Origin of the sequence: Paracoccus methylarcula (assembly GCF_003007735.2) — a bacterium.
Taxonomy (GTDB): Bacteria; Pseudomonadota; Alphaproteobacteria; order Rhodobacterales; family Rhodobacteraceae; genus Paracoccus; species Paracoccus methylarcula.
This window is the reverse complement of sequence record NZ_PXNQ02000007.1, coordinates 112,623-169,552: the sequence shown is the minus strand read 5'-3', so window position 1 is coordinate 169,552 and position 56,930 is coordinate 112,623. Positions and strand designations below refer to the sequence as shown.

Here is a 56,930-nt window from a genome sequence, read left to right as displayed (position 1 = left end):
CACCGGCATCACCGGCGGCCCGGCCGCCAATGCCGCCGAGGTCGCACCCGAGGTCGCGCGGATCAAGGCGGCGGCCAATCTGCCGGTCGTGGTGGGCTTCGGCATCTCGACCCCCGAGGCCGCAGAAAAGGTCGCCTCGGTCGCCGATGGCTGCGTTGTCGGCAGCGCCATCGTCAAGCTGATCGGCGAAGGGCGCCCGGTGCCTGAGATCCTCACCTTCGTCCGCGACCTGGCAGCCGGAGCGCATCGCGGCTGATCCCATATGCTGGCATTCGACCATTTCGCCATCGCCGCAAGCAGCCTTGACGAGGGTGCCGCATGGCTGCGGGACCGGCTCGGGGTCGAATTGCAGCCGGGCGGCAAGCATCCCGCGCTTGGCACGCATAACATGCTGCTTTCGCTCGGGCTTCGCGAGTATATCGAGCTCATCGCCATCGACCCGGACGCCCCCTGCACAGACAGCCCCGGCTGGTTCGGGCTGCGGGATTTCACCGGCCCGCCCCGGATCGCCGGTTGGGTGCTGCGCCAATCCCCGCTGGAGGCGCCCGATGGCACCCATATCGCCGAGGTCAGCCGCGCCGATCTGCGCTGGCGGATCACGCTGCCCGATACCGGCCAGATGCCGGGCGAAGGCACCACGCCGATGCGCATAGATTGGGGTGACGGGCCGCATCCCTCGGACAGGCTTCCCGATCACGGGCTGCGCCTGACCGGGCTGACCATATGCGCGCCCTTGCCCCTGTCCCTGCCGCTTGACGATCCCCGCATCTCGCTGGTGACCGGCCCGGCGGAGTTCAAGGCCCGCATTGCCACTCCGAGTGGCGAGGTTCTGCTGTGACCCTGATCCGCACCGCCCATCCCGAGGATGCCCGTGCCGTCGCCACGATCTGGAACCCGATCATCCGCGACACCGCGATCACCTTCTGGCCGAGCGAGCGCAACGAGTCCGAGATCGCCGCCATCATCCGCGACCGTCAGGCGGCGCGCCATCCCTTCCTGCTGTCGCAGGATGAAGAGGGCAAGGTGACCGGTTTCGGCTCTTATAGCCAGTTCCGCGCGGGCGGCGGTTATGCGAGAAGCATGGAGCACACGATCAACCTCGCCCCGGAGGCGCGCGGGACGGGGGCCGCGGCGCTCTTGCTGACGGCGCTCGAAGACCACGCCCGCAATGCGGGTCACCGGCTGATGATCGGCGGGATCACCGCCAGCAACGAGATCTCGATCCGTTTCCATACCCGGATGGGCTATGCCGAATGGGGGCGCATCCCGGCGGCGGGCTGGAAATTCGGGCGCTTCCATGACCTGGTGCTGATGGGCAAGGACCTGGCGGGATGAGACTGAAAAGCGGAGCTGCCACAACTCGACCATGTTCCGGGGGTGAAACTGTCCGAATATCGTCGTGGCGATTCCCCCAAACCTTTGGAAGCCCCGAGACGAAATCGAAAGGAGTGATCCCATGTCCGGCAGCTATGTGATCTGGCACAATCCGAAATGCTCGACCTCTCGCTTCGTCCTGGATGCCCTGCGCGATGCCGGGATCGAGCCATTGGTGCGCAACTATCTGAAAGAACCCCCGACGCAGGAGGAACTCCGCAAGGCCCTGGCTGCGACGGGGCTCGGGGCACGGCAGTTGCTGAGACAGAAGAACACGCCTTATCATGATCTTGGATTGGACGACCTCGAATTGACGGAAGGTGACCTGATCGCGGCGATGGCCGAGCATCCCGAACTGATCGAGCGTCCGGTCGTGCTTGGCCCCAAGCGCTCGGCATTGTGCCGTCCGAAGGAAACCGTGTTCGAGATCATCTGAGACGGATCCCCTCATGCCGCAGCCGATCAAACGCCATCCACCGCTTCGCGATCTCATGGCCGCGATGCCCCACATATGCAGCGCACCGCGGGATGACGCCCCGATCCGCTACCTGTGCCAGCGCCCGGATTTCGGGCAGCGTGTATTCGTGGACCGGCTGCACCTCACCGTCGATCAGGGCATTCCCGGCGAACGGTGGCTGCGGCATCCCTGGTTGCGTCTGCCCGATGGGCGGCCCGATCCGGCGATCCAGGTCTCTATCCTGCCCTCCCGCGTTTGCGACCTGGTCTGGCAGCCGGGTGATGCCGCACCGCATCCGGGCGATCCGATCGTGGCCGATCTGGACACCAGCCTGGACAACCTGCCCCCCGGCAGCCTGATCGAGGCCGGGAGCGCGGTGCTGCAGGTCTCTGCCGTTTTCAACACGGCCTGTGTCAAATGGCGGAGCCGTTACGGCGAGGATGCCTATCGCTGGATCAACATGGAGGATCATCCCCGTCTGCGCCTGCGCGGAATCCTCTGCGCCGTCGTTCGGGATGGCGTGGTGACCATGGCGGACCGGCTGAAACTGCTGCGAAGGGGTGATGAAGCGGGACGGGATATCACCGGGGCCGATTGAGTCGCGTCCCGTGAGGTATTTGGACAGAGAAGAAGACCTGGTTCAGGATGCGTTTCGGCAGGTCCACGATAAATATGACGAAAGGAACGCCGCGATGATTCCGCGATACATGCAGGCGATGGTCCTGACCCGGCATGGCGGGATCGATGCGCTGGAATGGCGGACCGACATGCCGGTGCCAGAGCCCGGACCGGGCGAGGTCCTGCTGCGCATCACCGCCACCGCCAAGAACAATACCGACCGCAAGGTGCGCGAGGGTCTTTACGCCACGCAGGACACCGGCGTGGCGACCAGTTTCCGGATGGCGGGCGAGACATTGCGATTCCCGCGTATCCAGGGGGCGGATGTCGTGGGTCATGTCGTGGCCGCAGGTGAGGGCGTAGCACCCACGCGGATCGGCGAGCGCGGCTTGCTGGATTTCAACATCTATCGCGGCGATGATCCGCATCTGAACCTGACGCCGGACTATTACGGTCATGGCGCGGATGGCGGCTTTGCCGAATATGGCGTCTTTCCGTCCGACCAGGTCCATCATGTCCCCAACCCCGACCTGTCGGATGCCGAACTGGCCAGCCTTGGCATGTGCTCGTGGCAGACCGGCTATCACATGCTGACCTCTGCCGGGGTGAGCGCGGGCGAGCATGTGCTGATCACCGGTGCATCAGGCGGGGTCGGCACCGCATTGATCCAGTTGTGCCGGGTGATCGGCGCGGTGCCGCATGCGGTCTCGGGTCCCGGCAAGGCCAAGGCGCTGCATGCACTTGGGGCAAAGACGGTGATCGACCGCACGGGGGTGACGGACTGGCCTGCCGAGATCGCGCGGGCGACCGGCGGGCGGATCATCGACGCGGTGATGGATCTCGTCGGCGGCGACATCACCCCGGGTCTGATCGCCGCGATGTGCCGTGACCTTGGCGCACGCAGGACGCCTCCGCGGCTGGCCATTGCCGGGGCTTCGGCGGGCAATGTGACGCAGGTCCTGTGGACGCAGATCTACCTGAACCAGGTGCAGATCTTCGGCGTATCTCATGGCACGCGGGCCGAGGCGCGCCAGTTGATCGACTGGATTCGCACGGGGAGGTTACGCCCGGTGCTGGCCGGGACGATGAAACTGTCGGAACTGCACGAGGCCGAACGGCTCTTTGTCGATCGCGGAGCGGATTTCATGGGCAAGCTGGTGATCGTGCCGGATGCGGAATGGGAGCAGCACGGCGCCAGCCATGCGCTGAAAGGCTGATCAGGCCCACAAAACCGGCAGCATCGAAGCCACCAGCAGAACCGCCATCGAGACATTGAACAGGCGCAATCGCCCCGGCGTGGTCAGCAGGCGCCCCAATCCCTGTCCCGACATGGCCCAGATCGACACGCTGGACAGGTTGACGACGGCGAAGACCGCCCCGACCACCAGCGCACCACCTACCCCCGCCGCATAGGCTGACAGCGCCCCCAGTGCCATCGCCCAGGCCTTGGGATTCACCCATTGGAAGGCGGCGGCCTGCAGGAAGGTGAATGGACGGGCCCTCGCCGTTTCCCCGGATTGCTGCGGTGGCGCGGCATGGGCGATCTTCCAGGCGAGCCACAGCATATAGGCGAGGCTGATCCATTTCAGCGCGGTCTCAAGCGCCGGGTTCGCGGCGATCAGCCGGTCTATCCCAAGCCCGACCAGCACGATCATCAGCGCAAATCCCCATGCGACACCGAGCATATGCGGCACCGTCCGCCGGATCCCGAAATTCGCCCCCGAGGCCATCAGCATCATGTTGTTCGGCCCCGGCGTCGCCGAGGTGACGAAGGCGAATCCCGCAAGGGCCAGCAGCATTTCGGTATTCATTGCGCCTCTCCGTTCTACAGCGCAATCATAACGCTTCTTGATCGCAATTAGGTTGTTATTGCGGCGATATATACCTTAAAATGGCAATCCATGAGCGCAAACAGCCAGATCACCGACCGGATATTGCAAGAACTGCGCCGCGACGGTCGCCTGCCGAATACCGAGCTTGCGGCCCGAGTCGGGCTGTCGCCCTCGGCCTGCCTGCGCCGGGTCCAGGATCTGGAGCGGCGCGGGATCATCTCGGGCTATCGCGCGGTCACCAGCCCGCAGGCGCGCGGGGTCGGCTTCACCGCCTATGTCACCGTCGGGCTGTCGAAACATTCGACCGGGGCGCAAAAGGAATTCGAACGGCTCTGCCTTGCCGCCCCCGCCGTGCGTGAATGCCATAACATCACCGGCGCGGTCGAATACCTGCTGCGGGTCGAACTGGCGGATCTGGCTGCCTACAAGGAGTTTCACGCCGATGTGCTGGGCAATTTTCCGTGGATCGCGACCATGACCACACATGTCGTGATGGACAGCCCCAAGGACGAGCGGGCCTAGCCTACCGCCATTTCGCCAGGGGCGGCAGGCTCATCAGCACGGCATCGGGGTTGTGGCCGGTCTCGAGCCCGAATTTCGTGCCCCGGTCATAAACCAGGTTATATTCGGCATAGAGCCCGCGATGGATCAACTGGGTTTCACGGTCGGCCTCGTCCCATGGCTGCGCCATGCGCTTTTCGGCCAGCGGCAGGAAGGCGAGCAGGAAGGCCTCGCCCACGGCGCGGGTAAAGGCGAAATCGGCCTCCCATTCGCCGCTGTTGAGATCATCGTAGAATATCCCGCCGACGCCGCGCGCGCGGCCGCGATGGGGAATGTAGAAATATTCATCCGCCCATGCCTTGAAACGCGCGTAATATTCGGCGCCATGCGGGGCGCAGGCGGCGCGGAGGGTGTCGTGAAAATGCGCGGTATCCTCGGGATATTCGATGCAGGGATTCAGATCCGTGCCGCCTCCGAACCACCATGCACCCGGGGTCCAGAACATCCGCGTGTTCATGTGGACAGCCGGGGCATGCGGGTTCTGCATATGCGCCACGAGGCTGATGCCGCTGGCCCAGAAACGCGGATCGCTGCCCATTCCCGGCAGGCCACGCGCGGCCATCGCGGATTGCGCCTTGGTCGACAGCGTGCCGTGAACCTCGGACCAGTTCACGCCGACCTTCTCGAAGACCCGCCCGCCGCGCATGACGGCCATCAGACCTCCGCCGCCGCCCTCTTCGCGCTTGGTCGGGGTGACGTCGAAGCGTCCGGGTTCGGCATCGCCCGGCCCGCGATCCTCCAGCGCCTCGAAGGCCCGCGTGATGCGCTGCTGCAATTCACGGAACCAGTCGGCGGCGCGGCGGCGTTGATCGTCCATGTGACCCTCGATAGTGAATTGTCAAACCCATGCCCGGGCGGTTAGCATTACCCGACCCGCTGTAATGAGACTGGCCATGCCCCGCAACTCCACCCTGTTCCTGATCGCGGCCCTGCCCTTGCTTGTCGCCGCCTGCGGCACACCGCAGGAACGTTGCATCAGCAAGCATACCCGCGAATACCGCGATGTCAGCCGCCTGTTGACCGAGGTCGAGGGTAATCTTGAGCGCGGTTATGCCTGGGAAGAGCGGCAGGTCATACGTGACCGATTGACACAGTGCCGTGATGTCCATCGCGACAAGGACGGCAATGTCCATGTCACCTATACCCCCTGCTGGCGGGATTACGTGGATACCGAACGTTACCGCGTGCCGATCGATCCGGCCGCCGAAACCCGCAAGCGCGACGGGCTCGCCGCGCGCAAGGCCAAGCTGGCCGATCAGGCAGAGGCCTATGTCCAGGCCTGCAAGAAAGCCTTTCCCGAGAAGGACGAGAGCTGACAATCCGGCACGGAATGCCCGTCATGAGCATCCGGAAACAACGCGCCGTTCTTCTTTGCGCAAATACCTTGCGGGGGTCCGGGGGCGCAATGCCCCCGGTTGCCACGGGGACCAAGTGTCCTACAGGTCGAAATCATCCTCGTGCCGGACCGAGCCGATGGCCATCCAATCGGCGCGGATCCGGGCGACGCGGGTATCGCCCCAGGTCCGGAAATGGATCTCGAACCCCTCGGGCGTGATGTTTTCTGCCGAGATATCGGCGCGTTGATTGGCACCGCTTTCGATATCCCACATGCTGATCGAGACATGGACGAGAGGCGAGGACAGGAAAGGTTCGGAAAACTTCACTTTCCGCGCCTCTTGGCGGGGACCGTTCCCGGACCACATGATGCCGTTATCTTCGAATGCAGAGAAAAGCTGCACCGATCCACGCGTTGCACCAACCGCCGTATGTCCGAACTTCTGCATTATCCCCCACTCCTAACCCGCGATTGTATAATGCGAAGTTAAAAAAGCGAAAGCCCCGGTTTCTACCGGGGCTTGAAATTCTGATGGCCAGACCCGGCCCCGAGACGTGATCAATCAGGTATCGACGCCTGGTTGGGATCCAGTCCGATATGGGTGCCAAGGGCCTCCATATCCGCCAACAGCTTGATGGCGGCGGTGACGAATTCCTCGCCCGCCGAATGGATCTCGGCCTTCTTCTCGGCAGCCTTCTTCTTGCGATGTGCCTCGGTCATCATCTCGTTGAAGATCTCTTGCGTGATCTCTTCACGGGGATGTCCGCGCTCGGCCAGAAGGCTGACGGATTCGGCATTGATCTCGGCAAAGCCGCCGGTCACGGCGAATTCATTGCTGGCGCCATCATCGGCGACCACGGTCACAAGGCCGGGACGCAGGGAAACGATGACGGGCGCGTGGCCGGGCATGGCGGTCAGGTCGCCCTCGGTGCCCGGCAGGCGCACCTCGCGCACCGGGACGGAAATAAGTTTCCGTTCCGGCGAGACGAGGTCGAACTGCATGCTATCGGCCATTTTGCCTCCTTATGCGGCTTCGGCCGCGAGACGCTCGGCCTTGGCCTTGGCGTCCTCGATATCGCCGACCATGTAGAAGGCGGCTTCGGGCAGGTGGTCATATTCCCCGGCAACCACGGCCTTGAAGGAGGCGATGGTCTTTTCGAGCGGCACCTGGATGCCGTCGGAGCCGGTGAACACCTTGGCCACGTCGAAGGGTTGCGACAGGAAGCGCTGGATTTTCCGAGCGCGGGCCACGGTCAGCTTGTCCTCTTCCGACAACTCGTCCATGCCGAGAATGGCGATGATGTCCTGCAGCGACTTGTATTTCTGCAGGATGCCCTGAACGTCGCGGGCCACCTGGTAATGCTCTTCGCCGACGACGGCCGGGTCGAGAATCCGCGAGGACGAGTCCAGCGGGTCAACGGCCGGGTAGATGCCAAGCTCCGAGATCGCGCGCGACAGCGTGGTCGTGGCGTCCAGGTGGGCGAATGTCGTGGCCGGGGCCGGGTCGGTCAAGTCATCGGCAGGCACGTAGACGGCCTGGATCGAGGTGATCGAGCCCTGCTTGGTCGAGGTGATGCGTTCCTGCATCTGGCCCATGTCGGTGGCCAGCGTCGGCTGATAACCCACCGCCGAAGGAATACGGCCCAGAAGCGCCGACACCTCGGAACCCGCCTGCGTGAAGCGGAAGATGTTGTCGACGAAGAACAGAACGTCGGTCCCGGAGGTATCGCGGAACTGCTCGGCCAGGGTCAGGCCGGTCAGGGCAACGCGCATGCGGGCTCCCGGAGGCTCGTTCATCTGGCCATAGACCAGTGCCACCTGCGACTCGGGCAGGTTGTCCGGCTTGATGACGCCCGACTCGACCATCTCGTGATAAAGGTCGTTACCCTCACGGGTCCGTTCGCCGACACCGGCGAAAACCGAGTAGCCAGAGTGCACCTTGGCGATATTGTTGATCAGCTCCATGATCAGAACGGTCTTGCCGACGCCGGCACCGCCGAACAGGCCGATCTTGCCGCCCTTGGAATAAGGCGCCAGCAGGTCGATGACCTTGATGCCGGTCACCAGGATTTCCGAGCTGGTCGCCTGCGCGGCGAAATCCGGCGCGGGCTGGTGAATGGCGCGGGTTTCCGATGCGGTGATCGGACCGCCCTCGTCCACCGGCTCACCGACGACATTGATGATCCGGCCCAGGGTCGCGTCGCCCACGGGGATCGAGATCGGGCCGCCGGTATCGCTGACCGGTTCGCCGCGGACCAGACCTTCGGTCGAGTCCATGGCGATGGCGCGGACGGTATTCTCGCCCAGATGCTGCGCCACTTCCAGGATCAGCTTCTTGCCGTTGTTCTCGGTCACCAGTGCGTTCAGGATCGCCGGCAGTTCGTTTTCGAACTGCACGTCGACGACGGCGCCGATCACCTGGGTAATCTTTCCTTTGGCCTCTGCCATGTTGTCACCTCTGCGTTACGGTCAGAGCGCCTCGGCGCCCGAAATGATTTCGATGAGTTCCTTGGTGATCGCCGCCTGACGAGAGCGGTTATACTCGGTCGTCAGCTTGTCGATCATGTCGCCGGCATTGCGCGTGGCGTTGTCCATGGCGCTCATCCGCGCGCCCTGCTCGGACGCCGCGTTTTCCAGAAGCGCCGCAAAGATCTGCGTCGCGACCGAGCGCGGCAGGAGTTCGGCCAGAATGGCCTCTTCCCCGGGCTCGTATTCGTAAAGCGACGACGCGGAGGCCGTGTCCTCGCCCTCGGGCGGTTCGGCCGGGATGATCTGGCGGGCGGTCGGAACCTGGCTGATCACCGATTCGAACCGGTTGTAGAAGATCGTGGCGACATCGAATTCGCCGCTCTCGAACCGGTCCAGAACCTCGTCGGTGATGTCGCGGGCGTTTTCATAGCGACGCGCTTGACCTCGGACAGGTCGACGTGATGGACGAAGCGATCGCCATATTCACGCTTGAGCTGTTCGCGGCCCTTCTTGCCGACGGTCAGGATGGTGACATCCTTTCCCTGCCCGCGCAGCCTTTCGGCATGGGTCCGGGCCAGCTTGACGATCGAGCTGTTGAAACCGCCAGCGAGGCCCCGCTCTGCGGTCATCACGACCAGCAGGTGCCGCTGGTCGCTGCCGGTGCCCGACAGCAGCCGGGGTGCCGATTCCGATCCTGCCGCACCGGCCGTCAGGCCGGCCATGACGGCGGCCATCCGGTCGGCATAGGGACGGGCGGCAACGGCTGCGTCCTGCGCGCGGCGAAGTTTCGCCGCGGCGACCATCTGCATCGCCTTGGTGATCTTCCGCGTGTTCTTGACGCTTTCGATCCGGGTCTTGAGATCCTTGAGGCTGGGCATCTATTCCCCCTCTCAGGCGCGGGTCTTGTTGTAATCGTCCAGCGCCGCCTTGATCGCATCCTCGAGATCACCGGCAACCTTGCGGTCATTCATCGTGATATCGTCGAGCAGGGCTTTCTTCTGGTTCCGCAGGAACTGGATCAGCCCCTCTTCCCAGGCCACGACCTCGCGCACCGGCACGTTGTCGACATAGCCCTTGGTGCCGGCATAGATCACGATGACGATCTCGGCATTGGTCAGCGGGCGGTATTGCGGCTGCTTCATCAGTTCGGTCAGGCGCGCACCACGGTTCAGCAGGCGCTGCGTCGCGGCGTCGAGATCCGAGCCGAACTGCGCGAAGGCCGCCATCTCGCGATACTGGGCCAGTTCCAGCTTGACCGGACCGGCGACCGATTTCATCGCCTTGGTCTGGGCCGAGGAACCGACGCGGGACACCGACAGACCGGTATTCACGGCCGGGCGGACACCCTGGAAGAACAGGTCGGTTTCGAGGAAGATCTGACCGTCGGTGATCGAGATCACGTTGGTCGGGATATAGGCCGACACGTCGCCCGCCTGCGTCTCGATGATCGGCAGCGCGGTCAGCGAGCCCGAACCGTGATCCTCGTTCAGCTTGGCCGAACGCTCCAGCAACCGGCTGTGCAGGTAGAAAACGTCGCCCGGGAATGCTTCGCGTCCGGGCGGACGGCGCAGCAGCAGCGACATCTGGCGATAGGCGACGGCCTGCTTGGACAGGTCATCATAGATGATCAGCGCATCCATGCCGTTGTCGCGGAAATATTCACCGATCGCGGTGCCCGAATAGGGGGCAAGGAACTGCATCGGCGCGGGGTCCGAAGCGGTCGCGGCGACAACGGTGGTGTAAGCCATCGCGCCGGTCTCTTCCAGTTTCTGGACAAGCTGGGCGACGGTCGAACGCTTCTGGCCGACGGCGACATAGACGCAGTGCAGCGTCTTCATGCCCTCGGCTTCGCGGCCATTGTAGTTGAGCTGGTTCAGGATGGTGTCCAGCGCGATGGCGGTCTTGCCGGTCTGGCGGTCGCCGATGATCAGCTCGCGCTGGCCACGGCCGATCGGGATCATCGCGTCAACCGATTTGAGGCCGGTCGCCATCGGTTCGTGCACCGATTTGCGCGGCATGATGCCCGGCGCCTTGACGTCGGCCACGCTGCGGGCCTCGGCTTCGATCGGACCCTTGCCGTCGATGGGATTGCCGAGACCGTCAACGACGCGGCCCAGCAGGGCCTTGCCGACCGGAACGTCCACGATCGAGCGGGTGCGCTTGACGGTGTCGCCTTCCTTGATCGAACGGTCGTCGCCGAAGATCACGATACCGACATTGTCGGTCTCAAGGTTCAGCACCATGCCCCGGATACCGCCGGGGAACTCGACCATCTCGCCGGCCTGCACCTTGTCGAGGCCGTAGACGCGGGCGATACCGTCACCGACCGACAGCACCTGTCCGACCTCGGCCACCTCGGCCTCTTGTCCGAAATTCTTTATCTGATCCTTGAGGATCGCCGAAATCTCGGCTGCCTGGATTCCCATTATCCGACCTCTTTCATAGCATTCTGCAGGGAGGCGAGCTTCGAGCGGATCGAGCTGTCGATCATCTGCGAGCCCAGCTTGACAATCATACCGCCGATGAGCCCCTCATCTACGCGGGTATTCAATTTGACCTTCTTGCCCGACTTGTCGGCCAGCGTCCGAGTCAGGCGCTGCTGCTGTTCATCGGACAGGGCAACGGCGCTGGTCACATCGGCGGTCACCTCGCCGCGCTCTTCCGCGATCAGGTCGCGCAGGCGTCCGATCAGTTGCGGCAGCACGAAAAGGCGACGGTTGCGCGCCATCAGCTGCAATGTGTTCGACAGCACCGCCGACAATTCCATCTTCGCGGCCAGCGCGCCAATGGCGCCGCCCTGCTGCTGCCGGGAATAAAGCGGAGAGGCGATCAGGTCGCGCAGATCGGCGCTCTCGTCCAGCGCGTTCTGCAACTCGTCGGTCTGGCGGGCCAGATCGTCCAGCCCTCCTTCGTCCTTCACGATGTCGAAGACGGCCTGCGCATAGCGCCCGGCGATGCTCTGGGACATGGAAACAGAGTTGGCCACGGTCATCCTTTACGTTTGCGCAACCCCGCTGGCGGGCCGGAGCTTCGTCCGGTCTGTCGCGGGGTGCGGGTCGCGGTCGCACGGCTTTTGGAGGGCCGTCCTGAATTCTGCGCAGTCTCTAGCAGGTCGTTTACCGACCGGCAACCATTTAGCACACGGAAATGAGAGCCTGTGTGGCCAAGGCCGCGCCGCCCTTGAAGAGATGGCCTTTCGGGCAGGCGGCAACCCGCCTTGCAGGGTGCGACAGGCTGTCGCAGGGCAGCCGGAACGCGGCCTGGACTGCGTTCTGTCAGGGTCAAGCGACGGATGTGATTCCCCGCCCCCGACGGGGCTGTGCCGCAGCGATTTCAGCCATTCGATCCGACCTGCCCGGCCCGGCCATGCGGCGCGACGATGATCCTTCCCCTTGCATTGGGCGACCTGACCGGGCGCGGCCGCGTCACCCCGTCCAGGATGTCCAGTGGACTGGGCACCTGCATCTTGACGCCCGGCCCGACCGGACCCCGGGCCTGCTTGCTGAGTTCGATCAGCACGACCCCGGCGATCAGGACGCGGCTGATCCGCGCCCCGGTCCGCTCCCACATCTGGGCGCTGCGCAGCCAGAAGCGCCGGTCCGAAGGCGGGATATAGACCGCGGAGCCATGCCATTCGGTCACGAATCCCGCCCTCAGCGTCTGCCCTTCCAACTGTCCCGCGGTATAGCTTCGGCCAAGGCCGAAAGGGGTGCTGTCGGAGGCGCCCAGAGCCCCGCCCGGTTCGGCACCATCACGATCATCCGGCCACCGGGACCGAGCGCCCGCCACGCTTCTGCCAGCAGGGCCGCAGGATGATCGCTGGTCTCGAGTCCATGCAGCATCACGAGGCGGTCGATGCTTCCTGTCTCGATCGGCCAGGCGGTTTCGTCGCACAGGACACTGTGATTGGGCTGCCCCGCCGGCCAGCCCATCACGCCCTGCGGCCCCGGCATCAGGGCCGTGACCCGGCGCGCGGTCTCCAGATAGGGTCGCAGCATGGGCGCCGCAAAGCCGAACCCCGCCACGTTCATGCCCTTGCAACTGCCGGACCGCCAGCGCCCGGTCAGCCGGTCGCGCAGGATTCGCTGCACAACGCGGCCCAATGCCCGCTGGTAATAGAAACGCCGCAGATCCTCGATATCGTGATGCATTGCGCCCCGGCCATGCTTTTGCCAGATTCATACTCATCATATGGGGAAGGATTTGCCAATGCCGCTGGAACTGATCACCATTCGTTGCCTCAGGGACAATTATGCCTATCTTCTCCATGGCGAGGCGGGCACTGCGTTGATAGATGCCCCCGAAGCGCGCCGATCCTGGCGGAACTGGACCGGAGGGGCTGGGGGCTGGACATGATCCTGCTGACCCATCACCACGGAGACCATATCGACGGCGTGCCCAAGATCGTGGCCCGGACCGGCGCGCAGGTCACGGGAGCGGCGGCCGACGCGCATCGGCTGCCGCCTCTTGATAGCCGCGTGGCGCCGGGCGAGACGCTGGAAGTGTTGGGCGAGACCGTCCATGTCATCGACGTGTCGGGCCACACGGTCGGGCATGTCGCCTTCCATTTCCCGAAATCGGGCTATGCCTTCACCGCCGACAGCCTGATGGCGATGGGCTGCGGGCGATTGTTCGAGGGCGATGCCGCGATGATGTGGGACAGCCTGACACGCCTGAACGCCCTGCCCGGCGAAACGCTGATCTGCTCGGGCCATGATTACTGCGCGACCAACGGCGCCTTCGCCTTTTCGGTCGATCCGGGCAATGACGCGCTGCGCGAAAGGCTCGCCGGGACCGAGGCGGATCGCCTGCCCTGCTCTCCGGCCACGCTTGCCGAGGAACGGGCGACGAATCCCTTTCTGCGTGTCAAGGAACTGCGTAAAAAACTGGACATGGAAAATGCCCCCGATGTCGAGGTTTTCGCACGGCTGCGCAGGATGAAGGATGATTTCTGACGGCTTTTCAAAGAGGTTTGCAAAGAACCACTGCCGGAACGCGGATCTTGAAAACAGCACAGGGCGACATCACATTTGCCTCAGCCGTGGCAAAAAACCCGGACAAATTTAAAAAACAGCTTGAAGCCGGGCCGATTCCACCAAATCTTAAAACTACCATGACAGTCTGGGCCGGTGGGCACATCGCCCATACCGCCAGCCGACTGACAGGAGACGACAGTGCCAAGTTTCTCGACTTCCCTGGAACAGGCCATTCACCAGGCACTTGCGCTGGCGAACGAGCATCGACATGAACTGGCCACGCTGGAACATCTGCTTCTGGCGCTGACCGAGGAACCGGACGCCGTCAAGGTGATGCGCGCCTGCAATGTCGATCTGGACGAATTGCGCAAGCTGCTGGTCGATTTCATCGAGGATGACCTGTCCACCCTGATCACCGATGTCGAAGGGTCCGAGGCCGTGCCGACCGCCGCCTTCCAGCGGGTGATCCAGCGCGCCGCCATCCATGTCCAGAGCTCGGGCAGGCAAGAGGTGACCGGCGCCAATGTGCTGGTCGCGATTTTCGCCGAGCGGGAATCGAACGCGGCCTTCTTTTTGCAGGAAATGGACATGACCCGCTATGACGCGGTGAATTTCATCGCCCATGGCGTGGCCAAGAACCCGACCTTCAGCGAACCGCGCAAGGTGCTTGGCTCGGACGAACCCGAAGAGGCCAAGCAGGCCGAACCGGTGCAGGAGGCCAAGGAAGAGACCGCGCTTGCCAAATATTGCGTCGATCTGAACGCCAAGTCGGAAAAGGGCGATGTCGATCCCCTGATCGGCCGCGAGGACGAGGTCGAGCGTTGCATCCAGGTGCTTTGCCGACGTCGCAAGAACAACCCGCTGCTGGTCGGCGATCCGGGCGTCGGCAAGACCGCCATCGCCGAGGGGCTGGCCAAGAAGATCGTCGAGGGCGAAACGCCAGAGGTGCTTTCGGGTGCCACGATCTTTTCGCTCGACATGGGCGCATTGCTGGCCGGAACCCGCTATCGCGGCGATTTCGAGGAACGGCTGAAAGCCGTCGTCAAGGAGCTTGAGGGCCATGACGACGCGATCCTGTTCATCGACGAAATTCACACCGTGATCGGCGCGGGCGCGACCTCGGGCGGGGCGATGGATGCCTCGAACCTGCTGAAACCCGCGCTTGCGGGCGGCAAGCTGCGCTGCATGGGCTCGACCACCTACAAGGAATATCGCCAGCATTTCGAAAAGGACCGCGCGCTCAGCCGCAGGTTCCAGAAGATCGACGTGAACGAGCCTACCGTGCCCGATTCGATCAAGATCCTGATGGGGCTCAAGCCGCATTTCGAAAAGCATCACGAGCTGCGCTATACCAATGACGCGATCAAGTCGGCGGTCGAACTGGCCTCGCGCTATATCAACGACCGCAAGCTGCCCGACAGCGCCATCGACGTGATCGACGAGGCCGGGGCAGCACAGCACCTGGTCGCGGAAAGCAAGCGCCGCAAGACCATCTCGCCCAAGGAGATCGAGGCGGTGGTGGCCAAGATCGCCCGCATTCCGCCCAAGAATGTCAGCAAGGACGATGCCGAGGTGTTGCGCGACCTGAACGGCTCGTTGAAGCGCGTCGTCTTCGGCCAGGATTCGGCCATCGAGGCGCTGTCATCGGCGATCAAGCTGGCGCGGGCGGGGCTGCGCGAACCCGAAAAGCCCATCGGCAACTACCTGTTTGCCGGCCCCACCGGCGTCGGCAAGACCGAGGTGGCCAAGCAGCTTGCCTCGACCCTCGGGGTGGAACTGCTGCGCTTCGACATGTCGGAATACATGGAGAAACATGCCGTCAGCCGCCTGATCGGCGCGCCTCCGGGCTATGTTGGCTTCGACCAGGGCGGGCTGTTGACCGATGGCGTGGACCAGCACCCGCATTGCGTGCTGCTGCTCGACGAGATCGAGAAGGCGCATCCCGATGTCTACAACATCCTGCTGCAGGTGATGGATCACGGCAAGCTGACCGACCATAACGGACGGCAAGTGGATTTCCGCAACGTGATCCTGATCATGACCTCGAATGCCGGGGCCGCAGATCAGGCCAAGGCCGCCATCGGTTTCGGCCGCGACCGCCGCGAGGGAGAGGACACCGCCGCGATCGAGCGGACCTTCACGCCCGAATTCCGCAACCGCCTGGACGCGATCATCAGCTTTGCGCCGCTGTCGCGCGAGGTCGTGGTGCATGTGGTCGAGAAATTCGTGCTGCAGCTTGAGGCGCAGCTGATGGACCGCAATGTCCATATCGAACTGACCCCGGAAGCCGCCGACTGGCTGGCCGAAAAGGGTTACGACGACACGATGGGCGCGCGCCCCCTGGGCCGGATCATCCAGGAGCATATCAAGAAGCCCCTGGCCGAGGAACTCCTGTTCGGAAGGTTGCAGAAAGGCGGCGTGGTCCGGGTGAAGATCGAGGAGGACAAACCGGCCTTCGACATCACCGGCCCCGACGCCCCGCGTATCGGCAAGTCGAAAACACCGCTGCTGACGGCGGACTGACAACCAGTTCCCGAAAGGGTGATCGAACCATGACCCGCCTTGCATCGCGCAGGGCGGGTTATCTTTTCGGGCTCATCCCGATTGCAGCCGTGCCGGGATCAGGCCGCGCAGGGCATTGCCGCAAAACAATTCGCCCCGTGTCAGGTCCTCCGGATAGAGGATCGCTTCCTCGGCCTCTCCGCTTTCCAGGAGCGATTGGCGCAGCACGCCGGGCAGCAATCCGCATGAGGCAGCGGGGGTAAGCAACCGCCCTGCCCTGCGCAGGAAGACATTGGTGATCGTGCCTTCGCAGATCTCGCCCTGTTCGTTCAGCAAAATGGCCTCGTGACACCCGGCAGGCAAATCCGCGCGGGCGGTATCATAGGCCGGACGATTCGAGGTCTTGATCCGCAGCCACGGATCGTCACGCTCCAGCAGCACTGTCGAAAGCACGACATCCCAATAATCGGGATTCGGCGGCAACGTCTGATGGTCCACCTCGACCTGCCCATGGGCATCGACGGTCAGCCGGACCCGCAGGACCTCTTCCTTCGGCAGGGCGGCGAGGCAAGCTATGACCGCGCTTTCATCCAACCGGAACCCCACCGCCGCGCAATCCCGGCGCAGCCGTTCCAGATGCAGCGGCCAGTGGCGGATCCGGCCATCCGGCTCGGCCCGCATGGTTTCGATCACTTTCAGCCCTGCGGGGACAGGCCCAGGAATGCGGATTTGCATATCGCCTCCTCCCATTCCGATCCGGCGCGGCTGTCATGGGTGATGCCGCCACCGACATTCACCCGCAGACACCCCTCGCCCTCCATGACTGGCGTCCGGATCGCGACATTGAAGCGCATCGGTCCGGCGGGATCGGCCCAGCCAATGGCCCCGCAATAGATCCCGCGCGGTGCCTGTTCCAGTTCCGCGATGATCTCCATCGCGCGGATTTTCGGGGCGCCGGTGATCGAGCCGCAGGGAAACAATGCCCGCAGAATGTCGCTCAGCCCGGCATCATCGGTCAACTGCCCGGTGACGGTCGAGGTCATCTGGTGAACCGTCGCATAGGGCTCGATCTCGAACAGTTTCGGCACGCGGACAGAGCCGGGCAGACAGACCCGGCTGATATCGTTGCGCAGCAGATCGACGATCATCAGGTTCTCGGCCCGGTCCTTTTCCGAAGCCGCCAGCGCCTCGGCCGCCGCCCGGTCCTTTTCCGGGGTCGCGCCGCGTGGAGCCGTGCCCTTCATCGGTCGGGTCTCGATCCGGCCCGCGTGGTCGGTGGCAAAGAACAGCTCGGGGCTGCGCGACAGCACCACCGGGCCGCCCAGATCGACGAAAGCCCCCTCGCCCACCGGCTGGCGCGCCGCCAGGGCGGCATAGATGGCCAGCGGATCGCCCTCGGCCTCGGCCTCCATCGGGAAGGTCAGGTTGATCTGGTAAGTGTCGCCCGCCTCGATATAGCGATGAACCTCGGCAATCGCCCGGTCATAGCGGTCGCGCGACCAGAGCGGGCGCGGCGCGGCAAGGCGTATCCCGGCAGGATCGGGCAGGTCCGGAGCGTGGCGCGGCCTGTCGAACACCCCCATCAGGATCAGCGGCACATCGCGGCCCAGTGGCATCAGCGGCGCAAGCCGAGGCGTCAGCGCATAGCCGAGCTCATAGGACAGGTATCCCGCCAGCCAGCAGCCACGCGCCCGCGCCGCCTCCATCGCCGCCAGTGCAGGAATGACCCCGGCTGGCGTATCGGCGCGGATCACCGTCTGCGGCGCGGTGAACAGCGCGCCCCCCGGCAACGGGCCATGATCAAAGCGGACCTGCCCGCTCACTTCGCCACCTTTGCCTTTGCGGCCAGGTCACGGGCAACGGCAAAGGCGCCCTTGATACGGTCGGCATCCGATTTCCAGTCGCGGCGGAGGATGATCTTGTTATCGGTGACCTTCGCCAGCCCGCGCTGATCGGTCAGGAATCCCACCAGCCCCGCCGGGTTGGGGAACTTGTCGTTATGGAACTGCACCGTCGCGCCCTTGGGCCCGGCATCGAGCCGGGCGATATTGGCGCGCTTGGCCATCGCCTTGATGCGGATCACCAGCAGGAGCGTGTTCACCTCTCGCGGCAGCGCGCCGAAACGGTCGATCAATTCGGCGGCAAAACCTTCGAGTTCGACCTTGGTGGTCAGTTCGGCAAGGCGGCGATAAAGGCCAAGCCGCACGTCCAGATCGGGGATGTAATGTTCCGGGATCGTCACCGGCACGCCAAGGTTCAGTTGCGGCGCCCATTCATCCTCGGGCGTGCCCTCGATCTCGCCCGATTTCAGCTTGGCGATGGTTTCCTCCAGCATCGCCTGGTAAAGTTCGAAACCGACCTCCTTGATATGGCCGGATTGTTCCTCACCCAGCAGGTTCCCGGCCCCGCGCAGGTCCAGGTCCTGCGAGGCAAGGTTGAAGCCCGCCCCAAGGCTGTCGATGGCGCCAAGGAATTTCAGCCGCCGGATCGCCTGCGGGGTCAGGGGGGTCCGCGGTTTCGTGGTCAGGTAACAATAGGCGCGGGTCTTGGAGCGCCCCACCCGGCCCCGGATCTGGTAAAGCTGCGCCAGCCCGAACATGTCCGAGCGCCAGACGACCATCGTGTTCGCCGTCGGGATATCGAGGCCGCTTTCGACAATCGAGGTCGCCAGCAGCACGTCATGGCTGCCATCGTAAAAGGCGTTCATCCGCTGGTCCAGATCGCCCGCCGCCAATTGGCCATGGGCGACGATATAGGAGATCTCGGGGACGTTCTCGGTCAGCCAATGCTCGACATCGGGCAGGTCCGACAGGCGCGGCACGACGAAGAAGCTTTGCCCGCCCCGGTATTTTTCGCGCAGCAGCGCCTCGCGGATGGTGACGCTGTCGAATTCGCTGGCATAGGTGCGGATCGACAGGCGGTCCACGGGCGGGGTGCCGATGATCGACAGGTCGCGCACCCCGGTGAGTGACAGTTGCAGCGTGCGCGGGATCGGCGTCGCGGTCAGCGTCAACACGTGGATATCGCTGCGCAATTCCTTGAGCCGTTCCTTGTGGGCGACGCCGAAATGCTGCTCTTCGTCGATGACCAGCAGGCCGAGGCGCTTGAAGCGCACCGATTTGGCCAGCACGGCATGCGTGCCGACGACGATATCCACCGTGCCATCGGCCAGCCCCTCGCGGGTCTTCGCCGCATCCCTGGCGCCGACAAACCGCGACAACGGCCGAACACTGATCGCGGTGCCACGGAACCGTTCGGCAAAGGTCCTGAAATGCTGACGCGCCAGCAAGGTGGTCGGCGCGATGACGGCCACCTGCAACCCCTGGGAGGCTGCGACAAAGGCCGCGCGCATCGCCACCTCGGTCTTGCCGAAACCGACATCGCCGACGACCAGCCGGTCCATCGGACGGCCCGCCGAAAGATCGTTCAACACATCCTCGATCGCCGCCGCCTGGTCGTCGGTTTCGCTATAGGGAAAGCGGGCGGAGAAAGCCTGCCAGTCGTGATCTTCCGGCTCCAGCACCGGGGCGGGGCGCAGCAGGCGCTCGGCGGCAACGCGCATCAGCTTGTCGGCGATCAGCTTGATGCGCTCCTTCAGCCGCGCCTTTCGGGCCTGCCATGCGCCACCGCCAAGCCGGTCCAGCATCCCCTCTTCATGGCCATAGCGGCTGAGCAGCTCGATATTCTCGACCGGCAGATACAGGCGGTCGCCGCCCGCATATTCCAGCGCCACGCAATCATGCGGCACCCCGGCGGCCTTGATCGTTTCCAGCCCGGTATAGCGCCCGATGCCATGCTCGACATGCACGACCAGATCGCCGGGGGTCAGGGCTTGCGTGTCCTGCAGGAAATTCTCGGCCCGGCGGCGTTTCTTCGCGCCCCGGATCAGGCGGTCGCCCAGCACGTCCTGCTCCGAGATCACCGTCAACCGGCCAAGGGCGCGGCCATCCGCCGTGAAACCCTCTTCCAGCGGCCAGACGGCCAGGCCCATGGCTCCGGGCCTGTCGGGCAGGTCGCGAATATCGCCGATCACCTGCGCGCCGGTGACACCCTCATCCGAGATCAGCCCGGCCAGACGGTCGCGGGCGCCATCGGAAAAGCTGGCGATGATGACGCGGCCATCCTTGCGCAATGCCTGAACATGATTCGACAGTGATTTGAACAGGTTCGTATTTTCGGATTGACGTTCGGGTGCGAAATTACGCCCCGGCCGTCCGCCCGCATCCAGCACGCCCGGCCCCGGAGGCTGGGGCAGCACCGACAGGCGCAACACGCGATGTGGGGCAAGCCAGCCATTCCATTCCTCGTCAGTCGGGAACATCGCGTCGGGCGGCACCGGCTTGTAGACGGTATCGCTGCGTCCCTTCATCGCCATCGCCTCGCGGCGGGCCTGGAATTGTTCGCGGATCATTTCGCGCCGGGCAAGGATGACCTGCCCGACATGGTCGTCCATCACCACCGAAGCGCCGGGAAGATAATCGAAAAGGCTCTCCATCCGGTCGTGGAACCATGGCAGCCAATGCTCCACCCCCGACATCTTGCGGCCTGCGCTGACGCCTTCATAAAGCGGATCGTTGCTGCCGCCCCCGTATTCGGCGCGGTAGTTCTGGCGGAACCGGGTGATCGCGGGCTCGTCGAGGATGACCTCGGACATCGGCGCGATCTCGACGCGCGAGAGCTTTTCGGTCGTCCGCTGGCTGACCGGATCGAAGCGGCGCGCGCCGTCCAGAACATCGCCGAACAGGTCCAGCCGGATCGGCCCGGATTCGCCCGGCGGGTAGATATCGATGATGCCGCCGCGAATGGCGTAATCGCCGGGTTCGGTCACGGTCGGAGACTGCACGAAGCCCATCCGGATCAGGAAATCGCGCAGCCCCGCCTCGTCGATGCGATCACCGACACGGGCGGCGAAACTGGCTCCGCCGACCAGTTCACGGGCCGGGACCCGCTGCAGCACCGCGTTCAGCGTGGTCAGCAGGACGAACGGCCCCCTGACCGCCCCCTGCGCCAGACCGGCCAATGTCGCCATGCGTGCCGCCTGTATCGCGGGCGCGGGCGAGACGCGGTCATAGGGCGTCGTGTCCCATGCCGGGAAATCCAGCACGGTCAGGTCCGGTGCAAGAAACCCGAGCGTCGCCCGCATGGCCGCCATCCGGCGGTCGTCGCGGGCGATATGGATGACGGGAGCGCCGCCATTTTCAGGTCGCGCCGCCTCGCGGGCGATCAGGGCGGCGTCATAGCCCTCGGGCGCGCCGGAAAGGATCAACTGGTCGGACATGGGGCGTCAGGTAAAGCGCGGGGCGGCGGAGTCAAGGTCACATCCCGTTCGGATGCATCAGCGACCAGAGCACTCCCCACAGCGCGGTGATCGCAACGGCAAGGATCGACAGAAGCGTGACCAGCCTGCGATGCCAGATCATGCGCCGAATGGCTTCCCTCGCGATGGTCTCCAACTGCTGATCCGCCTCTTCGTTCTGCAGCAGGGGTGTCAGCCGATATGCCAGGCGAACGCGCATCCAGAACAGGATCAGGAAGGGCAGCAGCAGCAATGTCAGGGCCTGGGCCATTTCAAGATCGTGGCCAAAGCCCAGCCCCGCCAGCGAGGTCACCAGGAAAACCGTCACTCCCAGGAAGATCGCCCCTTCGCGGCGGCCCAATTGCCAGCGCGGCAGGGTCAGCGACAGCCAGTCCAGCAGCGAAACCAAGGCGGACCCGTCCATCTCATCGCGCGACATCGCGCGACGGGCACGAATGACAATCTCGACCGGAACCCCGATGATATTGCGGCCACTGACCGACCACATGCCGATCACGACCAGCCAGTACCAGATGGTTCCGAAAGAGCGGCTGTCGAGAAAGCTGATGATCCCGTCTATCTGCGGCACGCGGCTGGTTCCTTGTCCTTGGTCGCGCGCGACCTTAGAACGGCTGCAGGCGAAGGGAAAGCCGGTCCGGCGGCCCTTTTTGCCTCGACCCTGATGAGGATACCGCCATGGCCAACCCGATCATTGCCCCCTTTCCCTCCACGCGGCTGCGCCGGATGCGCCGCACGGCAAATCTGCGCGCCATGATCTCGGAAACCGATCTGAGCGCCGCCAACCTGATCTGGCCGATCTTCGTCACCGAGGTCGCGGGTGCCGAGGGCGAGATCCCCTCGATGCCCGGGGTCGAACGGCTGACGCTGGACGGGGCGAAGCGGGCGGCGGAACGGGCAGCACGGCTGAGCATTCCGGCGATCTGCATCTTTCCGCATTCCGATCAGGAGCTTAGGACAGAAACCTGCGAACGCGCATGGGATCCGGACAATATCGGCAACCGCGCCATCCGCGCCATCAAGGAGGCGGTGCCGGAACTGGCGGTGATGACCGATATCGCGCTGGATCCATACAATATCAACGGCCATGACGGTTTCGTCGTCGATGGCGAGATCCTCAATGACGAGACGGTCGAGGCGCTGGTCAAGATGGCGCTTGCGCAGGCCGAGGCCGGGGCCGACATCCTCGGGCCATCGGACATGATGGACGGGCGGATCGGCGCATTGCGGGCCGCGCTGGAGCTTGAAGGCCACAAGGACGTGGCGATCCTGTCCTATGCGGCGAAATTCGCCAGTGCCTTCTACGGGCCGTTCCGCGACGCGGTAGGGGCATCGGGGCGGCTGGTCGGCGACAAGAAGACCTACCAGATCAATCCGGGCAACCGGCAGGAGGCGCTGCGCTGCGTCGCCCGCGACCTGGCCGAGGGGGCCGACATGGTCATGGTCAAGCCCGGCATGCCCTATCTGGATATCTGCCGCGAGGTGAAGGATCGCTTTGCCGCGCCGACATTCGCCTATCAGGTCAGCGGCGAATACGCGATGCTGGAAGGGGCGATCCGCAATGGCTGGCTGTCGCGTGACGCGATGCTGGAAAGCCTTCTCGCCTTCCGGCGGGCCGGTTGCGACGGGGTTCTCAGCTATTTCGCGCCCGCCGTGGCCGAAATGCTGGCATGATCGGCGCGCCTCGCGTATCCTGCCGCCAACGGGCCACCAAGGAGCCCGATCATGCAAGCGAGGCGAAAATATGGGCAGTTTCGAAAAGATCACCCGGCGCAGGATGCTCGTAACCGGCGGAGCCGTGCTGGCCGTGGCCGGTTGCAGTAACGCGGTGGGAACCAATTCCGCGTCCCGGCTGGATGCGCGGGTGGACCAGACGCATCAATACCTGATGCAGACCTATCCCAGTGCCGCATCGATGGTGCAGAACGCCAAGGGCGTGCTCTACATGCCGCTGATGACAGAGGCGGCAATCGGTGTCGGCGGCGCCTATGGCCAGGGCGCATTGCGGATCGGCGGGGCGACGGTGGACTATTATTCCGCCACCCGGGCCACGCTCGGGTTCCAGCTTGGCGCGCAGCAATATGCGCATGTGCTGATTTTCCAAAGCGATGCCGCGCTGGCCGCGTTCCGCGCCGCACCAGGTTGGGTCGCCGGGGCAAACGCGTTCTATGCCATCCCCGCAGGCGGCATGGCGGTGGGAGCGGATACCGTGACCGCCCAATACCCGGTCGTCGCATTGATCTTCGGTCAGGCGGGACTGATGGCGGGTGCTGCGATCGAGGGCACGAAATATACCCGCGTCATCCCGTCATCGCTCAGCGATATCCGCTTTGGCGGCCTCGGCCTGCCGGCCAGGCAGCCGGGCTGAGCGCGCCCGCTACAGGACCTGGGCCGTCACCGGATCGGCCAGGCAGCGCCCGCCATCGACGGTGATGATCTGGCCGGTCACGAAGCGCGAGCCTTCGCTGACCAGGTAAAGGGCGGTGTCGGCGACCTCTTCGGCGCCGGCGATCCGGCCCAGGGGTGTGCCGGCGATGATCTGGCCGCGCAGCTCGCCATCTTGCTTCAGCGCGCATTGCAGCTCATGCGACATGACACTGCTGAAGCTGACACCGTTCACGCGGATACGGTATGGCGCCAATGTAAGCGCCAGCCCCCGCGTCGCCTGTTCCTGCGCCGCGCAGGCGATGGAATAGCCCAGCATCGCCGGAACCGGCCGGGTAGCCGCCAGCGTCGAGATATTGACGATCGCCCCGGCCTGCGAGACGTCCTCCTGATCCTCGGCCTGCTTGATCATCCGCTTGGCCACCATCTGCGACAGGCGCAGCACCGAGATCATGTTCTGCCTCAGCATCTCCTCGAGCACGCCCGGATCGGTATCCAGGGGATCCGAGCCCTTCACGAAACGATGCGCATTCACCAGGATATCGACATCATCAAAGGCATCGAGCGTCGCCGACAAAAGATTCGCCATTGCCAGGCGTTCCGACAGATCGCCCGCGAAATAGCGGACCGGACCTTTCTCGGTATCGTAATCCGACATCTGCGTTTCCAGTGCCGTCTCGTCGCAATCGGCGAACATGACATTGGCCCCGCGTTCGACGAAATGCTTGGCGATGGCCAGGCCGATTCCCCGCCCCGCCCCGGTCACGATGGCGGTCTTGCCCTGGATGGAAAGGCTCATCTGCGTCCCCTTTGACGATTCCCGCCACGGCCCGCGCCGCTGGCTTCGAACAGTTTGAAACGATTGTCCCCGCCGATTTCCGCCACTTGCGCGAAATACTCGCGCAGCACGGTTTCATAGGGCAGATGGCGATTGGCGACCATCCACAGCTTTCCCGCCCCGGTCAGAAGCCCCGCCGCCGTCGCGATGAACGCCGCACCCAGCCTGGGATCGGCATCGCGGCCATTGTGGAAAGGCGGGTTCATGATCACCCCGTTGACCGGATCGGGCAGGCGAAACTCCCGCGCGTCGGCCCAATGGAATTGCGCCCGCGGGTCCGGGATATTGTCGCGGGCAGATTGCAGGGCGGCATGATCGGCCTCGACCAGGTGGATCACCTCGACGCCCGGATGCGCGAGCGCCTGCGCCGCCAACCAGCCCCAGCCCGCCCCGAGATCGACCATCCGGGTCGGCAGGCGTTCGGGAAGATGGCGGGCCAGCAAGGCAGAACCCGGATCGATCCCATCCGCCGAGAACACGCCCGGGCGGGTCACGAAGCCCGGGGCGATCTCGACCGGCCGCGCGGCCCAATCCGTGGGAAACTGGTCATCTGCGGTCAGCGTGACGCGAAAAATCTTGCCATGCGCCTTGCTATGGACCTCGTCCACGCCGAAGAGAGCCCGTAATTCCTTCAGGATCGAATCGACCCCATCGGTCTTTTGGCCGTCAATCCACAACATCCCGCCCGGTTCCAGCCGCTGCATCGCGGCGGCGATACGGGCACGGGCCGCGGGTTTCGCGCGCGGCAGGACCACGACCGCGGTCTCGCAGCACCCTTCGAGCCGTGGCTCCACGCTGAACCCGCGCGCGCTCAGCATGCGGTGATCGGGGAAATTTCCCTGTTCGATCCTGGTTCGCGCCGGGTCGAGCGGCGACAGGTCGTCGGAGCCACCGGCACCGAAAACCAGCACGTCGCCCCCGGGATGGCCGTCCGGGAAGGCCAGTTGCAATCGTGATGTTGTCAAGGTCTACTCTTTTTCCATGGTGCATTGCAGGGGGTGCTGCTGACGCCGTGCCAGTTCCATCACCTGCGCCACTTTGGTTTCGGCAACCTCGTGCGAAAAGACGCCCACCACGGCGATCCCCTTGCGGTGAACCGTCAGCATGATCTCGATCGCCTGAGCATGGGTCATGTTGAACAGGCGCTCCAGGACATGGACGACGAATTCCATCGGCGTGAAGTCGTCGTTCAGCATCAACACCTTGTACATCGGTGGCCGCTGCGATTTCACGCGCGGCTTCACCACCAGATCGGATTTTTCATCCGGGTCGTTCGGGTCGGTCATCCAATGCGTCATCGCGGTTGAGCTCTGGCCTTTCGCGGATTGAGGGGGATGCCGCAATCATTGCGGCGCCCTGCGTTCCTTGGCCAAAATATAGTCAAATTATGCCGGGATGAAAGCCCCCGGATGCCTTGGCGGCGTAACGCGGCAAGGCAGGCAAGACATGGGCAGGCAACTGGCCAACAAGCGCAATAAAATATGTAAATTGCCCGGTTTTCTGAATTATCCAACCATGCTATAGTCAGGAAATTAACAATAGGCGTGCGATAAACGACGCGCCGCATGAGGCAGAAGAGATCGCGACAGTGACCCTATTTTCCCAGACAGCCCGGCTGTGGGCGCTGATCCTGCTGGCCGTAATGGCGCCCGTGACCGTGTCGGCCGCGCCTTTCGCGGCTTATGTCATGGATGCACGCACAGGAAAGCCCATCTACACGCAGAACGCAGATACCAAGCTTCATCCGGCGTCCCTGACCAAGATGATGACCCTCTATCTGGCCTTCATGGCCGTGGAGCGGGGGCAGGTTCGTCTGGACACCAAGTTCCCGATCTCGTCCAATGCCGCGGCCGAGCCGCCCTCGAAACTGGGGCTGAGGGCCGGACAGAAGATCGAGCTGCGCTACCTGATCCGGGCAGCCGCGATCAAATCCGCCAATGATGCCGCCACCGCCATCGGCGAGGGGCTGGCCGGATCGGAAGCGGCCTTCGCCCGGCAGATGACGCAGATGGCCCATGCCCTGGGGATGAGGAACACGCAGTTCCGCAATGCCAACGGCCTGACCCAGGAGGGGCATTATTCCACCGCCCATGACATGACCATCCTCGGGCGGCAGTTGTTTTACGACTTCCCGCAATATTACAACCTGTTCTCGCGCCGGACGGCGGATGCGGGCATTGCCAATGTCTCGCACACGAACAAGCGCTTTCTCGACAGCTATCCCGGCGCGACGGGATCAAGACCGGCTACACCAGGGCTGCGGGCTTCAACCTGACCGCGTCGGCCAGGCATGGAAACAAGCGGCTGATCGCAACCGTGTTCGGCGGCACCTCGACCGCGCAGCGCAACCAGGTGATGGCGCAACTGCTTGATTCGAGCTTTACCCGCGTTCCAAACCGCGTGCGCGAAACGCGGCCCGCACGGCCTGCCATGCTGACGCAGCGGATCGTGCGCCGCGCCCGGGTCGAGCCGACGCGCGCCGCGACCCAACCCCAGCCCCAGCAACTGACGCTTGCGGCCTCGGCCCCGCCCGAACGGAGCAGCGCCACAGCGGCCCCCACCCCACCGCCAGTTCAGGCGGCTCAACCGCAGCCTTCCGGCCGCCTCGCGCTGAATGTGAGCGCAAGGCCCCGCCTGCGCCCGGGCGCCAGCGCGGATGCCGTGGCCAGGGCCGTCGAGATGGCGGTGGCCTCGGACGAGGTCGGCGACAGGCCATCGCCCGACATGGCGGCTCCGGTCTTGGCAAGCTCGTCCCGTCCGGTTCCGGCACCGCGCTCGCGCGGCTCCGGCGGCGGCCAGGGCAATCCGAGCACGGCTGCGGTGGTGGCGGACGCGACCCCTCTCCCACCCCGCAGGCAAGCTCGGGCTCATTGGCCCTTGTCGCCTCGACCCCGCCCGCCCCCCGTTCGGACACGGTCATTCTTGCCGCGATGGGTGAAGGCGACCTGTCGAACCCGGCTGCCCTGGAAATCGTGTCGCGCGCCCAGAACAGCGGCCGCAACTGGGGCGTGGTGCTCGGCCTCTATCGCTCGAAGGCCGAGGCCGATGAGTTGCTGCTGCAAACAGCCCTGCAAGGCGGAGACATCCTGGAAAATGCCAATCGGCATGTCGCCGACACGATACGGGGCTTCCAGCCGAGTTTCGCGAACCTGACCAAGGCGAATGCCGAACTCACCTGTGAAAGGATGCTGGCGAAGCAACAGGACTGCCGGGTGGTCGGCCCCTGATCGCCGGCAAGGCCGGATGAATCGGAACGGGCGAGGCAGGAATGCCTCGCCCGTTTTCCATCTGACGCCCCGGCGAGGACCCTGCCCCGCGGCAATCCTGTTCAGTTATCCATCTTCAGCGCCTGGATGAACGCCGTCTGCGGGATCTCGACCTTGCCGAACTGGCGCATCTTCTTCTTGCCGGCCTTCTGCTTTTCCAGCAGCTTCTTCTTGCGCGTCGCGTCACCGCCATAGCATTTCGCGGTCACGTCCTTGCGCATCGCCGACAATGTCTCGCGCGCGATGACGCGCGAGCCGATCGCCGCCTGGATCGGGATCTTGAACATGTGGCGCGGGATCAGCTCTTTCAGCTTCTCGACCATCACCCGCCCCCGGCCCTCGGCCCGGTCGCGATGCACCATCATCGCCAGCGCATCGACCGGCTCGTCATTCACCAGGACCGACATCTTGACCAGGTTATCCTCGCGATATTCGCTGATCTGGTAGTCGAAGGAGGCGTAGCCCTTGGTCACCGATTTCAGCCGGTCGTAGAAGTCGAACACCACCTCGGCCAATGGCAGATCATAGACCACCATGGCACGGCTGCCCGCATAGGTCAGGTCAAGCTGGATGCCGCGGCGGTCCTGGCACAGTTTCAGCACATCGCCCAGGTATTCGTCGGGCACCATGATGGTCGCCTTGATGCGCGGCTCTTCGATATGATCCACCAGCGTCAGGTCTGGCATGTCGGCGGGATTGTGCAACTCGCGAATCTCGCCATCCCGCATATGCAGTTTGAAGACCACCGAAGGCGCGGTGGTGATCAGGTCGAGATCATATTCCCTCTCCAGCCGGTCGCGGATCACCTCCAGGTGCAGAAGACCCAGGAAACCACAGCGGAACCCGAAGCCAAGCGCCGCCGAGGTCTCCATCTCGTAGCTGAAGCTGGCATCGTTCAGGGCCAGTTTCTCGATCGCATCGCGCAGCGTCTCGAAATCATTCGCATCGACCGGGAACAGCCCACAGAACACCACCGGCTGCGCGGGCTTGAAACCGGGAAGCGGCTTGGTCGTTGGCTTTTTCTCATGCGTGATGGTGTCGCCCACACGGGTATCGCGGACCTGCTTGATCGAGGCGGTGAAGACGCCGATCTCGCCCGGGCCGAGCTCCGCAATATCGCGCATGGCCGGGGTCAGCACCGCCAGCTTGTCAAGGCGGTAGCTCGCGCCGGTCTGCATCATCTTGACCTGGTCGCCCTTGCGGATCACGCCATCCATGACCCGAATCATCACCACGACGCCCAGGTAAGAGTCATACCAGCTATCGACCAGCATCGCCTTGAGGGGCGCGTCGCGGTCACCCTTTGGCGCGGGCAGGCGCTGCACGATGGCCTCCAGCACATCGGGAATGCCAAGGCCGGTCTTGGCGCTGATCGGAATCGCCTGCGAGGCATCGATGCCGATCACATCCTCGATCTGCTCCTTCACCCGGTCGGGCTCGGCCGCCGGAAGGTCGATCTTGTTCAGGACCGGGACGATCTCGTGATCGGCATCGATGGCCTGATAGACATTGGCCAGCGTCTGCGCCTCGACCCCCTGGGTGGCGTCCACCACCAGCAGCGAGCCCTCGACCGCGCGCATGCTCCGGCTGACCTCATAGGCGAAATCGACATGGCCCGGCGTGTCGATCAGGTTCAGCACATAGGTATGCCCGTCCTGCGCCGGATAGCTGATCCGCACGGTATTGGCCTTGATGGTGATGCCACGCTCGCGCTCGATATCCATGGCGTCCAGGATCTGGGCCTTCATGTCGCGTTCGGCGACAGTGCCCGTCAGCTGGATCAGCCGGTCGGCCAGGGTGGATTTGCCGTGGTCGATATGGGCCACGATCGAGAAATTGCGTATATGGGACAGCTCGGTCATGGCGAGGCTATACAAGGGCGCGCGCGCCGCGAAAAGAGGGATTTGCGCATACCCTTCGCGATGGGCTGCGCTATCTCTCGCCGCGCCGGATCAGGCCGTCCGGCGGACGCCGCCTTCGCCCACGCAGGCGCGCCTCGCGCCACATGGCATATCCGCCCGAGACCGCGATCAGCGCCGCGCCCGCCAGCGTCGGCAGATCCGGCCGCTCGGCAAAGACCACGACCGCGACGATCAGCGCGAAACCGAGCCGCGTATAGCGGAACGGCGCCACCGCCGAGGCTTCGCCAAGGCGGGTCGCCGTCACCAGCGCGGAATAGGCCGTGACCCCGAACAGCATCGTTCCCGCCAGCAGTGCCCAGTCCTGGCCAGTTGGCACGACAGGCGGACCGGCGGCGATCAGCCCCATCAGCAGACCAGCCGGAACCATCGCCCCGTAAGCCGCGCCCGAAAGCTGGTCCGAGGGGATGTCCGCCGGAATCCGCCGCGTCGCCAGATCGCGCATGGTCAGGGCCGCAACGCCCAAAAGCGCCCAGAGACCGGCGGGCTGGAACGCCTCTGTCCCCGGGCGCAGGATCAGCAGCACACCGATGAAACCCAGCAGGACCGAGCTCCAGCGCCGCCAGCCGACCCTTTCGCCCAGGAACAGCGCCGCTCCGAGCACGAGCGTCAGCGGCAGCACCTGCAGGATCGCCGAGGCCGCCGCCAATTCGCCAACCGCCAGCGCGGTGACGAAGCCGAAAGCGCCGCCCACCTCGCCCAGATTGCGGGCAATGACCATCGGGTGCAGTAATGCCCGCGACCACATCCGCTGCCTCCGCCACGCCATGCGCAGCCAGAACAGCGACATGCCAAAGGCGCCAATCATTGCCAGCAACTGATAGACCGGGATGCCCGTGGTCATTTGCTTGATGAAGGCATCCTCAAGCGAGAACAGCGCCATCGACACTGTCATCAGCACTGCCGCTCGAAGATTGTCGTTCATCCCCGGGCCTCGATCCGCTCGATCAGCCCCGGCAGGTCCGAGATCGACCCGAGCCGGTGAAACTGCGGATGGTCGGGATCGTCGTCCCGCTCCACCTGCCATGTCAGTTCATGCGGGATCAGCGCCGCGCGCCCGCCCAGTTCCAGGACCGGCAGGATGTCGCTCTTGACCGAGTTTCCCGCCATCAGGAAGCGTTCCGGCGCGATGTCATGCCGCGTCAGGACCCGCGCATAGGCAGCGGGGGTCTTGTCCGCCACGATCTCGATCGCCTCGAATCTCCCGGCCAGCCCCGAAGCCGCGACCTTGCGCTCCTGGTCCATCAGGTCGCCCTTGGTGATCAGGATCAGCCGCCGACCTTCCAGCATCCCGAGCGCCTCGGGCACACCATCCAGAAGATGCAGCGGATGGGACAGCATCTCGTATCCAAGATCCAATATCTGCCCGATCACCGAACCCGGGACCCGGCCATCGGTCAGCTCGATTGCGGTCTGAACCATGGACAGGGTAAAACCCTTGATCCCGAAGCCATAGCGCGACAGGTTCCGCCTTTCGACATCATGGAGGCGGCGGCTGATCTGATCCGGGTCGCCATGATCGGCGAGCAATCCGGCAAAGCCGGACTCGGTCAGGCGGAAGAAGCGCTCATTCTCCCAAAGGGTATCATCGGCATCCAGCCCCACCGCCTCTATCATCATGTCCCCCGCGATCACGTTCGGCTGATCGAGATCACGCCGCCTCACGCTTGTCAAACCGGCGCAGCCTCGAAACCACTCCTTGCTGCAAGCCTCGCGAATATCCGAACCACAAGATATTGACGAAACCGATCTTGCCGGTGCCTTCTACCAAGGATCGTTACCGATTGAGTCGAAGTAACGTTTTTGCTATATCTTGTGACTATAAGGGCAATAAAAGCCGGCCAACCGGCGCCCGAGGCAGTCAGGAACCGAGGAGACAGTTCATGTTCAACCGCATCGTCATTGCGGCTGCGGCCGTCATGTTGACCGCACCATTCGCCATGGCCGGCCCGATCGACAGCGCCTGCATCCGATCCGACCGCGCAGGCGGCAACAGGTCGCTTTGCGGCTGCATCCAGCAGGTGGCGGACCAGACATTGTCCCGCTCGGACCAGCGCCGCGCCGCCGGTTTCTTCCGCGATCCGCACAAGGCGCAGGAAGCGCGGACATCCAGCAGCAACCGCGACAGCGCCTTCTGGTCGCGCTACACGAATTTCGCCAATACCGCCGCGGCATATTGCCGATAGGGCCATGCGCATCGCGGTCCTGACCGGCGCCGGCATCTCGGCCGAAAGCGGGCTGGCGACCTTTCGGGCCTCGGACGGATTATGGGAAAACCATCGCATCGAGGATATCGCCACGCCCGAAGCACTTGAACGCGATCCGGCACTGGTCCACGATTTCTACAACATGCGCCGCCAAAAGGCGCCGAGGCACAGCCCAATGCCGCCCATCGCGCATTGGCGAAACTGGCGGGTGCGCATGATCTGACCCTGATCACCCAGAATGTGGACGACCTGCATGAGCGCGGCGGCAGCCCCGACGTGATTCACATGCATGGCGAGTTGAACAGCGCTCTGTGCGGGGCTTGCGACTCGCGCTGGCAGGCGCCGAAACTCATGCACCCCGAGGATCCTTGCCCCGCCTGCGGTGCATGCGCCACGCGCCCCGATATCGTCTGGTTCGGCGAAATCCCCTATCACATGGAACGGGTCTGGCAGGCACTGGACGAGGCCGAGCTGTTCGCCGCCATCGGCACCTCGGGCAATGTCTATCCGGCGGCGGGATTCGCGCAGCATGCCGCGAGAGCCGGGGCGGAATGCGTCGAACTGAACCTTGAGGACAGCGCCAATAGCCGCGACTTCTCGCGGCGCATCCTTGGACCGGCCAGCCGGACCGTGCCGGAATGGGTGGAATCGCTGCTGGCCTGATCCGCCATTCGTGACAGCCGGGTTTCGTCTCTCCGATCACATAGCGGAATATCCGTTTGGGGAATGCCCCTGATCGAGGCATTCCGGGGCAATCCGTCCCCTTATCCCGCATGGCATGAACGAAGTTTATTTTACCATTTGATAAAATTTCTGACCTGTGCGAGCCTGATTCCATCCAACAGGTGAGCCAGGAGACGAAAATGTCCCAAGCCAGACTATCGCCGGGCGTGGCGCCCGGACGCCTCAGCAAAGAGGAACTGGCGGCGAATTTCGCCGATATCGCCCCTCCGCTGGACGATCACGAGGCGCGCGTCGCCGCCGACCGCTGCTATTTCTGCCATGACGCGCCCTGCGTCACGGCCTGCCCGACCTCGATCGACATTCCGCTGTTCATCCGCCAGATCGCCACCGGCACGCCGGATGCGGCGGCGATGACGATCCTGCACGCGAATATCCTCGGCGGCATGTGCGCCCGCGTCTGCCCGACCGAGAATCTGTGCGAAGGCGCATGCGTGCGCATGGATGCCGAAGGCAGCCGGTCGAGATCGGCGCCTTGCAGCGCTTTGCCACCGACGGGCTTATGGCGCAGCAGGGTCACCCCTTCCGCCGCGCCGAGCCCACGGGCAAGCGGATCGCCGTGGTCGGCGCGGGCCCGGCGGGGTTGGCGGCTGCGCACAGGCTGGCCGCCAAGGGCCATGATGTCGTCATCTTCGAGGCGCGCGGGAAACCGGGCGGGCTGAACGAATACGGGATCGCCAGCTACAAGGCCGTGGACGGTTTCGCCCAAGCCGAGATCGAATGGCTGATGGGGATCGGCGGGATCGAACTGCGTCACGGCCAGCGTCTTGGCCAGCAGATCACGCTGGACGGCTGCGCCGGGAATATGACGCGGTGTTCCTGGGCATGGGGCTTGGCGGCGTGAACGCGCTGCGGGCCAAGGGTGAGGATCGCGAACATGTCACCGACGCGATATCCTTCATCCGCGAGTTGCGGCAGGCCAGCGATCTGGCCAGCCTGCCTGTCGGCCGCGACGTGGTGGTGATCGGCGGCGGCATGACCGCCGTGGATGCGGCGGTGCAGTCGAAACTGCTGGGCGCCGAGAATGTCACCATGGTCTACCGCCGCGGGTCCGAGCGCATGGGCGCCAGCCGGCACGAGCAGGATCACGCCACCTCGTCCGGCGTGCGGATCATCTGCAATGCCGCCCCGGTCGCCATTCACGGCAATGGCGCGGTGGCCGAGATCGAGTTCTGCTATACGCAGGATGGCCCGGACGGCCTGACCTTGACCGGGGACCGGTTCCGGCTGAAGGCCGACCAGGTCTTTCGCGCCATCGGCCAGCAGTTGCAGGATGCTCCGGACGGCCTGGCGCTGGAGGGCGGCAAGATCGCCGTCACCGGTCCGGGCCGCACCGGGCTGCCCGATGTCTGGGCGGGGGGCGACTGCGCCTCGGGCGGCGACGACCTGACAGTGACCGCCGTGGCCGAGGGCCGCGATGCCGCCGAGGATATCGACGCCCGCCTGACCGGCCGCCCCGCCGAGATCCCCGGCTGACCCAATTTCGCGCTTTGACAAGGAGGCTGAGACATGGCCGATCTGCGCAGTAACTTCATCGGAATCAAATCTCCCAACCCGTTCTGGCTGGCCTCTGCCCCGCCGACCGACAAGGAATACAATGTCCGCCGGGCCTTCCAGGCCGGTTGGGGCGGCGTGGTGTGGAAAACCCTCGGCTCCGAGGGACCGCCGGTCGTCAATGTCAACGGCCCCCGCTATGGCGTGGTGCATGGCCCCGACCGGCGGGTTCTGGGCATCAACAATATCGAGTTGATCACCGACCGCCCGCTGGAGGTGAACCTGCGCGAGATCAAGCAGGTCAAGCGCGACTATCCCGACAGGGCGCTGGTCATCAGCCTGATGGTGCCATGCGACGAGGAATCCTGGCGCGATATCCTCAAGCAGATCGAGGATACCGGCGCGACGGGGTGGAGCTCAATTTCGGCTGCCCCCATGGCATGAGCGAGCGCGGCATGGGCAGCGCCGTCGGCCAGGTGCCGGAATATATCGAGATGGTCACGCGTTGGGTCAAGCAATATTCGCGCATGCCCTGCATCGTGAAGCTGACACCCAATATCGCCGATATCCGCAAGCCCGCCGAGGCCGCGAAACGTGGCGGCGCCGACGCGGTCAGCCTGATCAACACGATCAACTCGATCACCTCGGTCGATCTGGACCTTTTCGCGCCGGAGCCGACCATCGACGGCAAGGGCGCGCATGGCGGCTATTGCGGCCCGGCGGTCAAGCCCATCGCGCTGAACATGGTGGCCGAGATCGCCCGCAATTCTGAGACCCACGGTCTGCCGATCAGCGGTATCGGCGGGGTGACGACCTGGCGCGACGCCGCCGAGTTCATGGCGCTCGGCGCCGGCAATGTGCAGGTCTGCACGGCGGCGATGACCTATGGGTTCAAGGTCGTGCAAGAGATGATCTCGGGCCTGCGCGACTATCTCGACAGCCACGAGATGGCTCTGTCGGATCTGGTCGGGCGGGCGGTGCCCAATGTGACCGACTGGCAATATCTGAACCTGAACTATGTCACCAAGGCGGTGATCGACCAGAAGGCCTGCATCAAATGCGGGCGCTGCTATGCCGCTTGCGAGGATACCAGCCACCAGGCCATCGCGATGAAGCCGGGCCGCGTCTTCGAGGTGATCGAGGAAGAATGCGTCGCCTGCAACCTGTGCCTTGATGTCTGCCCGGTCGAGGATTGCATCACCATGCGCGAACTCGCCCCCGGAGAGCTGGACCGGCGCACCGGAATCAAGCGCGGCGATTACGCCAACTGGACCACGCATCCGAACAACCCGATGGCGAAGGCGGCGGAATAATCGCACCGTCCGCCCAGCCCCAGCCCCAGCCTCTGCCGTGGGCGGGGCGGGGCAATGGGCATCATCCGGCCCATCCGCATCGATTCAGGCAATGCCCGCCGGAATCCCGGCCTTGCGACAGAACGGCACCTTCTCCAACTTGCCGATCCGATGGGCCCTATCGGGATGCCCGCAACGGCAATACTCACAACCCGTCACCATACCCGATCGCCCTCCCCACGGTTTTACACCGGGATCCGGAACCCGAAGAAGCTTGTCCCGGGAACAGGCTGAACGCCATAAATGCTGAATTCGCCATTGCACAACCCCGTTTCCGCGGCTATTCACCCGGGCAAGGCACCCGTAGCTCAGCTGGATAGAGCGCTGCCCTCCGAAGGCAGAGGCCAGAGGTTCGAATCCTCTCGGGTGCGCCATAAAATCAACAACTTAGCGTTTTGAATTTTCGACTTCGGTCCTATTTCGGTGCGGAAATGAGCCATTTTACCCCCTCATGTCCATAGCCTTGACGGCTGTTGCTTGATGATTCGGGCTGTGGTGTCCGTAGGTGCGCTCGATGGTCTCGGCGCTGGTCGAGAAATACCCTGCCGCGTCCCAGATCGACGCCCAGCGCTGCAACGCCCAGGTGATTGCAGTGTGTTTCAGAGTGTGCGGCGTCACGCCTGACAGGTCGATGTTCACACCATGCAACCAGGCGAGTCTTTCCGCCTCGCTCCGGGCACTCACCCATGCGTTCTTGACGTCCTTGACCATTTCCCGGCGCAATTTACCGTCACGCTCGATGCGACGCTCAACGATGTAGACGCGGCCATTCGCGGCCTGCCTGCGCAGATGGGCGAGGTAGCGGCTCGGAAGCCGCGCCGGTCGCTGGCGCTTGTGAGTTTCAACCTTCTTCCCGGGCTTGCGGTAAAGGACTCCGGTTTTCGTATCCACATGCCCGCCGACAGGGCTTGGCCGGTCGATGTGCATGGATAGAATCGTTTCCTTCCGGCTACCTGTATAGAGGCCATGCAGGATGAAATCTGCCAGGTGCCTGCCGTCGCGGTTCAGGGATCTGGCCCCACGGATCAGCCATGCGGCTTCTTGCCGTGTCAACCACCGTTCGCGGCTCGGCGGCTTGTCCGGAAGCGTGACCTTCGGTGCATGGATCAGGTAGCCTTCACCGTGGCAATAATTGATCGCGGCCTGCAGGACGTTCAGTTCCCGCCGGATCGTGCCGTTGCTGATGGGCGCCCCGTCTTTCTTGGTCCGGCTGCGCGCGTATCTGCGGCAGGTTTCGCCCTTCACATCTGCCACGGTCAGGCCGTTCCAGAATTGGTCAAGGGCGTCGATGGCATAGCCAATGCGCTCGGGAGCGGCAACGCCCTGCGCGTGTTCTTCCGCATAGATGGTCAAGCACATACCCACGCTTAATTCTTCCGGTCGAGTGGGACCACTCGAGCGGTGTTTCCGGTCGATGTATTGCGCGAGCCGCGTTTCAGCTTCGCGGCGGCAGTCTGTGCCGGTCGAGATTCTCTGGCTGCCATCCCTAATTTCCCAGACGGACGGTGCGTCTTTTCTCGCTCTCCAATACAGGCGGGGGCCTTTGGCTCTGCGCGGCATAGGTCAATTATCTCCGGTAAATCGTCGGGATGTAGCCGGACGGCCCGACCAATGTAGATCGTCTTTCCAAAATCATCAGCAACTTTCCGCAGGCTGGATTCCGGAACTCCGAGTCTTTGCGCGGCCTCTCGGAATGTCCATAGCACTGGTGCTGTCACCTGCCCCTCCATTCACTCACTGTCGCGCAAGACGGTCTGGCCGCTCAACTTGCGCTTCCATTTGCTGCCCTTGCTGCCGGGGATCGTGGCCCGGCGTTCGGACTTCGCGCCGAAGTGCTTGGCGCGCACCCTGTTCGCCTTGGCGATCTGCGCGGCGTCCTCGCTGGTTTTCTCCCGATGGCAGGCGGTATGAGCGGGCGCGACGTTGCCTTCGTCATCCTCGCCGCCCATGGCCAGAGGGATCACATGCTCAAGATCCCAGGACTCCCCGACCTGTACCTTTCCGCCGCAGATATGACAGGTGCCGCCGTGCGTCTCGAACACGGCCAGTTTCCGCTTTGCTGTCCAGCTACGACGGGCCATGGTTCAGACTCGCATCGGCATGACGACGCGCAGGATGTTTTCATCCGCGCCCATGACAAGGACGGGATCGTTGACATGATCCCAATGCAGAGTGCCAGCATTATCCGGCTTCGGATTGCGCCCCACCAACCGGACGGCCTCACCGCGCGGGCAAAACTCTTTCAGGTAGCGAACATTGACCCCGAGTTTCATGCCTTTGGCATTGTAGATGGGCATGGAAATCTCACCGAGGTCCGGCGAACGCACGAACATGCGGGATTCCTCTGGAACGATATGCAGGGCAGTGCTGCGATCGCTCAACCGAGGTAGCGCCGCCAGGGCATCGCCCGGTCAACGCAACCGAGAATGAGCCGTCCAGATCCGTCGGAATGACGCGCCGATAGTCAGGGAACGTGCCATCGATCAGCTTCGTCACCATCGACCAATTCGGATTGGTGGTTTTCAGAGCCAGCTTGTCCTTGCTCTGCGCCACCTTGATCTTGTCCAGCCCCTTCAAATCTTTCCGAAGCTGCGAGACGGCTGCGCTAGGCAGGATCATGCCTTCGCGCTTCCACCGAGTATCCGGGCAGTCCACCTGTGTCAGCCGGTGCCCGTCGGTGCTGACCATGCGCAGATGGCCGTCCACGCTTCAAGATACACGCCGTTCAGGTAGTAGCGGGTTTCCTCGTCAGATATGGAGGGGGCGCATGCGTCGAGGGCATAGCGGAAGGCGGATGCTTCAATTTCCTGCGGCTGCTCGAATGGTCGCTGGTCGAACATGCTCTTTGGGAAATCCTCGGGCTGGATGATTTCGTTGATGCGCGCGGTCAGTTCTCCTGATTTGAGGACGATGGCGGGGAAGGTTGTTGTGCTATACTTCCACTCGCCTCGGCTGATTTCGACGCTCGGGCCGCCGTGTTTCAAGACGTGTTCCAAGAACCGCGGCTGGATCAGGAAGTCGATTGGCTCACCCTCGGCGGGGAATGACACGGCCATTTCCCGGTTCAGATCGGTTGCGGTGATAACGCCAGTATCACCGACGATGGACACACGAACCGTTCCGAGGACGGGGATCGTCCAACGGTGGGCCTTCTGCATGATCGGTTTCACCAGTGCCAGGGCGTTGCGCAGAGCCTTGGTTTCGATGGTGGTTTGTTTGATCTTGGTCTGCACGTTCATCATGCGAGTTCCTTTACATGTTTCCACGAGCGACCATTGGCGATGCTGCAAATCGTCGCTCGGTGGACGCCATAGGCATTTTCAAGTTCAGAGACGCTTCGCCCGCTGCCGGGGATTTTAATCAGCCGGTATTCGCGACGAATCCGGCGAACATCGTCCTCGGTTAGTTTGGCTTTGGGATTTCTTTCCCCTACTGGACCAGTTCCGTGCCGCCTTCTGTCGTCGTGATTTTCAAGGGGTGTTGACCACCGCAAGTTTTGCCAGTGGCAATGAAGGCGTGACCCATCGCGATGCGCGACCTGCGTTTGTTCTGGCAGGGGATCAGGAAGGAATGCGAACGCCACCAGCCGATGGGCAAAGCGTTCTTCTCCGCCAATATGGTAGGAGATATATCCATGATATGTTCATGTAACCGCGAAGGCGTTTCAACGTCTCCCTGTGGCGAACACCACCACATTCAGACACTTCATAGACGGTTCCGGGTATTTCACGCCATTGCATCGTATCGTTCATCGTCAGCACCCCAACGCTTCGCGATACATAGCCAGAACTGCATCTTCTTCCGCGACCTGATCGCGGTCCTTCTTGCGTATCGCGATGACCTTTTTGATGGTTGGGATCGAATACCCCCTGCCCTTCGCCTCCGCGAAAACCTCCTTGGCCTGTTCGGCGATGTCGGCCTTTTCCTGATTGAGCCGTTCCACCCGCTCGATGAACTGGCGCAATTCGGCGGTCGTCACGGAATAGGCGTGACTATTGTGGCCCTGCCAATCAGGATCGCCTTTCATCTTCGGCTCGGTGGTCATGCCTGCGACTCCCGCTCCGAGACGCGCCAGCGCATGGCGCTGCGGCCCGAAGCATTGCGCCCGCGTTCACCCGTGTCGATCAGCCGCCCGGCCTTCGCCAGCTCCGAGATCCGGGGGCGGATCGACAAGACCGACAGCCGCATGGCCTTGGCCACCTCGTCGGCTGTCATGGGCTGGCCGACACCTTTCATCACCTGGATGATGGCATCACGCAGGCGCGGGGCAGCGAGGGCCGCATGATGCGCAGCTTCCTCGCTGGTGGGCTTGCCTTTCCAGCCCGTCTGGCTTTCGGTAAATGGCATTCCAATCCTCACATTGAACAGTCGAGTGTGGTTTCCGTCGCCGATGCACATCTGAGCAGCTCCCGTCAGTCAGGCAGCGGGCCAGAGGCGCGCAGGGCGTCGGCCCTGGCGGTATCCCCCGCCTTCTCGGCCTTCTTGATCGCGGCAGCGCGGTGATACGGGTTCATGTCAGCCATCTTGACGGCAGTGCCGTCGGATCGGCGCCATGTGCCGCTGTCGAAATCCTGGGCGGATTTCTGCGGGGCGCGTTCATTACGCGATGCTCCTTTCCTTGATCCATTCCACGCCGGGGATCTCTGTCGGGCCGTCCTTCCGGCGTCTGGCGGCGGTGCAAAGCCGTTCGATTTCGGCACAGATCACCGGGCTGATGTCGGGATCATTCAACAGAAAACTGAAAGCCCGGCGCGCGGCCTGCGCCGCACCAATAACCCGGATGCAGCCGAGATCATGGAACGGATCGCGCGAGGCGAGATCGGTAATCGCGGTCCTGATGGTCCGGGCGGCTGCAGTTCCAATACCACGAAGGAGCGCCGCGCCGAACTGGCCGACAGGCTCGGTGCCGCCGGTTCGCGCGCCAAGGGTAAGCTCGGCAACCTGCACTGGAAGAAAACCCCTGCCCTGTTCACGAACTGGTTGACCGACGCCATGGGCAAGAGCGATCGGTTGAACAGCCTCGCGCTCGTTCCGGGGCGTCCACTCTTTACCGAATTGGGCAAGGGCTTGAGTTCCGCACAATCCTACCTCCACGAAAAGAAAGCCATGGATGCGGAGCGCAATGATTGGCATGGCCGCGGCGATACCGTCGCCAAGCAATGGTGGAAACTACGGGTCAAGGACAGCGAAGCCAATAATCGGCTGATGGATCTGATGCACAAAAGCACCCTATCGGGTCTCGATCCCAGCAAGCCGGATGATTGGGTGCATCCGCAAAAGGCTCGGGCCGACGCGCTTGTCAGGATGGGTACCCAGAAAGCACGCGCCACGGCACAGATCATCTATGACGAGATCGAGGCGCGCGAGAAAGCCTATGCTGCCTTGAAGGCGAAATATGATGCGCTGCCCGAAGATTTCCAGAAATTGTATCGCACCGTTCGCGACGAGTATTCCGCGCTCGCCGATGCCACCGACGCCGCGTTGATCGAGAACGTCAAGATCGCAACCGAGATCGGATTGAAGCGCGCACAGCGGACGCATCGCAAGGAAATGCAGAGAATCAAGGACGAAGGGCTGACGGGCACCGAGCGCGACCAAGCTGTCTTGGAAGCCGATGCAGCTTTGGATGCGGCGGAGCGACGTGCCAAGGCGGGCAGTGCAGCGCGGATGGCGGGCATGCGACAGCAGTTCGAGAGCAACCGGATGTCCGGGCCATATTTCCCGCTCGCCCGCTTCGGCACCTATTTCGTCACCATCCGGGACAACCAGGGCAAGGTCACATCCTTCTCACGCTTCGAGAAAAAGGCGCAGCAGGATGCCTTCATGCGCGATGCCGAACAGCGCGGCCTTGGCAAGATCGAGCATGGTGTGCTGAACGCCGACACCAATCTGCGCGACATGGTGGATCCGCGCTTCGTGGCCGAGATCGAGGATCTTCTGACCGATGCCGGGGCGGATTTCGAGGTCATGGATGCCATCTGGCAGCATTGGCTGGAAACACTGCCAGACCAATCCGTGCGCACCAACCAGATCCATCGCAAAGGCCGGGCCGGTTTCACCTCTGACGCCTTCCGGGCTTTCGGCAAGCAGATGTTCCACGGAGCCCACCAGCTCGCCCGTCTCAAGCATGGCCTCAAGATGGAGGAAATGCTGAACACCGCCGAGGAAGAAGCCGCCCGGTCGGATAATCCCGAGCGAACGGGATTCGTCGTGCAGGAAATGCGCCGCCGCCACGCTTTCGCCATGAACCCGACCGGCAATCCCGTTGTGTCTTCGGCGACCAGCATCGGGTTCGTCTGGTATCTAGGCTTGAGTCCTGCAGCCGCGCTGGTCAACATTTCGCAGACCACCCTGATCGGCACCCCGATCATGGCCCATCGCTTCAAGAGGGCAGGTGTCACCGGCTCCGTTGCTGCAGTGACGCGCGCCATGCGCGATTTTGCCGATGGTCGCGGCTGGTCCGAGAAGTCCGGCCGTCTGACCGACGAGGAAAAATCCGCCATGCAGGCCGCCTATAAGCTGGGCACGATCGACAAGACCCAGGCACATGACCTCGCGTCGGTCGCCGATAGTGGCGTGGAATACAGTCCGGTGCGGCAATCCGTCATGGAGAAGATCGGCTGGATGTTCCACCATGCCGAGCGGTTGAACCGTGAGGTGACCTTCCTTGCCAATTACCGTTTGTCGCGCCGGGAAGGCATCGCCCATGATCAGGCAATCCGGGAGGCGTCAGACCTGACCTGGAAAATCCACTTCGATTACCAGAACAGCAGTCGCCCGAGATTCATGCAGGGCGATGTTGCCAAGGTCATTTTCCTGTTCCGCTCCTATACCGTGAACACGCTTTGGCGCATGTTCCGCGATGCGCATCAGACCTTCAATGGTGCCAGCAAGGAAGAACGGGCCGAGGCGCGCGCGCAGCTTGTCGGTATCACCTTGTCGATGATGGCCCATGCCGGCATCAAGGGTGTCTGGGGCTATGGCCTGCTCATGGGCTTGCTTGGTCTGTTCTTCCCCGGTGGCGAGGACGACTCCGAAGACTGGCTACAGGATGCATTGCTGCTCGACGGCGACGACATGGGCAGCGCGGCCTGGAACTATATGATGGGAATGGCTCTCAACGGTGCCCCGGGACAGGTTCTTGGGGTTGATCTGACTAATCGGATCGGCATGCCGAACCTGTGGTTCCGCGACAGCGGTCGCGATCTCGAAGGCACCGACGCCTGGAACCACATCATGAACGACATGCTCGGTCCAGTGATCGGGATCGGCGCGAGTATGGCCAGAGGGATCGGCATGGCGTCGAAGGATCCGTGGCGCGGGATCGAGGCCGGCGCTCCGAAATTCATCCGGGACGGCATGCAATCCTATCGCTTTGCGACCGAGGGAGCCCAGACTTTGAATGGAGATCCATTGATCGAGGATATGGGTCCAACGGAAGTGCTGGCGAAAGTCGCGGGCTTCACCCCTGCCCGTCTGTCCGAACGATACGACATCAACAACCGGCTCAAAAATGCAGAGCGCCGTGTCTCCGACCGTCGCAAGGCAATCCACCGTGAGATCGGCGACGCCATTCGCGAGGGCAAGCCCGTCCCGGCAAATGCCCTCAAGCGCATGCGGGAATTCAACCGGGAATGGCCGGAATGGCCGATCACAGCAGATACGATTCAGCAATCGGTGCGTGGCCGTATGCGGGCCAGCCAGCGCAATGAATTTGGCGTGTCGCTGATCCCCAAGATCAACGACAGAATCCGCCGCGAACGCGCGCCGGCCATCTATGGTTGATCTGGGATAGCACGGGAGCCAGATATTTGGTAAAACAGCGGTATCCGAGGCCATAGGAAGTGGCCCCTAGCTTTACGCAAGGGACTTCCTATGCCTGCTATTACGCTCCTGAAATCCAGCTTTCAGCCCTATATCGAGGGCGTGATCGAGGGCACCGTTACTCAAATCCAAGCGCTTGATACCCGATTGAATGCAAACGACGCCAAATGGGTAGATCGGGCCACGCATATCGAGGCCGAAACACCAGAGGCCTATACTGTCCCCGCCAGCACCAAGATGATCGTTACGACGACGCTTGGCAGCTCCTATGTGGGTCTGTGGCGCAAGTCGGGGGATCAGGGAAGTCCGCCTACAGAGGGGCGCGTCCCGACCGCCAACGATGGCTATTGGATCCGCATCGCCAAGGTTGCAAAGGAATCCGTCATTCAGGCCATGCAGGCGGAGATTGACGCGCTGAAAGCCAGTGCATCCGGCTCCATGCAGGCGGTAGTTCAACGACGCGCCGCGCTGCCTGACCGTCCTGTGGGCGCTGCCATGGTCATGTGGCGGACCTTCGATGACCCAAGTGAAAAGATGGCGGCTGGTGTTGATTTGTGGGCCGAGGTACTGCCCAATCCAGCCCTGAACTTTGCCGACACCTTCGATCGCGCCGACGAACCGCTGGCCGACGATGATCGATGGGTCAATGTACGTACGCAGAGTGCGATCATGTCGATCGTCAGCAACGCGGCGCAACCGAGCGCGATCAACGCTCTGCCTGTGGTGCAATCGGCTGATTTCCTTCCGCCTGATCAGTTCATCGAGGCCAATGTTCTTGGCGGAGGTAATAGCCTTTCGGCCGGACGCGGGACATTCCTCTACCTCAATGTGCAACCCGGCAAACACGTCGCTACCGCCTCAATCTTCGGTCCTCGCAACTTGTTCTCGAAGAGGAGGACGAGGCATTGAACACAGTCACCCTCGCGGCCACCAGTTCCGGCGTCCTGACCTATCCGCTGACCGCCCGGCTGGAGCGGGACGGAAACATGCTCCGGGCCTATATCAACGGCGCGGAAACGCTCACGGCCGAGGCCACCATATATGACGGCGGCATGGTCGGGATCGGGGCGAATGCCACCTCCGGCGGCACCGCGCTGTGCCGCGTCGAGGACGTGACGGCGGGAGTCCTGGTCTGATGGCGAGGTATCGTTTGCGCGATGACCTGGGAGCGCAGGTCGCGCTGCTGACCAGCACCGGGATCGAGAATTTCCTGTTCTCCTTGGGCATGGATCCCGGCACCGATGTCCCGGAAATCGTCAACCCGGTCACGGGTAGCATCTCGCCCTATGTCGATGAAGCCGAGACCACGGCACTGATCGCCGCCTTCTCGGTGCCGCCCTCGGCGCGCCGTATCCGCACAATCGATGCCTGCATCAAGCGGCTCAAGACCACGGGCGTCTGGTCGAAACTGACCGGCCTGTTCATTGTCGGCGCCACCGAGCAGGAAAGTCTGCTGAACTGGAAAACGCCTGCCTCGGCCATGAGCAAGATCAGTGCGCCGGCGTTCGTCCCGGATGATGGCTGGCAGGCGACCGGAGCGGGTCAGGCACTCGATACCGGTCTCGCCCCCTCGGACCTCGCCCAGGACGATGTCTTCCACGGGGTCTGGTGCAAGGGCGCCGACCATAACGGCATTACCGTGCAAAGCGACAACCTGGATTACGGTGCGGTCGATGCGGCGGGCAATGGCATCTCGCTTTGCGTCCGCAGCACCAGCGATACCTCCACGGCCCGAACGCAGGGCCAGGAGGCCGTGGTCGCGCCTGTCGGGCATTCGGACGGCTATGGCCTGACTGCCGCCCGCAGGACCGCTGCAGCGGGCAGCACCGGTCTGCGTAACGGCGTGGCCAAGCCACAGGCCTCGGACGTATCCGCCGTGCCGATCAATCAGACAATCACCCTGCTGGCCGCGACGATGGATGGCGCTCTCTCGCCCGACTATTCCCCGCACAAACAGGCGGCATGGGCCTTCGGTGTGGCGATGACCGATACCGAAGCGCGGGAACTGACCGGCGCGATCGGCACCTTCCTCGATGCGATCCAGTATGGCGAGTATGACCTGACACCCTCCGGGCTCGGGCCGGAAACGGTCACCGCTGACGTGGTGATCTACGGCACAACTCCGCAGGCCGTCACGGCGGCGCTGCAGGCGGCGCGGGCCGGGGCCAGTGTGGCCATCATCGGCGGCTGGCGCGACCGGCATATCGGCGGCATGTCGGCCTCCGGTCTTGGCTGGACCGATTTCCGCAACGGTGAGTTCCTGACCGGTATTCCCCGCTGGATCATCCGCAAGGCCCGCACCATGCATGGCGGCTCTGCGACCGGCTTGCCCTTCATCCCGCGCATGTTCAGCCGTGTGATGCGCGAGCTGCTCGATCCGGAGACAAATGGTGGATACGAGATCCCGATCTATTACTCGCAGGGTGTATCCAGTGTCACCAAGTCGGACACAGACATCACCAGCATGATCACCGTCGATGGCCGCACGGTGAGTGGCAAGCAGTTCATCGACGCCAGCTATGAAGGTGATCTCCTGATCGCCGCCGGCGTGCCGTGGCGTGTCGGTCGAGAGGTACGGGGCACGGGCACTGAGGATGTCGGCGGCTATCGCGGCGTGGCCGAGAACTTCAACAGCTTCACCAAGCAGTTCCAACTGACCGAGGGCGGCTATGCCCATGTTGATCCGTGGAACATCCCCGGTGACACGACATCCGGCCTGTTGCCCGAGATCACTGGCATTTACAGCACCTTTACGCCCGGGCTGCATGATCAGCCGCCATTGGGATCGGCCGATGACGAGCTGCAGGCGTTTAATTTCCGGCTGGCATGGGGGATGCTGCAATCTCGCATCGTGCCATTGCCGACCACGCCGCAGCCGTCATGGGATCCTGCCCGGTTCGAGATGCTGTTTCGGCACCTGGCACTAGACCCGCTGATCCGAATGCATGACCTGCTCAAGCTGGATGAAATCTCGCAGGGCGTCCACGACATCAATACCGGCCATGGCTATTCGACCGATTGGGTCGGCATGAGCAAAACCTATCCCGGCGCGACCTATGCCGAGCGGGAGGCGATCTGGAAGGCGCATTGGGAGCATATCCTGAACCTGTTCTACGCGCTTCAGCACCATGACGATCCCCGCGTGCCTGCCGAGCTCCGGGCCGAGGCCCTGACATGGGGAATGCGGGCCGATCACTATCATGATCATCACGAGAACGACGCGGTCTTCGACACGCCGCAATTCTACGTCCGCGAGGGTGTCCGGATGCTTGGCAAGGCGGTCATGGACGCACGCGACCTGAACCAGGCGGATGGCGAATATCCGAATCTCGGCACCAATACCGTGGCCGTCGCCTCCTATCCCTTCGACCACCACGTCATGAGCATCATCGCCTATGAATACGAGGCGGGCCAATGGATGACATGGATGGAGGGGGGCTTTGTCCGTGGCCAGGGCGGCGGCAACAATGCCAATCCCGTGCCCTTCGAGACCTATGTACCGAAGGAAAGCAACTGCACCAATCTCTCGGTACTGTTCGCCACCTCCCTGACAACCGTGGCCTTCGGATCGGTGCGCATGGAGATCACCGCCATGCAGGCCGGACAATGCATGGGACAGGCGGCGGCGATGGCGGCCGCGCAGGAGATCCCGATCCAGAGTGTCGATTACGGTGATCTCAGGGCGTTCCTGATGAACCCGGCAAATCCCCGACTGGTGGATGAGGACGATCCGTCACTGCCGCAGGTGACCTAGTTCAGGCCACAGCCAACAGTTGACCTCTCAGGTCTGATCTGCCACTCAAGAGTGGGGGAACCAGTCGGTAGATCAAGGCAATTGCCTCCTGGATCCCCCCTGTGGACGTCCTGCATTTACCTACCATCCATGTTGGCGTCTCGCCATGAAACTTAACGAGTAGAGCTCCATGCCGATATCAACCGTCGTCACCTCCATGAAGAACGAAGCGCCCTACATCATCGAATGGGTTGCTTATCACAGGGCCCTTGGCTTCGATCGGGTCGTCGTCCTGGCAAACGACTGCACCGACGGCACCCATGAAATGCTTCTCCGGCTGCATGAGATGGGGGCAATCACCTATTATGAGAACGAAGTGCCGGTGGGCGCCAAGCCACATTCCAGAGCGTTGAAGATTGCCAATCTGACTCCCGAGGTCAATTCGGCGGATTTCGTCATGGTTCTGGATGCTGACGAATTTCTGGTCGTGAAACCGGCACCACACACGCTGGACGTATTGCTGGATGTCATGAATGACAGATCCGCAGACATGATGGTGATCCCGTGGCGATTGTTTGGGTCGGGATATAATATTGAGTTTGAGGATCGACCGGTCGTCCAGCGATTCAAACAATCAATGGATGTCTCAAACCTGCCAAAGGTCGGGGTCAAGACCCTGTTCCGGCAGGCCGACAACCTACGCCTGGCGATCCATTTTCCCAAACCCCTGATGAAGGGAGGAGTGCCGATCAGTTCTCCGGCAAAAGAATCGTGGATCGATGCCGGTGGCCAGCCATTGGTGCAAAAGACCCTGACCTGGAATGGCGGACGCCAGACCATCCATCGCGATTTTGCCGAGGTCGCGCATTACATGATCAAGAGCCTGGACGAATACCTGCTCAAGATCTTCCGTGGAGATGGCTTGACGAACTCAAGCCGTCACGGCATCGACTATTGGCGCAAGGCCGATCACAACGAAGTTTCTGATCTGGTTGTAGCTGAAAATTTGGCGGGATTCGAGCAGGAACGGGATCGTCTATTTGCAGACCCGCTGCTGGCATATCTGCATCGCCAATCTATTGCTGCGCGGTTCGAAAAGCTTGAGAAAACACTTGAGAACCAGAATGTTCAGCATTTGCGCAGTATTCTCATGAAAAGTACGGCTGGAGAACTAAATCAGGATGACATCCATCGTTCGCGCGATCTTGTGACAAGAATCTCGCCGGCGGTCAGCGTGGAAAAGCTGATCGATGGCGACATTCCGCATTCGACCTTACTGAGCATCGCAGATGCGGGTCTTGCGGATTCGACCGAAATTTCAGGACGAATGTTCAAGCAGACTGGCTTGAACAATGCTATGTTCTGGCCGGAAAAGATATTCGGCAAACGACCGATTACCAATCTCGTTGAAGGTCTCAAACAGGCGCAGCAACACGGATGGGGCGCTAATCTGGGCGTGCGCTGGATTCATAATTATATGCGCGCCGCGCCAAAGCAAGGCTGGCCACTGGATGAAGAAATTCTGGTCGTCCTGACGCGAGACGATGATCAGATCCTATCCGGGTATCCGGCCCATATTGCCCAGACCAAGGCCAAGTATGTCCAGAAATCTCAGGGCGGTCTTCCTCCATTACGTCAAGTTCTGACCGGATCCGAAACACCTGCCGAGGTCGAGGTTCTGATTGCCGAAGGCAAGATGAACGACCCGAGACTTCGCCTTAAACGGTTCCTCGCAGATCATCCTCAAGCGATTGAGCTGAACCTCGATCGCCCTAACAACATTTCCGAAGCCTTGCGCACCATCGAAACGCGTGGTCCGTCCGGCCCCTTGGCGGCAAAACTACTGCGCGAGTCTTTGGCGGTGGACCTCCCGGAACCTGATGCAGCATTCTTGACTGACACAGATACTGAGCAACGCACAGATGCGGATCCAGACAACGCTACCCCACAGCATGCCACAACCCAGCTAGAGGCGGAGCAAGCGTTGGGCGGCAATCCTGCACCTGATGTCCGGGAGGCGGACACACCTGCGCGATCCCTGCAAATCGGTATCCTGACGCTACCAATGAACCGCAATTATGGTGGAAACCTGCAGGCATTCGCCCTGATGCGAGTCTTGCGTGATCTTGGACATTGCCCCGTGCTGCTGAACCGGCGCCAAGGCTCGAAGGACCCTAGCACTTCACTCGATAATCCGGAACCGGCCGCTAATATTCCTCTCTACCCTGATCGGATCGGACTTGGGAAAAAGGTCCAGAACCGGATCTTCGTGGAAAAATACATGACTCCGATCTCAAGGGAATTTCACTCAAGTTCGGCACTTGGTAGCCAGATCGGGGAGTATGGCCTAGAAGCCGTGATCGTCGGTAGCGACCAGGTCTGGCGCCCCAAATACGCGAGGGGTCTTCTGCGCGACTTCTTCCTAGGGTTCCTCGACGAAGGTGATCGCGACATCAGGAGGATCGCATACGCAGCTTCCTTCGGAAGTGAAACGGATGAATACAAGCCCGATGAAAAGGCCTTCGCGACACCGCTTCTGCAGTTATTCGATGCCGTCTCGGTGCGGGAAGACAGCGCCGTTGATCTCTGTCGGAATATGTTCGGGGTTAAAGCCGAGCACGTCTTGGACCCGACGCTTTTGCTGTCGAAGAAAGATTACGCCACCCTGCTTGCCGAAAGCCAGCGATCCTCTGAGGGTGGGCATCTGCTAACCTACGTGCTTGATGCAACACCTGACAAACTCGACGTCATCAATCGGATTTCCAATGCACTTTCTATAGAGCCGCGCACGACAAGCGGTCAGTCTTTTGTTTCTGCCGATCCATTAAAGGCCGAGGGCGGAGACAAGTCTGTCGAAGCTTGGCTGGCGTCATTTCACAACGCCTCATTTGTCGTCACTGATTCCTTTCATGGGGTCGCATTCTCGATCATCTTCAATCGCCCCTTTGTAGCTTACGGTAACGCCAAGCGAGGGTTGGCCAGGTTCCAGTCTTTGTTGAAAGCCGTCGGGTTGGAAGATCGGATCGTCGTAGATTCGGACGAAGTGGATCTTGACAGCCTGTTGCGTCCAATCGATTGGGAGGCAGTCAATGGGCGCCTTGACGCGCTTCGTTCGCGGTCGTTCCAATTCTTGACGGATGCTTTAGACGGCCAGCCGAACGGTAGCGGCGGCAAGTCAGGCATCGCCGATGCACGGCCCAAACCGACATCCTTACCACCTGTCAGCAATGTAACGGAAATGGCCAGTACCGCACCCGAGCTGGATGCGGACAACCATCCACTGAATGTCCTGTGCACGGGCTGTGGCGTCTGTGTCTCAGAATCGTGCGGAACGTTGAAGATGGTCTGGACCCAAGATGGGTTTCTTGAACCCAGGGCGACCAAAGACAAAGTCCCGGCCGAAGCCATCAGAGTGTGTCCGTTCAATCCGGCTCCAGAAAAACTGGTTGAGGACGAAGACGCTCTGGCAAAGATTTGCCTACCGGACGCTGACAAGTTTGATCTGCGACTCGGCAGATTTGTGGGGACCTATGTTGGGTATAGTACAGCCTTTCGTCCCACATCTTCCTCCGGTGGAGTTGCCACCTATGTCTTCGACCAGCTTCTGCGACGGGGTGAAGTCGATCATCTCTTTGTGGTTCGCAAGGCTTCGGATGGACAATACAGTTATCGCATCTTCGATGCTTCCGAAAACATCGAAACCACATCGAAGACGCGATACATCCCCGTCTCGATGGATCAACTGTTTTCCACCATCGAAACTATCGAGGGGCGGGTCGCGGTCTCGGCGGTGTCTTGTTTCGTGAAGGCGATCAGGCTGAAGCAACATTACCATCCGGAGCTGAAGGACAAAATTCCTTTCGTGACGGGCATCATTTGCGGCGGGCTAAAAAGCCGTTTCTACACCGATTTCCTTGCCCAGAGCGCAGGGATCGAAGGTGCATATCACGACGCGGAATATCGGCTCAAGAATCCCGAAAGTCTTTCCAGTGATTACTCTTTCGCGGCAATGGACACGAATGGCCGGGAACGTCGCGTGCGTATGCAGAAGCTTGGCGACATGTGGGGAACAGGGCTTTTCAAATCCAGGGCCTGTGATTTTTGTACCGACGTGATGACCGAACTGGCCGACATCTCGCTAGGGGATGCCTGGCTGCCGGAATACAAGCAGGACGGTATGGGAAACAGCGTCATCGTAACCCGCACCCCGCTGGCCGAGGAAATCATACAGCACGGCATCCGGACCGGTGAACTTGAGGCAAGTGACGTCTCTCCCAACACCGCGGCCCGGACACAGAATGGCGGGTTCAATCACAAGCAGAAGGCAGTCAAGTTCCGTTTATTGACGGAAAGTCTGACCGGCAGCAGAGCCATCCCTTTCGTCCGCGCCCGGATTCAGTCCGACACCACAATCGCCGAGATCTTCGTGCAGATGATGCGGGAGCAATCACGAGCCAAAAGCCTTCGGATGTGGCACCAAACCGGCGATCATCAAGAGTTCCTGCGGCGTATGCGGCAGACGCTTCGCCGTCTGAAAGCCGTCACGGCAGCACGCAAGCATTCGGAGGAAGTCGAGACCGCCGGACTAGCGGCACTGGAATCGCCGTTGGGAAAGACGCCCGTTGGAACACAACCAGAGGCGATCCGGCCCTTGCTTCGATGGGTAAAGAAACTGCTTCGGGAAGGCCGGATCAATGCCGAGGTCTTGCGCGCGGCGTATCCAAAGCTTTCCACATTCACCGAACGTGCGAACCTGACTGAAAGAAACTGATTGTTGCCGGTCTACGCTGCGGCGAGGCCGCCGCCGCAGGTCTGGCCTGCATAGTTGACTTTTTTTGGAGCTGATCAATAAGATGCATCACGCAAGTACACATGTATGGTTGAGCATTGCCTGACTATCAAATTCTATCGGCAACACCGAAGCATCGTGTTGTCCATCACCGTGCCGAAACTTCCTCCTGCAAGCTGATTGTTACATTTTCTCCGATCAACGAGAAGCTGGCCTATTCGGGGTTCGGGACTAAAACCGCACTTTCGCTGGGTTACGATACCGTCTATGTGGGTTCGCACCACAAGGTGATGCATCGCAGTCTGGATATAGAGACGGTGGAGCGTCTGATCGCACCAATCGCAGCGGGCCGAGAAATTATTGCCTATGGTGCCAGTGCCGGCGCTTACGCTGCACTTTATTTTGGCGGTCAACTCAACGCCAAGATTATCGGCTTCTCCCCACGACTTCCTGTCCATCCCTACCTGTCCGGAAACTCCCAGAAGTCAGTCAACGAGCTTGAACACGTTCTGGACCTCAAGGATGTTCCCAAAAGCGAGCACAAGCCAATAATTATTTATGATCCAATGGACAAGATTGACGCAAAGTTTGCCGAACAATGGGTCCATCCCGGTTATCCGGATGCTCATGTTTATCTTGCACCCATGGCCGGGCACGGCGTGATAAGTCGCCTTCGGGAAACGGGAAACCTAAAAAGAACGATCAAGGCGTTATTTGAAGGGCATATTCCGAAATCAATAATCGTCTGGAACCCGGATCACTACAATTATCATTACACCAAAGGCTTCTTGGCTGCAGACGCGGGCAGTGACCGAAAGGCTTTGTATCATTTCAAGGCAGCGCTAAAAATGGCAGAACATCGGCACATTTATTACGCATTGATTCAGTGCGCCAGAAGACTTGGCGATACTGACCTTGTGAAACGTGCCGAGAAAGACGCTTATCTATATAAGATTGCTCGCCAAAAGGCAATTCGAGAGCAGAAAAAGGCCGCCGCTTCATAATAATCTTCCATTGGACGAAGTCTCTCAACATCTGGTATGGTGAGGCCACCGGGCACATAGGAAGTGCGCCCATGCCACCAAGCATGAGAGACTTCCTATGGCCGATGAACTCAAATTCTGGATCGTGATTCTTGGCGCAGCCGTCGTCAAGCTGCTCATCACCAAAACGCAAACCCTATTCCAAGCCGTAACCTCGATGGCTGCGGCTGTCTTCATGGCGTGGGTGTTCACCGATCCCGTGCTGAACTGGCTCTCCTGGCCAGCAGAGAATTACCGCAATGCCGTCGCGGCGGTGCTGGCCTTGCTCGGCGACACGCTCATTCGCCGCCTGCTCGAAATCTCGAAAAGCCCGACCGCGTTCGCGGACCTCTTGAAACTGTTTCGGGGGAAGTGATCACCATGAAATTCTCCATCTATCACGCCCAGCCCGTCCTCGACCTGATCGGCAAATATGAGAGCCGGGGCGATTACGATATTGTCTATGGCGGTATCCCCAAGAGCCTTCGGCCCAAGGTCAAAATCACATCCCTGACCGTTCGGGGTGTGCTGACATGGCAGGCGAATATCCGCGCTCATGGCGTGGCGTCCACGGCGGCCGGGAAATACCAGATCATCTATAACACGCTCAAGGCCACGGTCGCGCAGATGGGTTTCAACACGTCCCGCGTGTTCGATGAAACCGTGCAGGATGAAATGGCCTGCCATCTTCTGATCGGCCGGGGCTTCCAGCGATATCTGGACGGTGCCATCGACATGGAATCCATGGTGATCGGTCTGGCGAAGGAATGGGCTTCCCTGCCCGTCCCGCGCGACATGCAGGGCCCGAGCCGCTGGCTCAAGGCCGGACAATCCTATTATGCGGGTGACGGGTTGAACAAGGCCCATGCGAGCGTGGCCGAGGTCGAGACAGCCCTTGCCATCGCGCGGGAACGCTACCGCAGCGGGGCGCAGCCATCCGCCCCTGCCCCGGATCCCGCGCCTGCGCCATCACCGGCCAAGCCTTCTTCCTCCAATCTCCTGACTACCGCCCTGATCATCGGTGCGGCGGCCGCCATCATCTTCCTGAAAGGATGATCCGATGCTTCGACTGTTCAAGGAAATTTCCACGACCGTTCGCATGGCGAATGACCTCGCGGAGGGATCCGGCAGTGCCGGGCCGCGCTGGTCGGTGTTCATCACCAACCGATCCTTCGTCGCCCAGGTATTCACGGTCGTCTTTCTCATTCTGGCGTATTGCGGCGTTCCGCTGCCGATCCCGGCCGAGGTTGCGGCCAATGCCGTCTACGGCATTGCCATTACCCTTATGGCACTCTGGGCGGTCCTGGAACGGCTCTACGGCAAAACCCGCGTCATCTGGTCCCGCACGCAGGCAGAGCGGGCGCATGACGAGGCCACGGCCCTGTCCGAGCATGATCGCCTGTCGAAAGCCCTCAAGAATGCCGGCGCGCTGTGAAGGCGCGCCGGGTTCTGCCCTATTGGTGGAGGCGAGTACGGCGATGATAGCCTCACGAAAGTATCCGACTCTGGCAACACTCCCCGGAATCAACTGACAGCAGGTCAACAGGAACGAAAACCAGCACGCTGAACCCTTCTTCCGGGTCAAACGACGCGGGATCGAGCAAGTGTTGTCCATGCTCGTCCATGAACCAGCGTGCGGCATCGGCATTGTAGATGTTTGTGATCGTTGCCTCGATTTTTTCTGCCGCTTTCATAAGTGCGACTTCAAGCGGGCGTCGTTTCATCTTGATATTCATATCCTTGCGACGTGCCGGACGGCCTGCATCAGAAACAGATATTGTCAATACCTGTCCACCAGTCCCCCTACGCCCCCGAACTCTGAGGCGCGCCGGGCGTAGCGAATCGAAGCGCGCATTGATCGACGCCAATCGCTTCTTTATTTCAGCCTTGGACAAACGGGCATGGGGAAGAACATTTGCAGGCGTTTCCAGCCGGTCCTTGAACCGGTCCCGCGCGACTTCCTCGGCTTGCGGCGAGAATGTCACATAGTTGACCGGATGCGCATTCAACCATTCCTGTCGCTGAGCGATGGCAAGAGCCTTGGCTTGATCATTTCCATGCTCCTTCACGGAGAAACGTTTGGATTTACGCCCCTTTGCAGAAGTGAATGTCGCAATCCAGGACACATGAGCATCATCCTCATTGAAGATCACCCCGGATACACCACTTTGATTGTCGCTTCTCAGCCGAACCACCCTCTCATGATTGGTTGTGGGAGGGATAGCTGCCATGACGGCATCCCTGTAAGCCCGCGCCTGTATCAGACAGGTCATGGATGAACCATATAGACTATCGCAGAATGTGCGCTCGATCTGGTGACCTTGCCGAGAAAGGCTGACCCGCCATTTGGCGCCATGATGCCCATGCGCCTCGAAGCGGTAAATGCCATACTCGGAATCGTCGTCAAACACCGGCAACGAGAATCAGTCTCCGATGAACACAGTGCTTGAACCCGCATCTGCTGCGCCACCACAGGAGATCGCATCGCCGACCCGGCCAGCAGGTTTTCCATTGATGAAGACCGATCCTGATCCGCCTTCGAGGCTCCGCGGATGGGCTGGCTTTGGACAGGATGAACAGCCATGCGACTCATAGGCATCGCCTTGCCGAACGGCAGCGATACCATCGATATTCACATCAGGTGAAGCCTCGATGCTCGGGCTTGACGAGAAGTGGCAATCGTGGCCGGAGCCGACGTCGCCAAGGCGGGTGGATGCTGGCATGCCTATATTTTCAACCTCGCTTAGTATAAAGCCGCACTGCTAGGTAAAGTAGGAAAAATAAAACCAATGGAAGGGCCGGACCGTATGCGCTTTGATGACAAGATGCCTTCTTTGCACCCGGAAGCCATTGATGAAACGGTGACAACACACCCTCAATACTGACGCCAGGAGATACTGTGACCACATCCCCATTAGTTGACACAGTTATGATTCCATCACGCTCCAATTGCGAGGGAATAAGCCTGAGGGTGTTGTCTTGCCTTGTTTTGGACAAAACATTAATGGATATCTGGCAAAAATCTATTGGCGCCCATGGCTCAAAGTCAGCAGTCGATGTGTTTCGAAACTCAGAAAGAAGGCTTTGATCCATTTCGCTGCAATCACCACTCTCGCAAGGATGAAAGTTTGCAGGTTCAAATGCGGCGCCACGTCTGTGATCCACCCACCAGATAGTCAGCAATATGATTGCAAGTAACATCATGGTAGCTACAGCAATTGACCTTATAAAGGCAGGAGAAAACATTCTAATACTCATCCGTTTTCATGCTCAAACAGAGCCCATTCTTCAAGAGTAAGTTCGCCTTTCGGTATCCGAACTTCTTCTATTTCCGAATCTATTTCTCTCAGAGCTGCATTGCACAAAGCCATCGCTATTGTTAGGCCCACACCAGAAAGAATAGTCACACCCAAACCAACGGCCCCGCTTGCACGAAGAAGCATGGCAGCACGCGCAGCTCTTGCCTCCCCTACACGCGCGGCAACGTTAGCGTTGGCGAGTGCTCTACCCGCGGCCTTGGAGCCAAGAGTATTTGCTGTACTCCCGACTCCCAAGTACCAGCGTATTTCACCTAATATATGGATGATGCGGGTTAGCCGTGCCCATTCCTCTTTCAATCGCACCAGCGGCCACCTACTTATTGGAAGTGAACCATATGCAGGTATGCTTTGAATCATCGCAATTCTGCCAATAAACAACTGAGCGGCAAGCGGTCTAGCCGCCCAAGTTTCTACAGCTGCACGTTCGATTTCAGCCTTACGAGTTTGTTGGCCAGGTAATTGAAATGCGCCTCTAGCTGTCCATCGATATAAAGCCTCAAAGACCGGATAGGCATGATCATAATTTGTGTCGTTAAAAGCCGGGTTCCTCCATACCGACTCCATATCCAGTACTCGAACAATTTCCTCTATTCTCTCAACC

The 56,930-nt window shown here is 62.0% G+C and carries 52 protein-coding genes, 1 tRNA gene and 7 pseudogenes (2 of these 60 cut by a window edge); 28 read left to right on the top strand and 32 right to left on the bottom strand.

Going from position 1 to position 56,930, the window contains the following annotated elements; translation table 11 throughout:
- The 6 genes from trpA to A7A09_RS12580 all read left to right on the top strand — a co-directional run.
- On the top strand, positions 1–256 hold the 3' end of the coding sequence (trpA, locus tag A7A09_RS12600; RefSeq protein WP_106691728.1) for a tryptophan synthase subunit alpha. Its footprint begins 542 nt before the window's first position; 256 of the gene's 798 nt are visible here — the last part of the coding sequence; the start codon falls outside the window, past its left edge; the stop codon is at positions 254–256.
- A 6-nt stretch (positions 257–262) separates the two neighbouring features.
- Positions 263–838: a VOC family protein gene (locus A7A09_RS12595; RefSeq protein WP_106691727.1), complete on the top strand. Its 576-nt coding sequence runs from the start codon at positions 263–265 to the stop codon at positions 836–838.
- On the top strand, positions 835–1,335 hold the full coding sequence (locus A7A09_RS12590) for a GNAT family N-acetyltransferase (RefSeq protein ID WP_245999323.1): 501 nt from the start codon (positions 835–837) through the stop codon (positions 1,333–1,335). The genes A7A09_RS12595 and A7A09_RS12590 overlap by 4 nt, the downstream gene beginning before the upstream one ends.
- 121 nt (positions 1,336–1,456) lie before the next feature.
- A complete protein-coding gene (gene arsC, locus A7A09_RS21095) occupies positions 1,457–1,810 on the top strand; it encodes an arsenate reductase (glutaredoxin) (protein WP_211341122.1) in 354 nt (117 codons plus the stop codon).
- Between the two features lie 13 nt (positions 1,811–1,823).
- Complete coding sequence (locus A7A09_RS21090) at positions 1,824–2,429, top strand: hypothetical protein (RefSeq protein ID WP_211341121.1); 606 nt, start codon at positions 1,824–1,826, stop codon at positions 2,427–2,429.
- 94 nt (positions 2,430–2,523) lie between these two features.
- Entirely contained in the window at positions 2,524–3,666 is a 1,143-nt protein-coding gene (locus A7A09_RS12580) for a zinc-binding dehydrogenase (protein ID WP_170167097.1), read from the top strand.
- On the opposite strand, the gene A7A09_RS12575 is transcribed toward A7A09_RS12580, so the two are convergent.
- Positions 3,667–4,260 (bottom strand): LysE family translocator, encoded by a 594-nt coding sequence (locus tag A7A09_RS12575; protein WP_106691726.1) that lies wholly within the window; start codon positions 4,258–4,260, stop codon positions 3,667–3,669.
- Positions 4,261–4,350: 90 nt separating this feature from the next.
- Here A7A09_RS12575 and A7A09_RS12570 point away from each other — a divergent pair, with 90 nt between their 5' ends.
- Positions 4,351–4,803, top strand: a complete 453-nt coding sequence (locus tag A7A09_RS12570; RefSeq protein WP_106691725.1) for an Lrp/AsnC family transcriptional regulator — start codon at positions 4,351–4,353, stop codon at positions 4,801–4,803.
- A 1-nt stretch (position 4,804) separates the two neighbouring features.
- Here the strand turns inward: A7A09_RS12570 and hemF are convergent, their stop codons facing one another.
- Positions 4,805–5,659, bottom strand: a complete 855-nt coding sequence (gene hemF / locus A7A09_RS12565; RefSeq protein WP_170167096.1) for an oxygen-dependent coproporphyrinogen oxidase — start codon at positions 5,657–5,659, stop codon at positions 4,805–4,807.
- 76 nt (positions 5,660–5,735) lie between these two features.
- Between hemF and A7A09_RS12560 the strand changes: the two genes are divergently transcribed.
- Entirely contained in the window at positions 5,736–6,158 is a 423-nt protein-coding gene (locus tag A7A09_RS12560) for a hypothetical protein (protein WP_106691816.1), read from the top strand.
- Positions 6,159–6,278: 120 nt separating this feature from the next.
- Here the strand turns inward: A7A09_RS12560 and A7A09_RS12555 are convergent, their stop codons facing one another.
- The 7 genes and pseudogenes from A7A09_RS12555 to A7A09_RS12525 all read right to left on the bottom strand — a co-directional run bounded on the left by A7A09_RS12555 (position 6,279) and on the right by A7A09_RS12525 (position 12,798).
- Positions 6,279–6,626, bottom strand: a complete 348-nt coding sequence (locus A7A09_RS12555; protein WP_106691723.1) for an H-type lectin domain-containing protein — start codon at positions 6,624–6,626, stop codon at positions 6,279–6,281.
- Between the two features lie 110 nt (positions 6,627–6,736).
- The gene (locus tag A7A09_RS12550) at positions 6,737–7,192 is read right to left on the bottom strand and encodes a F0F1 ATP synthase subunit epsilon (protein WP_106691722.1); all 456 of its coding nucleotides are present in this window, start codon (positions 7,190–7,192) and stop codon (positions 6,737–6,739) included.
- A 9-nt stretch (positions 7,193–7,201) separates the two neighbouring features.
- Positions 7,202–8,626, bottom strand: a complete 1,425-nt coding sequence (gene atpD, locus A7A09_RS12545) for a F0F1 ATP synthase subunit beta (protein ID WP_106691721.1) — start codon at positions 8,624–8,626, stop codon at positions 7,202–7,204.
- 21 nt (positions 8,627–8,647) lie between these two features.
- Positions 8,648–9,525, bottom strand: a pseudogene (locus A7A09_RS12540) (F0F1 ATP synthase subunit gamma).
- A gap of 12 nt (positions 9,526–9,537) precedes the next feature.
- A complete protein-coding gene (gene atpA, locus A7A09_RS12535; protein ID WP_106691720.1) occupies positions 9,538–11,073 on the bottom strand; it encodes a F0F1 ATP synthase subunit alpha in 1,536 nt (511 codons plus the stop codon).
- Positions 11,073–11,639, bottom strand: a complete 567-nt coding sequence (locus tag A7A09_RS12530) for a F0F1 ATP synthase subunit delta (protein WP_106691719.1) — start codon at positions 11,637–11,639, stop codon at positions 11,073–11,075. The genes atpA and A7A09_RS12530 overlap by 1 nt, the downstream gene beginning before the upstream one ends.
- 341 nt (positions 11,640–11,980) lie before the next feature.
- Positions 11,981–12,798: pseudogene (locus A7A09_RS12525) on the bottom strand (class I SAM-dependent methyltransferase).
- Between the two features lie 58 nt (positions 12,799–12,856).
- On the opposite strand from A7A09_RS12525, the pseudogene gloB reads away from it, so the two are divergent.
- Positions 12,857–13,602, top strand: a pseudogene (gene gloB, locus A7A09_RS12520) (hydroxyacylglutathione hydrolase).
- Between the two features lie 219 nt (positions 13,603–13,821).
- Entirely contained in the window at positions 13,822–16,146 is a 2,325-nt protein-coding gene (clpA, locus tag A7A09_RS12515) for an ATP-dependent Clp protease ATP-binding subunit ClpA (RefSeq protein ID WP_106691718.1), read from the top strand.
- 72 nt (positions 16,147–16,218) lie between these two features.
- Here clpA and A7A09_RS12510 read toward each other — a convergent pair whose 3' ends face one another.
- From A7A09_RS12510 to A7A09_RS12495, 4 genes are read right to left on the bottom strand one after another with little or no spacing between them, the layout of a single operon-like run.
- Positions 16,219–16,860, bottom strand: coding sequence for an aminotransferase class IV (locus A7A09_RS12510; RefSeq protein ID WP_170167095.1), 642 nt, complete (start codon positions 16,858–16,860; stop codon positions 16,219–16,221).
- Complete coding sequence (locus A7A09_RS12505) at positions 16,821–17,948, bottom strand: aminodeoxychorismate synthase component I (RefSeq protein ID WP_106691716.1); 1,128 nt, start codon at positions 17,946–17,948, stop codon at positions 16,821–16,823. The genes A7A09_RS12510 and A7A09_RS12505 overlap by 40 nt, the downstream gene beginning before the upstream one ends.
- A complete protein-coding gene (gene mfd, locus A7A09_RS12500) occupies positions 17,945–21,403 on the bottom strand; it encodes a transcription-repair coupling factor (protein WP_106691715.1) in 3,459 nt (1,152 codons plus the stop codon). Before mfd ends, A7A09_RS12505 begins: the two co-directional genes overlap by 4 nt.
- A 37-nt stretch (positions 21,404–21,440) precedes the next feature.
- Positions 21,441–22,010: a hypothetical protein gene (locus A7A09_RS12495; protein WP_106691714.1), complete on the bottom strand. Its 570-nt coding sequence runs from the start codon at positions 22,008–22,010 to the stop codon at positions 21,441–21,443.
- Between the two features lie 107 nt (positions 22,011–22,117).
- Here A7A09_RS12495 and hemB point away from each other — a divergent pair, with 107 nt between their 5' ends.
- Positions 22,118–23,113 (top strand): porphobilinogen synthase, encoded by a 996-nt coding sequence (hemB, locus tag A7A09_RS12490; protein WP_106691713.1) that lies wholly within the window; start codon positions 22,118–22,120, stop codon positions 23,111–23,113.
- A gap of 70 nt (positions 23,114–23,183) precedes the next feature.
- Positions 23,184–23,807: a lipid-binding SYLF domain-containing protein gene (locus A7A09_RS12485; RefSeq protein ID WP_106691712.1), complete on the top strand. Its 624-nt coding sequence runs from the start codon at positions 23,184–23,186 to the stop codon at positions 23,805–23,807.
- A 9-nt stretch (positions 23,808–23,816) separates the two neighbouring features.
- Here A7A09_RS12485 and A7A09_RS12480 read toward each other — a convergent pair whose 3' ends face one another.
- Genes A7A09_RS12480 through clpS form a run of 3 tightly spaced genes read right to left on the bottom strand, consistent with a single transcriptional unit; the run spans position 23,817 to position 25,948 of the window.
- On the bottom strand, positions 23,817–24,623 hold the full coding sequence (locus A7A09_RS12480) for an SDR family NAD(P)-dependent oxidoreductase (protein ID WP_106691711.1): 807 nt from the start codon (positions 24,621–24,623) through the stop codon (positions 23,817–23,819).
- Complete coding sequence (locus A7A09_RS12475) at positions 24,620–25,627, bottom strand: class I SAM-dependent methyltransferase (protein ID WP_245999321.1); 1,008 nt, start codon at positions 25,625–25,627, stop codon at positions 24,620–24,622. Before A7A09_RS12475 ends, A7A09_RS12480 begins: the two co-directional genes overlap by 4 nt.
- Positions 25,628–25,630: 3 nt before the next feature.
- On the bottom strand, positions 25,631–25,948 hold the full coding sequence (clpS, locus tag A7A09_RS12470; RefSeq protein WP_106691814.1) for an ATP-dependent Clp protease adapter ClpS: 318 nt from the start codon (positions 25,946–25,948) through the stop codon (positions 25,631–25,633).
- A gap of 356 nt (positions 25,949–26,304) precedes the next feature.
- Between clpS and A7A09_RS21520 the strand changes: the two are divergent.
- Positions 26,305–27,089, top strand: a pseudogene (locus A7A09_RS21520) (D-alanyl-D-alanine carboxypeptidase family protein); the annotation flags it as partial.
- 155 nt (positions 27,090–27,244) lie between these two features.
- Here A7A09_RS21520 and A7A09_RS21515 read toward each other — a convergent pair.
- The gene (locus tag A7A09_RS21515) at positions 27,245–27,466 is read right to left on the bottom strand and encodes a hypothetical protein (protein WP_245999333.1); all 222 of its coding nucleotides are present in this window, start codon (positions 27,464–27,466) and stop codon (positions 27,245–27,247) included.
- Between the two features lie 66 nt (positions 27,467–27,532).
- Here A7A09_RS21515 and A7A09_RS21510 point away from each other — a divergent pair, with 66 nt between their 5' ends.
- The gene (locus tag A7A09_RS21510) at positions 27,533–27,889 is read left to right on the top strand and encodes a hypothetical protein (protein WP_245999332.1); all 357 of its coding nucleotides are present in this window, start codon (positions 27,533–27,535) and stop codon (positions 27,887–27,889) included.
- Between the two features lie 101 nt (positions 27,890–27,990).
- Here the strand turns inward: A7A09_RS21510 and lepA are convergent, their stop codons facing one another.
- The 3 genes from lepA to A7A09_RS12450 all read right to left on the bottom strand — a co-directional run bounded on the left by lepA (position 27,991) and on the right by A7A09_RS12450 (position 31,512).
- Positions 27,991–29,790 (bottom strand): translation elongation factor 4, encoded by a 1,800-nt coding sequence (gene lepA, locus A7A09_RS12460; RefSeq protein WP_106691710.1) that lies wholly within the window; start codon positions 29,788–29,790, stop codon positions 27,991–27,993.
- A gap of 70 nt (positions 29,791–29,860) precedes the next feature.
- A complete protein-coding gene (locus A7A09_RS12455) occupies positions 29,861–30,772 on the bottom strand; it encodes a DMT family transporter (protein WP_106691709.1) in 912 nt (303 codons plus the stop codon).
- The gene (locus A7A09_RS12450; protein WP_366465962.1) at positions 30,769–31,512 is read right to left on the bottom strand and encodes an HAD family hydrolase; all 744 of its coding nucleotides are present in this window, start codon (positions 31,510–31,512) and stop codon (positions 30,769–30,771) included. The genes A7A09_RS12455 and A7A09_RS12450 overlap by 4 nt, the downstream gene beginning before the upstream one ends.
- A 218-nt stretch (positions 31,513–31,730) precedes the next feature.
- On the opposite strand from A7A09_RS12450, the gene A7A09_RS12445 reads away from it, so the two are divergent.
- The 5 genes and pseudogenes from A7A09_RS12445 (at position 31,731) to A7A09_RS12415 (ending at position 36,015) form a co-directional block, all read left to right on the top strand.
- The gene (locus A7A09_RS12445) at positions 31,731–32,033 is read left to right on the top strand and encodes a hypothetical protein (protein ID WP_106691708.1); all 303 of its coding nucleotides are present in this window, start codon (positions 31,731–31,733) and stop codon (positions 32,031–32,033) included.
- Positions 32,034–32,037: 4 nt separating this feature from the next.
- Positions 32,038–32,504: pseudogene (locus tag A7A09_RS12440) on the top strand (Sir2 family NAD-dependent protein deacetylase); the annotation flags it as partial.
- Positions 32,505–32,917: 413 nt separating this feature from the next.
- Positions 32,918–34,271 (top strand): annotated as a pseudogene (locus tag A7A09_RS21505) (NAD(P)-dependent oxidoreductase).
- A 33-nt stretch (positions 34,272–34,304) separates the two neighbouring features.
- A pseudogene (preA, locus tag A7A09_RS12420) lies at positions 34,305–35,602 on the top strand (NAD-dependent dihydropyrimidine dehydrogenase subunit PreA).
- Positions 35,603–35,938: 336 nt separating this feature from the next.
- A tRNA-Arg gene (locus A7A09_RS12415) sits at positions 35,939–36,015 on the top strand.
- 67 nt (positions 36,016–36,082) lie between these two features.
- Here the strand turns inward: A7A09_RS12415 and A7A09_RS12410 are convergent.
- The 8 genes from A7A09_RS12410 to A7A09_RS12375 all read right to left on the bottom strand — a co-directional run bounded on the left by A7A09_RS12410 (position 36,083) and on the right by A7A09_RS12375 (position 39,988).
- Positions 36,083–37,000, bottom strand: coding sequence for a tyrosine-type recombinase/integrase (locus tag A7A09_RS12410; RefSeq protein WP_245999320.1), 918 nt, complete (start codon positions 36,998–37,000; stop codon positions 36,083–36,085).
- A gap of 371 nt (positions 37,001–37,371) precedes the next feature.
- Positions 37,372–37,683, bottom strand: a complete 312-nt coding sequence (locus tag A7A09_RS12405; protein WP_170167094.1) for an HNH endonuclease — start codon at positions 37,681–37,683, stop codon at positions 37,372–37,374.
- 42 nt (positions 37,684–37,725) lie between these two features.
- Positions 37,726–37,974: a hypothetical protein gene (locus tag A7A09_RS12400; RefSeq protein WP_106691702.1), complete on the bottom strand. Its 249-nt coding sequence runs from the start codon at positions 37,972–37,974 to the stop codon at positions 37,726–37,728.
- The gene (locus A7A09_RS12395) at positions 37,946–38,329 is read right to left on the bottom strand and encodes a DNA polymerase III subunit beta family protein (protein ID WP_106691701.1); all 384 of its coding nucleotides are present in this window, start codon (positions 38,327–38,329) and stop codon (positions 37,946–37,948) included. Before A7A09_RS12395 ends, A7A09_RS12400 begins: the two co-directional genes overlap by 29 nt.
- Complete coding sequence (locus A7A09_RS12390) at positions 38,302–38,880, bottom strand: beta clamp domain-containing protein (RefSeq protein ID WP_211341119.1); 579 nt, start codon at positions 38,878–38,880, stop codon at positions 38,302–38,304. Before A7A09_RS12390 ends, A7A09_RS12395 begins: the two co-directional genes overlap by 28 nt.
- Complete coding sequence (locus A7A09_RS22140) at positions 38,880–39,257, bottom strand: HNH endonuclease (RefSeq protein ID WP_366465998.1); 378 nt, start codon at positions 39,255–39,257, stop codon at positions 38,880–38,882. Before A7A09_RS22140 ends, A7A09_RS12390 begins: the two co-directional genes overlap by 1 nt.
- Before the next feature lie 138 nt (positions 39,258–39,395).
- A complete protein-coding gene (locus A7A09_RS12380) occupies positions 39,396–39,686 on the bottom strand; it encodes a DUF2312 domain-containing protein (protein ID WP_245999319.1) in 291 nt (96 codons plus the stop codon).
- The gene (locus tag A7A09_RS12375) at positions 39,683–39,988 is read right to left on the bottom strand and encodes a helix-turn-helix domain-containing protein (RefSeq protein ID WP_106691698.1); all 306 of its coding nucleotides are present in this window, start codon (positions 39,986–39,988) and stop codon (positions 39,683–39,685) included. Before A7A09_RS12375 ends, A7A09_RS12380 begins: the two co-directional genes overlap by 4 nt.
- A gap of 663 nt (positions 39,989–40,651) precedes the next feature.
- Between A7A09_RS12375 and A7A09_RS12370 the strand changes: the two genes are divergently transcribed.
- From A7A09_RS12370 to A7A09_RS12330, 9 genes are all read left to right on the top strand, one after another.
- Positions 40,652–43,426 (top strand): PLxRFG domain-containing protein, encoded by a 2,775-nt coding sequence (locus A7A09_RS12370; RefSeq protein WP_245999330.1) that lies wholly within the window; start codon positions 40,652–40,654, stop codon positions 43,424–43,426.
- A gap of 90 nt (positions 43,427–43,516) precedes the next feature.
- Positions 43,517–44,374, top strand: coding sequence for a hypothetical protein (locus A7A09_RS12365; RefSeq protein ID WP_106691696.1), 858 nt, complete (start codon positions 43,517–43,519; stop codon positions 44,372–44,374).
- Entirely contained in the window at positions 44,371–44,601 is a 231-nt protein-coding gene (locus A7A09_RS12360; protein WP_106691695.1) for a hypothetical protein, read from the top strand. The genes A7A09_RS12365 and A7A09_RS12360 overlap by 4 nt, the downstream gene beginning before the upstream one ends.
- Positions 44,601–47,219: an FAD-dependent oxidoreductase gene (locus A7A09_RS12355; protein ID WP_106691694.1), complete on the top strand. Its 2,619-nt coding sequence runs from the start codon at positions 44,601–44,603 to the stop codon at positions 47,217–47,219. Before A7A09_RS12360 ends, A7A09_RS12355 begins: the two co-directional genes overlap by 1 nt.
- Positions 47,220–47,388: 169 nt before the next feature.
- Positions 47,389–51,969 carry a polysaccharide pyruvyl transferase family protein gene (locus tag A7A09_RS12350; protein WP_106691693.1) on the top strand — a complete coding sequence of 1,527 codons (4,581 nt, stop codon included), beginning with the start codon at positions 47,389–47,391 and terminating at the stop codon, positions 51,967–51,969.
- Between the two features lie 116 nt (positions 51,970–52,085).
- The gene (locus tag A7A09_RS12345; protein ID WP_148043657.1) at positions 52,086–52,991 is read left to right on the top strand and encodes a tetratricopeptide repeat protein; all 906 of its coding nucleotides are present in this window, start codon (positions 52,086–52,088) and stop codon (positions 52,989–52,991) included.
- A gap of 97 nt (positions 52,992–53,088) precedes the next feature.
- The gene (locus A7A09_RS12340) at positions 53,089–53,385 is read left to right on the top strand and encodes a hypothetical protein (protein ID WP_106691691.1); all 297 of its coding nucleotides are present in this window, start codon (positions 53,089–53,091) and stop codon (positions 53,383–53,385) included.
- A gap of 5 nt (positions 53,386–53,390) precedes the next feature.
- Positions 53,391–54,065, top strand: coding sequence for a lysozyme family protein (locus A7A09_RS12335; RefSeq protein WP_148043656.1), 675 nt, complete (start codon positions 53,391–53,393; stop codon positions 54,063–54,065).
- Positions 54,066–54,069: 4 nt separating this feature from the next.
- Positions 54,070–54,444 carry a hypothetical protein gene (locus A7A09_RS12330; RefSeq protein WP_106691689.1) on the top strand — a complete coding sequence of 125 codons (375 nt, stop codon included), beginning with the start codon at positions 54,070–54,072 and terminating at the stop codon, positions 54,442–54,444.
- Between the two features lie 52 nt (positions 54,445–54,496).
- Here the strand turns inward: A7A09_RS12330 and A7A09_RS12325 are convergent, their stop codons facing one another.
- The 4 genes in view from A7A09_RS12325 to A7A09_RS20530 are tightly spaced (at most 10 nt apart) and all read right to left on the bottom strand, a layout consistent with a single transcriptional unit that may run on beyond the window.
- Positions 54,497–55,426 (bottom strand): AP2/ERF family transcription factor, encoded by a 930-nt coding sequence (locus tag A7A09_RS12325; RefSeq protein WP_148043655.1) that lies wholly within the window; start codon positions 55,424–55,426, stop codon positions 54,497–54,499.
- Between the two features lie 6 nt (positions 55,427–55,432).
- On the bottom strand, positions 55,433–55,732 hold the full coding sequence (locus A7A09_RS12320) for a PAAR domain-containing protein (protein ID WP_106691687.1): 300 nt from the start codon (positions 55,730–55,732) through the stop codon (positions 55,433–55,435).
- A 10-nt stretch (positions 55,733–55,742) separates the two neighbouring features.
- Positions 55,743–56,267, bottom strand: a complete 525-nt coding sequence (locus A7A09_RS20535; RefSeq protein ID WP_148043654.1) for a hypothetical protein — start codon at positions 56,265–56,267, stop codon at positions 55,743–55,745.
- Positions 56,264–56,930: the 3' portion of a hypothetical protein gene (locus tag A7A09_RS20530; protein ID WP_148043653.1), read on the bottom strand. 29 nt of this gene lie beyond the right edge of the window; 667 of the gene's 696 nt are visible here — the last part of the coding sequence; the start codon falls outside the window, past its right edge; its stop codon occupies positions 56,264–56,266. The genes A7A09_RS20535 and A7A09_RS20530 overlap by 4 nt, the downstream gene beginning before the upstream one ends.

What these genes read in the sequence shown, in the direction of transcription:
- A7A09_RS12555 (WP_106691723.1), bottom strand. Translation starts at nt 6,626, where the DNA reads ATGCAGAAGTTCGGACATACGGCGGTTGGTGCAACGCGTGGATCGGTG.
- A7A09_RS12445 (WP_106691708.1), top strand. Translation starts at nt 31,731, where the DNA reads ATGTTCAACCGCATCGTCATTGCGGCTGCGGCCGTCATGTTGACCGCA.
- A7A09_RS12390 (WP_211341119.1), bottom strand. Translation starts at nt 38,880, where the DNA reads ATGAACGTGCAGACCAAGATCAAACAAACCACCATCGAAACCAAGGCT.
- A7A09_RS12575 (WP_106691726.1), bottom strand. Translation starts at nt 4,260, where the DNA reads ATGAATACCGAAATGCTGCTGGCCCTTGCGGGATTCGCCTTCGTCACC.
- mfd (WP_106691715.1), bottom strand. Translation starts at nt 21,403, where the DNA reads ATGTCCGACCAGTTGATCCTTTCCGGCGCGCCCGAGGGCTATGACGCC.
- A7A09_RS12400 (WP_106691702.1), bottom strand. Translation starts at nt 37,974, where the DNA reads ATGTTCGTGCGTTCGCCGGACCTCGGTGAGATTTCCATGCCCATCTAC.
- A7A09_RS12350 (WP_106691693.1), top strand. Translation starts at nt 47,389, where the DNA reads ATGCCGATATCAACCGTCGTCACCTCCATGAAGAACGAAGCGCCCTAC.
- arsC (WP_211341122.1), top strand. Translation starts at nt 1,457, where the DNA reads ATGTCCGGCAGCTATGTGATCTGGCACAATCCGAAATGCTCGACCTCT.
- clpS (WP_106691814.1), bottom strand. Translation starts at nt 25,948, where the DNA reads ATGACCGACCCGAACGACCCGGATGAAAAATCCGATCTGGTGGTGAAG.
- A7A09_RS12530 (WP_106691719.1), bottom strand. Translation starts at nt 11,639, where the DNA reads ATGACCGTGGCCAACTCTGTTTCCATGTCCCAGAGCATCGCCGGGCGC.
- A7A09_RS12375 (WP_106691698.1), bottom strand. Translation starts at nt 39,988, where the DNA reads ATGCCATTTACCGAAAGCCAGACGGGCTGGAAAGGCAAGCCCACCAGC.
- A7A09_RS12580 (WP_170167097.1), top strand. Translation starts at nt 2,524, where the DNA reads ATGATTCCGCGATACATGCAGGCGATGGTCCTGACCCGGCATGGCGGG.
- A7A09_RS12595 (WP_106691727.1), top strand. Translation starts at nt 263, where the DNA reads ATGCTGGCATTCGACCATTTCGCCATCGCCGCAAGCAGCCTTGACGAG.
- A7A09_RS12395 (WP_106691701.1), bottom strand. Translation starts at nt 38,329, where the DNA reads ATGGTCAGCACCGACGGGCACCGGCTGACACAGGTGGACTGCCCGGAT.
- A7A09_RS12550 (WP_106691722.1), bottom strand. Translation starts at nt 7,192, where the DNA reads ATGGCCGATAGCATGCAGTTCGACCTCGTCTCGCCGGAACGGAAACTT.
- A7A09_RS12410 (WP_245999320.1), bottom strand. Translation starts at nt 37,000, where the DNA reads ATGTGCTTGACCATCTATGCGGAAGAACACGCGCAGGGCGTTGCCGCT.
- A7A09_RS12340 (WP_106691691.1), top strand. Translation starts at nt 53,089, where the DNA reads ATGGCCGATGAACTCAAATTCTGGATCGTGATTCTTGGCGCAGCCGTC.
- atpA (WP_106691720.1), bottom strand. Translation starts at nt 11,073, where the DNA reads ATGGGAATCCAGGCAGCCGAGATTTCGGCGATCCTCAAGGATCAGATA.
- lepA (WP_106691710.1), bottom strand. Translation starts at nt 29,790, where the DNA reads ATGACCGAGCTGTCCCATATACGCAATTTCTCGATCGTGGCCCATATC.
- A7A09_RS12335 (WP_148043656.1), top strand. Translation starts at nt 53,391, where the DNA reads ATGAAATTCTCCATCTATCACGCCCAGCCCGTCCTCGACCTGATCGGC.
- A7A09_RS21090 (WP_211341121.1), top strand. Translation starts at nt 1,824, where the DNA reads ATGCCGCAGCCGATCAAACGCCATCCACCGCTTCGCGATCTCATGGCC.
- A7A09_RS12380 (WP_245999319.1), bottom strand. Translation starts at nt 39,686, where the DNA reads ATGACCACCGAGCCGAAGATGAAAGGCGATCCTGATTGGCAGGGCCAC.
- A7A09_RS12560 (WP_106691816.1), top strand. Translation starts at nt 5,736, where the DNA reads ATGCCCCGCAACTCCACCCTGTTCCTGATCGCGGCCCTGCCCTTGCTT.
- A7A09_RS12320 (WP_106691687.1), bottom strand. Translation starts at nt 55,732, where the DNA reads ATGCCAGCATCCACCCGCCTTGGCGACGTCGGCTCCGGCCACGATTGC.
- A7A09_RS12365 (WP_106691696.1), top strand. Translation starts at nt 43,517, where the DNA reads ATGCCTGCTATTACGCTCCTGAAATCCAGCTTTCAGCCCTATATCGAG.
- A7A09_RS12455 (WP_106691709.1), bottom strand. Translation starts at nt 30,772, where the DNA reads ATGAACGACAATCTTCGAGCGGCAGTGCTGATGACAGTGTCGATGGCG.
- atpD (WP_106691721.1), bottom strand. Translation starts at nt 8,626, where the DNA reads ATGGCAGAGGCCAAAGGAAAGATTACCCAGGTGATCGGCGCCGTCGTC.
- A7A09_RS12355 (WP_106691694.1), top strand. Translation starts at nt 44,601, where the DNA reads ATGGCGAGGTATCGTTTGCGCGATGACCTGGGAGCGCAGGTCGCGCTG.
- A7A09_RS12330 (WP_106691689.1), top strand. Translation starts at nt 54,070, where the DNA reads ATGCTTCGACTGTTCAAGGAAATTTCCACGACCGTTCGCATGGCGAAT.
- A7A09_RS12480 (WP_106691711.1), bottom strand. Translation starts at nt 24,623, where the DNA reads ATGAGCCTTTCCATCCAGGGCAAGACCGCCATCGTGACCGGGGCGGGG.
- A7A09_RS12485 (WP_106691712.1), top strand. Translation starts at nt 23,184, where the DNA reads ATGGGCAGTTTCGAAAAGATCACCCGGCGCAGGATGCTCGTAACCGGC.
- hemF (WP_170167096.1), bottom strand. Translation starts at nt 5,659, where the DNA reads ATGGACGATCAACGCCGCCGCGCCGCCGACTGGTTCCGTGAATTGCAG.
- A7A09_RS20535 (WP_148043654.1), bottom strand. Translation starts at nt 56,267, where the DNA reads ATGAGTATTAGAATGTTTTCTCCTGCCTTTATAAGGTCAATTGCTGTA.
- A7A09_RS12570 (WP_106691725.1), top strand. Translation starts at nt 4,351, where the DNA reads ATGAGCGCAAACAGCCAGATCACCGACCGGATATTGCAAGAACTGCGC.
- A7A09_RS12510 (WP_170167095.1), bottom strand. Translation starts at nt 16,860, where the DNA reads ATGCAAATCCGCATTCCTGGGCCTGTCCCCGCAGGGCTGAAAGTGATC.
- hemB (WP_106691713.1), top strand. Translation starts at nt 22,118, where the DNA reads ATGGCCAACCCGATCATTGCCCCCTTTCCCTCCACGCGGCTGCGCCGG.